Annotated in this window: 54 protein-coding genes and 1 pseudogene (2 of these 55 running past the window's edge); 23 read left to right on the top strand and 32 right to left on the bottom strand. The window is 73.1% G+C overall.

The window, feature by feature from the left end; genetic code table 11:
• The 5 genes from ACFQ87_RS18375 to ACFQ87_RS18355 form a co-directional block, all read right to left on the bottom strand.
• Positions 1-80, bottom strand: the 5' portion of a protein-coding gene (locus tag ACFQ87_RS18375; RefSeq protein WP_380611804.1) for an NUDIX domain-containing protein. 505 nt of this gene lie to the left of the window's left edge; the window shows 80 of its 585 coding nt (coding positions 1-80); its start codon is at positions 78-80; its stop codon lies off the left edge, out of view.
• Positions 77-1,234: a type III polyketide synthase gene (locus ACFQ87_RS18370; protein WP_380611803.1), complete on the bottom strand. Its 1,158-nt coding sequence runs from the start codon at positions 1,232-1,234 to the stop codon at positions 77-79. Before ACFQ87_RS18370 ends, ACFQ87_RS18375 begins: the two co-directional genes overlap by 4 nt.
• A gap of 46 nt (positions 1,235-1,280) precedes the next feature.
• Positions 1,281-2,489 carry a cytochrome P450 gene (locus tag ACFQ87_RS18365; protein WP_380611802.1) on the bottom strand — a complete coding sequence of 403 codons (1,209 nt, stop codon included), beginning with the start codon at positions 2,487-2,489 and terminating at the stop codon, positions 1,281-1,283.
• Between the two features lie 188 nt (positions 2,490-2,677).
• Positions 2,678-3,379 (bottom strand): response regulator, encoded by a 702-nt coding sequence (locus tag ACFQ87_RS18360; RefSeq protein ID WP_380611801.1) that lies wholly within the window; start codon positions 3,377-3,379, stop codon positions 2,678-2,680.
• An 11-nt stretch (positions 3,380-3,390) separates the two neighbouring features.
• Complete coding sequence (locus tag ACFQ87_RS18355) at positions 3,391-4,221, bottom strand: sensor histidine kinase (protein WP_380611800.1); 831 nt, start codon at positions 4,219-4,221, stop codon at positions 3,391-3,393.
• Between the two features lie 139 nt (positions 4,222-4,360).
• Between ACFQ87_RS18355 and ACFQ87_RS18350 the strand changes: the two genes are divergently transcribed.
• The 7 genes from ACFQ87_RS18350 (at position 4,361) to ACFQ87_RS18320 (ending at position 11,599) form a co-directional block, all read left to right on the top strand.
• A complete protein-coding gene (locus ACFQ87_RS18350) occupies positions 4,361-5,086 on the top strand; it encodes an ABC transporter ATP-binding protein (RefSeq protein WP_380611799.1) in 726 nt (241 codons plus the stop codon).
• Positions 5,083-7,398 carry an ABC transporter permease gene (locus tag ACFQ87_RS18345; protein ID WP_380611798.1) on the top strand — a complete coding sequence of 772 codons (2,316 nt, stop codon included), beginning with the start codon at positions 5,083-5,085 and terminating at the stop codon, positions 7,396-7,398. The genes ACFQ87_RS18350 and ACFQ87_RS18345 overlap by 4 nt, the downstream gene beginning before the upstream one ends.
• A 93-nt stretch (positions 7,399-7,491) precedes the next feature.
• On the top strand, positions 7,492-7,902 hold the full coding sequence (locus ACFQ87_RS18340; protein WP_380611797.1) for a hypothetical protein: 411 nt from the start codon (positions 7,492-7,494) through the stop codon (positions 7,900-7,902).
• Between the two features lie 46 nt (positions 7,903-7,948).
• A complete protein-coding gene (gene hemC / locus ACFQ87_RS18335) occupies positions 7,949-8,884 on the top strand; it encodes a hydroxymethylbilane synthase (protein ID WP_380611796.1) in 936 nt (311 codons plus the stop codon).
• Between the two features lie 314 nt (positions 8,885-9,198).
• Complete coding sequence (locus ACFQ87_RS18330; RefSeq protein WP_380611795.1) at positions 9,199-10,824, top strand: IS200/IS605 family accessory protein TnpB-related protein; 1,626 nt, start codon at positions 9,199-9,201, stop codon at positions 10,822-10,824.
• Positions 10,825-10,835: 11 nt separating this feature from the next.
• Positions 10,836-11,009 (top strand): hypothetical protein, encoded by a 174-nt coding sequence (locus tag ACFQ87_RS18325; RefSeq protein WP_380611794.1) that lies wholly within the window; start codon positions 10,836-10,838, stop codon positions 11,007-11,009.
• 53 nt (positions 11,010-11,062) lie between these two features.
• Complete coding sequence (locus ACFQ87_RS18320) at positions 11,063-11,599, top strand: hypothetical protein (RefSeq protein WP_380611793.1); 537 nt, start codon at positions 11,063-11,065, stop codon at positions 11,597-11,599.
• Between the two features lie 24 nt (positions 11,600-11,623).
• Here ACFQ87_RS18320 and ACFQ87_RS18315 read toward each other — a convergent pair whose 3' ends face one another.
• On the bottom strand, positions 11,624-12,157 hold the full coding sequence (locus ACFQ87_RS18315) for an ArsR/SmtB family transcription factor (RefSeq protein WP_380611792.1): 534 nt from the start codon (positions 12,155-12,157) through the stop codon (positions 11,624-11,626).
• 70 nt (positions 12,158-12,227) lie between these two features.
• Between ACFQ87_RS18315 and def the strand changes: the two genes are divergently transcribed.
• Together def and ACFQ87_RS18305 are read left to right on the top strand one after the other, a co-directional pair.
• Entirely contained in the window at positions 12,228-12,920 is a 693-nt protein-coding gene (gene def, locus ACFQ87_RS18310) for a peptide deformylase (protein WP_380611791.1), read from the top strand.
• 172 nt (positions 12,921-13,092) lie between these two features.
• Entirely contained in the window at positions 13,093-13,617 is a 525-nt protein-coding gene (locus tag ACFQ87_RS18305) for a hypothetical protein (protein WP_380611790.1), read from the top strand.
• Between the two features lie 58 nt (positions 13,618-13,675).
• Here the strand turns inward: ACFQ87_RS18305 and ACFQ87_RS18300 are convergent, their stop codons facing one another.
• Complete coding sequence (locus tag ACFQ87_RS18300; RefSeq protein ID WP_380611789.1) at positions 13,676-14,695, bottom strand: hypothetical protein; 1,020 nt, start codon at positions 14,693-14,695, stop codon at positions 13,676-13,678.
• A 120-nt stretch (positions 14,696-14,815) separates the two neighbouring features.
• Between ACFQ87_RS18300 and ACFQ87_RS18295 the strand changes: the two genes are divergently transcribed.
• Positions 14,816-15,406, top strand: coding sequence for a TetR/AcrR family transcriptional regulator (locus ACFQ87_RS18295; protein ID WP_380611788.1), 591 nt, complete (start codon positions 14,816-14,818; stop codon positions 15,404-15,406).
• 16 nt (positions 15,407-15,422) lie between these two features.
• Here the strand turns inward: ACFQ87_RS18295 and ACFQ87_RS18290 are convergent, their stop codons facing one another.
• Positions 15,423-16,052, bottom strand: a complete 630-nt coding sequence (locus ACFQ87_RS18290; RefSeq protein ID WP_380611787.1) for a TetR/AcrR family transcriptional regulator — start codon at positions 16,050-16,052, stop codon at positions 15,423-15,425.
• A gap of 113 nt (positions 16,053-16,165) precedes the next feature.
• Here ACFQ87_RS18290 and ACFQ87_RS18285 point away from each other — a divergent pair, with 113 nt between their 5' ends.
• Complete coding sequence (locus tag ACFQ87_RS18285; protein WP_380611786.1) at positions 16,166-16,909, top strand: SDR family oxidoreductase; 744 nt, start codon at positions 16,166-16,168, stop codon at positions 16,907-16,909.
• A gap of 140 nt (positions 16,910-17,049) precedes the next feature.
• On the opposite strand, the gene ACFQ87_RS18280 is transcribed toward ACFQ87_RS18285, so the two are convergent.
• From ACFQ87_RS18280 to ACFQ87_RS18260, 5 genes are all read right to left on the bottom strand, one after another.
• Positions 17,050-18,456 carry an SDR family oxidoreductase gene (locus ACFQ87_RS18280; protein WP_380611785.1) on the bottom strand — a complete coding sequence of 469 codons (1,407 nt, stop codon included), beginning with the start codon at positions 18,454-18,456 and terminating at the stop codon, positions 17,050-17,052.
• An 87-nt stretch (positions 18,457-18,543) separates the two neighbouring features.
• A complete protein-coding gene (locus ACFQ87_RS18275; protein WP_380611784.1) occupies positions 18,544-18,945 on the bottom strand; it encodes a peptidase inhibitor family I36 protein in 402 nt (133 codons plus the stop codon).
• Between the two features lie 163 nt (positions 18,946-19,108).
• Positions 19,109-20,623, bottom strand: coding sequence for a carbohydrate binding domain-containing protein (locus ACFQ87_RS18270; protein ID WP_380611783.1), 1,515 nt, complete (start codon positions 20,621-20,623; stop codon positions 19,109-19,111).
• A gap of 193 nt (positions 20,624-20,816) precedes the next feature.
• Entirely contained in the window at positions 20,817-21,731 is a 915-nt protein-coding gene (locus ACFQ87_RS18265) for an aldo/keto reductase (protein WP_380611782.1), read from the bottom strand.
• Positions 21,728-22,606, bottom strand: a complete 879-nt coding sequence (locus ACFQ87_RS18260; protein WP_380611781.1) for an NAD-dependent epimerase/dehydratase family protein — start codon at positions 22,604-22,606, stop codon at positions 21,728-21,730. Before ACFQ87_RS18260 ends, ACFQ87_RS18265 begins: the two co-directional genes overlap by 4 nt.
• A gap of 122 nt (positions 22,607-22,728) precedes the next feature.
• Between ACFQ87_RS18260 and ACFQ87_RS18255 the strand changes: the two genes are divergently transcribed.
• Positions 22,729-23,694, top strand: coding sequence for a LysR family transcriptional regulator (locus ACFQ87_RS18255; RefSeq protein WP_380611780.1), 966 nt, complete (start codon positions 22,729-22,731; stop codon positions 23,692-23,694).
• Between the two features lie 54 nt (positions 23,695-23,748).
• Here ACFQ87_RS18255 and ACFQ87_RS18250 read toward each other — a convergent pair whose 3' ends face one another.
• Complete coding sequence (locus ACFQ87_RS18250; RefSeq protein WP_380611779.1) at positions 23,749-24,345, bottom strand: choice-of-anchor C family protein; 597 nt, start codon at positions 24,343-24,345, stop codon at positions 23,749-23,751.
• 293 nt (positions 24,346-24,638) lie between these two features.
• Here ACFQ87_RS18250 and ACFQ87_RS18245 point away from each other — a divergent pair, with 293 nt between their 5' ends.
• Both ACFQ87_RS18245 and ACFQ87_RS18240 read left to right on the top strand, forming a co-directional pair.
• On the top strand, positions 24,639-25,277 hold the full coding sequence (locus tag ACFQ87_RS18245; protein ID WP_380611778.1) for a GDSL-type esterase/lipase family protein: 639 nt from the start codon (positions 24,639-24,641) through the stop codon (positions 25,275-25,277).
• 71 nt (positions 25,278-25,348) lie between these two features.
• Positions 25,349-26,308 (top strand): aldo/keto reductase, encoded by a 960-nt coding sequence (locus ACFQ87_RS18240; RefSeq protein ID WP_380611777.1) that lies wholly within the window; start codon positions 25,349-25,351, stop codon positions 26,306-26,308.
• Between the two features lie 54 nt (positions 26,309-26,362).
• On the opposite strand, the gene ACFQ87_RS18235 is transcribed toward ACFQ87_RS18240, so the two are convergent.
• The 4 genes from ACFQ87_RS18235 to ACFQ87_RS18220 form a co-directional block, all read right to left on the bottom strand.
• On the bottom strand, positions 26,363-26,953 hold the full coding sequence (locus tag ACFQ87_RS18235) for a GNAT family N-acetyltransferase (RefSeq protein ID WP_380611776.1): 591 nt from the start codon (positions 26,951-26,953) through the stop codon (positions 26,363-26,365).
• Between the two features lie 92 nt (positions 26,954-27,045).
• Positions 27,046-27,729, bottom strand: a complete 684-nt coding sequence (locus ACFQ87_RS18230) for a nitroreductase family protein (RefSeq protein WP_380611775.1) — start codon at positions 27,727-27,729, stop codon at positions 27,046-27,048.
• 78 nt (positions 27,730-27,807) lie between these two features.
• Positions 27,808-29,463 (bottom strand): ABC-F family ATP-binding cassette domain-containing protein, encoded by a 1,656-nt coding sequence (locus ACFQ87_RS18225; protein WP_380611774.1) that lies wholly within the window; start codon positions 29,461-29,463, stop codon positions 27,808-27,810.
• 118 nt (positions 29,464-29,581) lie between these two features.
• Complete coding sequence (locus ACFQ87_RS18220) at positions 29,582-30,799, bottom strand: trypsin-like serine peptidase (RefSeq protein WP_380611773.1); 1,218 nt, start codon at positions 30,797-30,799, stop codon at positions 29,582-29,584.
• A gap of 470 nt (positions 30,800-31,269) precedes the next feature.
• Here ACFQ87_RS18220 and ACFQ87_RS18215 point away from each other — a divergent pair, with 470 nt between their 5' ends.
• The 3 genes from ACFQ87_RS18215 to ACFQ87_RS18205 all read left to right on the top strand — a co-directional run bounded on the left by ACFQ87_RS18215 (position 31,270) and on the right by ACFQ87_RS18205 (position 33,658).
• Positions 31,270-32,877: an ABC-F family ATP-binding cassette domain-containing protein gene (locus ACFQ87_RS18215; RefSeq protein ID WP_380611772.1), complete on the top strand. Its 1,608-nt coding sequence runs from the start codon at positions 31,270-31,272 to the stop codon at positions 32,875-32,877.
• Positions 32,878-33,006: 129 nt separating this feature from the next.
• The gene (locus ACFQ87_RS18210; RefSeq protein WP_355673825.1) at positions 33,007-33,219 is read left to right on the top strand and encodes a hypothetical protein; all 213 of its coding nucleotides are present in this window, start codon (positions 33,007-33,009) and stop codon (positions 33,217-33,219) included.
• A gap of 64 nt (positions 33,220-33,283) precedes the next feature.
• Positions 33,284-33,658, top strand: coding sequence for a toxin Doc (locus tag ACFQ87_RS18205; protein WP_380611771.1), 375 nt, complete (start codon positions 33,284-33,286; stop codon positions 33,656-33,658).
• Positions 33,659-33,694: 36 nt separating this feature from the next.
• Here ACFQ87_RS18205 and ACFQ87_RS18200 read toward each other — a convergent pair whose 3' ends face one another.
• From ACFQ87_RS18200 to ACFQ87_RS18180, 5 genes are all read right to left on the bottom strand, one after another.
• A complete protein-coding gene (locus ACFQ87_RS18200) occupies positions 33,695-34,342 on the bottom strand; it encodes a Pr6Pr family membrane protein (RefSeq protein WP_380611770.1) in 648 nt (215 codons plus the stop codon).
• A 136-nt stretch (positions 34,343-34,478) separates the two neighbouring features.
• Positions 34,479-35,162: a response regulator gene (locus ACFQ87_RS18195; protein ID WP_380611769.1), complete on the bottom strand. Its 684-nt coding sequence runs from the start codon at positions 35,160-35,162 to the stop codon at positions 34,479-34,481.
• Complete coding sequence (locus ACFQ87_RS18190) at positions 35,159-36,421, bottom strand: sensor histidine kinase (RefSeq protein WP_380611768.1); 1,263 nt, start codon at positions 36,419-36,421, stop codon at positions 35,159-35,161. The genes ACFQ87_RS18195 and ACFQ87_RS18190 overlap by 4 nt, the downstream gene beginning before the upstream one ends.
• 40 nt (positions 36,422-36,461) lie before the next feature.
• Positions 36,462-37,451 carry a hypothetical protein gene (locus ACFQ87_RS18185; protein WP_380611767.1) on the bottom strand — a complete coding sequence of 330 codons (990 nt, stop codon included), beginning with the start codon at positions 37,449-37,451 and terminating at the stop codon, positions 36,462-36,464.
• A gap of 82 nt (positions 37,452-37,533) precedes the next feature.
• Positions 37,534-38,076 (bottom strand): GNAT family N-acetyltransferase, encoded by a 543-nt coding sequence (locus tag ACFQ87_RS18180; RefSeq protein WP_380611766.1) that lies wholly within the window; start codon positions 38,074-38,076, stop codon positions 37,534-37,536.
• A gap of 341 nt (positions 38,077-38,417) precedes the next feature.
• On the opposite strand from ACFQ87_RS18180, the gene ACFQ87_RS18175 reads away from it, so the two are divergent.
• The 4 genes from ACFQ87_RS18175 (at position 38,418) to ACFQ87_RS18160 (ending at position 44,232) form a co-directional block, all read left to right on the top strand.
• The gene (locus ACFQ87_RS18175) at positions 38,418-39,545 is read left to right on the top strand and encodes a CaiB/BaiF CoA transferase family protein (protein WP_380611816.1); all 1,128 of its coding nucleotides are present in this window, start codon (positions 38,418-38,420) and stop codon (positions 39,543-39,545) included.
• Positions 39,546-39,547: 2 nt separating this feature from the next.
• On the top strand, positions 39,548-40,690 hold the full coding sequence (locus ACFQ87_RS18170; RefSeq protein WP_380611765.1) for an acyl-CoA dehydrogenase family protein: 1,143 nt from the start codon (positions 39,548-39,550) through the stop codon (positions 40,688-40,690).
• 82 nt (positions 40,691-40,772) lie between these two features.
• Positions 40,773-41,987, top strand: coding sequence for an acetyl-CoA C-acetyltransferase (locus ACFQ87_RS18165; protein WP_380611764.1), 1,215 nt, complete (start codon positions 40,773-40,775; stop codon positions 41,985-41,987).
• A 37-nt stretch (positions 41,988-42,024) separates the two neighbouring features.
• A complete protein-coding gene (locus ACFQ87_RS18160; protein WP_380611763.1) occupies positions 42,025-44,232 on the top strand; it encodes a 3-hydroxyacyl-CoA dehydrogenase NAD-binding domain-containing protein in 2,208 nt (735 codons plus the stop codon).
• 84 nt (positions 44,233-44,316) lie between these two features.
• On the opposite strand, the gene ACFQ87_RS18155 is transcribed toward ACFQ87_RS18160, so the two are convergent.
• The 4 genes from ACFQ87_RS18155 to ACFQ87_RS18140 form a co-directional block, all read right to left on the bottom strand.
• Positions 44,317-45,138, bottom strand: coding sequence for a MerR family transcriptional regulator (locus ACFQ87_RS18155; RefSeq protein WP_380611762.1), 822 nt, complete (start codon positions 45,136-45,138; stop codon positions 44,317-44,319).
• 641 nt (positions 45,139-45,779) lie between these two features.
• Positions 45,780-46,838: an isopenicillin N synthase family dioxygenase gene (locus ACFQ87_RS18150; protein WP_380611761.1), complete on the bottom strand. Its 1,059-nt coding sequence runs from the start codon at positions 46,836-46,838 to the stop codon at positions 45,780-45,782.
• A 369-nt stretch (positions 46,839-47,207) separates the two neighbouring features.
• On the bottom strand, positions 47,208-47,855 hold the full coding sequence (locus tag ACFQ87_RS18145; RefSeq protein ID WP_380611760.1) for a response regulator: 648 nt from the start codon (positions 47,853-47,855) through the stop codon (positions 47,208-47,210).
• Complete coding sequence (locus ACFQ87_RS18140) at positions 47,807-49,258, bottom strand: histidine kinase (protein ID WP_380611759.1); 1,452 nt, start codon at positions 49,256-49,258, stop codon at positions 47,807-47,809. The genes ACFQ87_RS18145 and ACFQ87_RS18140 overlap by 49 nt, the downstream gene beginning before the upstream one ends.
• A gap of 278 nt (positions 49,259-49,536) precedes the next feature.
• Between ACFQ87_RS18140 and ACFQ87_RS18135 the strand changes: the two genes are divergently transcribed.
• Positions 49,537-50,250 carry an ABC transporter ATP-binding protein gene (locus ACFQ87_RS18135; RefSeq protein WP_380611758.1) on the top strand — a complete coding sequence of 238 codons (714 nt, stop codon included), beginning with the start codon at positions 49,537-49,539 and terminating at the stop codon, positions 50,248-50,250.
• Between the two features lie 73 nt (positions 50,251-50,323).
• Positions 50,324-52,717: an FtsX-like permease family protein gene (locus ACFQ87_RS18130; protein ID WP_380611757.1), complete on the top strand. Its 2,394-nt coding sequence runs from the start codon at positions 50,324-50,326 to the stop codon at positions 52,715-52,717.
• A gap of 99 nt (positions 52,718-52,816) precedes the next feature.
• On the opposite strand, the pseudogene ACFQ87_RS18125 reads toward ACFQ87_RS18130, so the two are convergent.
• From ACFQ87_RS18125 to ACFQ87_RS18105, 5 genes and pseudogenes are all read right to left on the bottom strand, one after another.
• Positions 52,817-52,915 (bottom strand): annotated as a pseudogene (locus tag ACFQ87_RS18125) (MerR family transcriptional regulator); the annotation flags it as partial.
• Positions 52,916-53,300: 385 nt separating this feature from the next.
• Positions 53,301-53,678 carry a hypothetical protein gene (locus ACFQ87_RS18120; protein WP_380611756.1) on the bottom strand — a complete coding sequence of 126 codons (378 nt, stop codon included), beginning with the start codon at positions 53,676-53,678 and terminating at the stop codon, positions 53,301-53,303.
• A gap of 94 nt (positions 53,679-53,772) precedes the next feature.
• Positions 53,773-54,906, bottom strand: coding sequence for an SUKH-4 family immunity protein (locus ACFQ87_RS18115; protein WP_380611755.1), 1,134 nt, complete (start codon positions 54,904-54,906; stop codon positions 53,773-53,775).
• A 154-nt stretch (positions 54,907-55,060) separates the two neighbouring features.
• Complete coding sequence (locus tag ACFQ87_RS18110; protein ID WP_380611754.1) at positions 55,061-55,996, bottom strand: hypothetical protein; 936 nt, start codon at positions 55,994-55,996, stop codon at positions 55,061-55,063.
• 23 nt (positions 55,997-56,019) lie between these two features.
• A protein-coding gene (locus tag ACFQ87_RS18105) for a DinB family protein (RefSeq protein WP_380611753.1) crosses the window boundary here: on the bottom strand, positions 56,020-56,127 show its 3' end. The gene runs 483 nt beyond the window's last position; the window shows 108 of its 591 coding nt (coding positions 484-591); the start codon falls outside the window, past its right edge — the gene reads right to left on this strand; the stop codon is at positions 56,020-56,022.

Here is a 56,127-nt window from a genome sequence, read left to right as displayed (position 1 = left end):
GGCGCGTGCAGCGCGGGGAACAGGGCGGCGAGTTCGGCGGCTCTGGCGGCGGTGTCGGTGCGGTCCGTGGTGTCGGTCATTTGGTGATCGTAGTGCCGGTCGGGAAACGGTGGGGGACGCTCTGGTGGACGAGGGAGATGTCGGAGGCGGAAACGGCGCGCGGCCGGCGGCGCGCGGGATCGGCCTGGTCGCCGACCCAACTTCCGAGCGACATCTCGGCGGTGATGCCCGGTCCGAAACCGGCGATCAGCCCCGGCGTGCCCTCGGGTACGCCGCCGTCGGCGAACAGCCGGGCGAGGGCGTCGAAGACGACGGCGCTGGCGATGTTGCCGCGCTCGGTGAGCGTGGCCCGGCTGTAACGGAAGGTCGCTGGCTCCAGGTTGAGGAAGTGGCAGAGGTCGTCCAGGATGCGCGGGCCGCCCGCGTGCACGATGTAGAAGCCCAGCCCGGAGACGTCCCAGCCGTGCTGTCCGGCCAGGCCGCGCAGCGCGGGAGCGAGCATCTCCATGGTGCCGGGCACCCGCCTGTCCAGCTGGAAGTGGAAGCCGGTGTCCTTGACCCCGTACGAGATCCAGTTCTCGGTGTCCGGGACGAGGTGCGAGCCGTTGCGCTCGATGTGCACCCCGCTGCCGCCCTGCCCGCGCATCACCACGGCGGCGATCGCGTCGCCGAACAGGCCGTTGGAGAGCAGCGAGCCGACGCCGAGGTCGGTCGGCTGGTAGCAGAGCGAGCAGAACTCGCAGGCGACGATCAGCACGTTGGCGCCCGGGTAGGCGCGGCAGAAGTCGTGCGCCCGGTTGACGGCGGCGCCGCCGGCCGCGCAGCCGAGCTGGGCGATCGGCACCTGGCGGGTGTCGGAGCGGAACCCCATGGTGTTGATCAGCCAGGCGGTCATCGACGGCATCATGAAGCCGGTGCAGGACACGTAGATGATCAGGTCGATGTCCTGGGTGCCCAACTCGGCGTGGCGCAGGGCGCGTTCGACCACCTCGGGGACGCGGGCCTTGGCCTCCCGCTCGTACACCCGGTTGCGGGCGGTGAAGCCCGGGTGGGTGAGGGTCTGCTCGATCGGCTGGACCAGGTGCCGGGTGCGCACCCCGGTGTTCTCGATCAGCCGCAGGGCCAGGCCGAGTTGGGGGTGGTCGGCGTGCAGGGAGCGGGCCAGGTCGAGGGTCTCGTCGAGGGTGATGACGTGTTCGGGTACGGCGATGGCGGGGCGGCAGAGTGTTGCCATGGTGTGGGTCTCCCCAGTGCTGCGGGAACGGTGTGGTGGGGAGGGGCTACCAGGCGACGGGCAGTGTCTGCGGGAAGCGCCAGATCGAGCCGGAGTTCCAGTCGAGTTCGGACGGGCCGACGGCCAGCCGCAGCTTGGGGAAGCGCCGCAGCAGGGTGCCGATGGCGACCTGGAGTTCCATCAGCGCCAGGTGCGAGCCGAGGCAGCGGTGCTGGCCGTGGCCGAAAGCCATGTTGACGGGCTCGGCGGTGCGGTCGAAGTCCAGTTCGTCGGGGCGCTCGTACATCGCGGGGTCCCGGTTGGCGGTCAGGTAGGAGACGTGCACGGCCTCGCCGACCCGGATCAGTACCCCGCCCAACTCGATGTCCTCGGTGGCGACCCGGGCGATGCCCACGCCCTGGCGGAACGGGATGAAGCGCAGCAGCTCCTCCAGGGCGCGCGGCAGCATGTCCGGCTGGGCGCGCAGCTTGGCGAGCTGCTCGGGGTGGGTGAGCAGGGTGTAGGTGATGTTGCCGAGCTGGTAGGTGCTGGTGTCGTGGCCGGTGACCAGCAGGACCATCGCCATGACGGCCAGCTCGTCCGCGTCCAGCAGGTCCTCGCCGTCGCGGGCGGTGGCGAGCGCGCTGATCAGGTCCTCGCCGGGGTCGGCGCGGCGCTCGGCGGTGAGCCCGGTGAAGTAGGCGCGCAGGCCGGCCTTGGCCTCCTCCTGCCCCTCGCGGCTGCCCGGACCCATCCGCATCATCGCGACGGCCCAGGCGCGCAGTTGGTCGCGGTCCCGCTCCGGGATCTCCAGCACCTCGCAGATGGTGGTGAGCGGGAGCCGGCTGGAGAGGAAGTGCATCAGGTCGGCCGGGGCGCCGTGCTCCTCCATCTCGTCGAAGTAGCCGTCGACGATCCGCTGGGTGGCCGGGCGCATCCGCTCGACCTGGCGGTTGGTGAAGCCCTGGGCGACCAGGCGGCGCAGCCGGTTGTGGGCGGGCGGGTCCATCAGGTTGATCGCCTCGGCCTGGGCGATCGCGGCGGGCGTCATCCGCGGCAGGTCGCGGCCGATGCCGGCGGCGCGGCTGAAGCGGCGGTCGGTGGTGACCACCTTGACGTCCTCGTAGCGGGTGGCCAGCCAGGCCTCGCCCTCGCCGTGCGGCAGGCGGATCCTCGCGATCGGGGCCTCGGTGAGCAACCGCTTGAGGAGGGGGTCGAACTCCAGGCCGTCGGTGTGGTGGAAGGGGCAGTCCCACACGGGGGCGGTGGTGGTCACGGGCCTGTCCAATTGTCTTCGTCATGCCGGGGTGATGCCGACCCGAACGGTTCGTCACGGTTCGGGCCTGGACAAGCAGATGTTCTCCCATGGACTGGCAAAAATGTGGATCCGTCGAACTGTTCCCCCTATCGAGTGAGATGGATGATTGTCATGCGAATTATCCCGGTGGATAAGAAAGTTGACGGTCAGTCCGCGTCGCCGGGTGCGACCAGGCCGGTCTCGTAGGCGAGCACCACCGCCTGGGCCCGGTCGCGCAGGTTCAACTTGGCGAAGATCCGGGCGACGTGCGTCTTGACCGTCGACTCGCTCAGGGTCAGCTCGGTCGCCAACTCGGTGTTGGACAGGCCACGTCCGAGCAGGCCGAGCACCTCCACCTCGCGCGGGGTGAGCGGCGCGAGGTCGCGGTGCAGCCGGGGCGAGTCCGCGCCGCGGGCGGCGGGGTGCGGGGCGCCGGCCGCGAAGCGCTCCACCAGGCGGCGGGTGATCGAGGGGGCGAGCAGGGCGTCGCCGGTGTCCACCAGTCGTACGGCGGCGGCGAGATGGGCCGAGGTGACGTCCTTGAGCAGGAAGCCGCTGGCCCCGGCGGACAGCGCGGCGTAGACGTAGTGGTCGAGGTCGAAGGTGGTCAGCATGATCACCCGGCACTCGGGGGCCTGGGCCAGGATGCGGCGGGCGGCCTCCAGGCCGTCCATGACGGGCATCCGGATGTCCAGCAGGGCCACGTCGGGCCGGTGGTGCACGGCGGCGGCCACCGCCTCGGCGCCGTCGGAGGCCTCGGCGACCACGTCGATGCCGCGCGCGGTGAGGATCATCCGGAAGCCGGTGCGGACCAGCTCCTGATCGTCGGCGATCACCACCCGGGGGCGGCGCTGCTCGGTCTCTTCCACGGTCCCCTCCGTCACGGCCGGTCCAGCGGGATTCGGGCGCGCACCCGGAAGCCGCCGCCGAGCCGGCGCCGGGCGTCCAGGTCCCCGCCGTACACCGTGACCCGCTCGCGCAGGCCGATCAGCCCGCGCCCGGCGCCGTCCGCCTGCTTCGGTGCGGGGGTGGGCGCGCCGGAGAGCACGCTCGGCCCGCTGTTCAGCACCTCCACCCGCAGGTAGTGGTCCGCGTACCGCACCGTCACCTCGGCCGTCACCCCGTCCCCGTGCTTGAGCGCGTTGGTCAGCGCCTCCTGGATGATCCGGTACGCCGTCACGTCGATGCCGCCGGGCAGCGGCCTCGGCTCACCGGAGATCCGGACCTCCACCGGCAGCCCGGCGAAGGCGAACCGGTCGATCAGCGGGCTCAGTTTGGTCAGGCTCGGCTGCGGCGCGAAGTCCTCCGGCTCCGGCTCCTCGCTGCCGTCCGCGGCCGGGGCGAGCAGGCCCAGCAGGTGCCGCAGCTCGGTCATCGTGTCCCGCCCGGCCGCCTCGACCGCGCCCATCGCCGCCGCCGCCTCCTCCGGCATGGTGGCCAGCACCTCGCGCGCGGCGCCGGCCTGGACCACCATCAGGCTCACGTTGTGACTCACGATGTCGTGCAACTCGGCCGCGATCCGCGCCCGTTCGGCGTCCACGGCAGCGCTGGCGGCGCTCTCGCGCTCCCGTTCCAGCAGCCAGCCGCGCTCGCCGATGGCCTCCCGGTACAGCCGCCGCGCCCGTACCAGCGCGACGCCCAGCCAGCCGGCGCCCGCGCACGCCCCGGCCGCCACCCCGACCGCCGTCCAGTCCAATCCCGTTCCCCACACGACGTCAGCTTCCCAGGTCAGCGCTTGATCGACATCATCCGGGGGTGCCGCCCCCGTACATCCCCGGTACTACGGCGGCCTGTGGTTACACCTGGGGTGGGACGCCCGGCCCGGGCCGCCGCGCCTACCGTCGTCGACCATGAGCAACGACCACGACGGGACCACCCGGCCCGACGACGCGCAGTTCGTCGTCGAGCTGTCCGGGGTGCACAAGGAGTTCGGCGACGCCAAGGCGCTCGACGGCGTCGACCTGCGGATCCGGGCGGGCGAGGCGGTCGCCGTGATGGGCCCTTCGGGGTGCGGCAAGTCCACCCTGCTGAACATGGTGGCCGGGCTGGACCGGCCCAGCTCCGGCACCGTCCGGGTGCAGGGGCAGGACCTCGGCGGGCTGAACGAGAACGGGCTGGCCCTGTTCCGCCGCCGCCACATCGGCATGATCTTCCAGTTCTTCAACCTGATCGACGACCTGCCGGCACTCGACAACGTCGCCCTGGCCGCCCAGCTGACCGGCACCAGCGCCAAGCAGGCGCGCCGCCGGGCGCTTGAGCTGCTGGATGAACTCGGCGTCGCCCATCGCAAGGACGTGTACCCGGCCTCGCTCAGCGGCGGCGAGCGCCAGCGGGTCGCGGTGGCCCGCGCACTGATGAACCGCCCGGCGCTGCTGCTGGCCGACGAGCCGACCGGCGCGCTGGACAGCCGCTCGGGCGAGCAGGTGATGGACCTGCTGATCGACCTCAACCAGATCGGACAGACCCTGCTGATCGTCACCCACGACCCCAACCTGGCCACCCGCTGCGCCAGCCGGCTGGTCGAGGTCGCGGACGGCAAGGTGGCGCGCGAGCGGATGCTGGAGGCGTCGTCGTGAACGGAGGAGCCGTCTGGCGCGCCTCGCGGGCGGCCGTGAAGCGCCGCCGGGTGCAGACCATCGTGATCGGCCTGGTCGTCTTCTGCTCCACCGCGACCGTGCTGCTCGCGCTGGCGGTGATCAGTGCCGCCCGGGCCCCCTTCGACGCCGCCTTCGAGGCCGAGCGCGGCGCGCACGTCAGCGCCCTCTTCGACCCGGTCAAGGCCTCGGCGGAGCAACTGGCCGCCACCGCCCACCGACCGGGCGTCGAGGCGGCCGCCGGGCCCTTCGACCAGGCCGTGGTGACCATCCCCGCCGACTGGGTCGGCCACGCGCCGGGCCCGCTGACCCTGGTCGGCCGGCCCGACCCGGCGGCCGCGCCGGTGGACCGGGTGCGCGTGCTCGCCGGCCGGTGGGCCACCGCGCCCGGCGAGGTGGTCATCAACACGGCGGGGAACGGCGCAGCGGCGTACCTCGGCACGCCGCTCACCACCAGCACCGGGGTGAAGCTCACCATCGTCGGCTTCGCGAGCGGCATGAGCCAGTCCTCCGGCGGCTGGGTCACCCCCGAGCAGGCGGCCGCCCTGCACCCCACCGGTCGGCAGATGCTCTACCGCTTCACCGACGCGGCCACCGAGCAGCAGCTCACCGCCTCGCTCGCCAACGCCACCGAGGGTCTGCCCAAGGACGCCGTCACCAGCGGGCAGTCCTGGTTGGTCCTCAAGCAGGCCTTCTCGGCCGGCGCCGACGCCTACCTGCCGCTGATGACGGTCTTCGGCGTGCTCGGCCTGATCGTCGCCGCGCTGATCGTCGGCAACGTGGTGAGCGGCGCGGTGGTCTCCGGCTACCGGCACATCGGGGTGCTCAAGTCGATCGGCTTCACCCCGCGCCAGGTGGTCACGGTCTACCTGACCATGGTTTCGGTGCCCGCCGTCGTCGGCACCGTCCTCGGGACGGTGGCCGGCTGGGTGGCCTCCTACCCGATCCTCCAGACCGCCTTCTCCGGGATCACGACCGGCACCGCCGTGATCGAGCCGGCCGGCTGGCTGCCCGTCGCCACCCTGATCAGCGTCCCGCTGCTGGTCGCCCTCGCCGCGCTCGTCCCCGCCTCGCGCGCCCGCCGGCTCTCCGCCGCCCAGGCCATCTCGGCCGGCAGCGCGCCGCGCACCGGGCGCGGGCTCAAGGTCCAGCGCTGGCTGAGCGGCACCCGGCTGCCGCGTGCCATCAGCCTCGGCCTCGGCCAGCCCTTCGCCCGCCCGGCCCGCACCGCGCTGACCATGGCGGCGATCGTGCTCGGCGTGGTCACCGTGACCGTGACGACCGGGGTGAGCAGCACCCTGGCCAAGACCATGGGGGTCTCGTCCGACCACAAGACCCACATCGACGTGAAGACCGGTGCCTTCTCGGAGAACAAGATCGCGCCCCGGCTGACCCCGGAGCAGACCGAGGCGATGCTGCACTCCACCCCCGGCGCCGAGCGGGTCTCCGTTCGCGGACTGGTCCGGGTCGGCATCGTCGGCCAGCCCCAGCTGGTCTTCGGCAACTTCTACGGCGGTGACGACATGGTCGACCACCGGCGGCTCGACGTGGTCAAGGGCCGCCAGGCGACCGGGCTGAACGAGATCGAGGCCGGGCCGGCCTTCCTCGACCAGCACGGGCTCAAGCTCGGTGACCGGGTCACCCTGGTCCTCGACGGTCGGCAGACCACCGTCACCATCGTCGGGAAGGAGGTCCAGGGCAACGCCAACGCGATCTCCTCCAACGCCGCCACCGCGGCCCTGCTCACCCCCGACCCGCACGTGGTCGAGTACGACGTGCGGCTCGCCGACGGCACCGACGCCGCGGCCTACCAGAAGGCGGTCACGGCCGCCGACCCGAGCCTCTCGCCCTCGATCGTCACGCCGGGCACGGACGGATCCGTGGTCGCGATCCAGACCTTCAGCACGACCTTCACCGTCCTGCTGTCGGTGGTCGCCGCACTCGGCGTCTTCAACACCCTGCTGCTCACCATCCGTGAGCGCCGCCGCGACCTCGGCATGCTGAAGTCGATCGGGATGACGCCCCGGCAGGTCATCGCGATGACGATCACCTCGGTGGCCTGGCAGGGCGTGGCCAGCGGGATCATCGGCATCCCGGTCGGCATCCTGGCGCACCGGCTGCTCATCGAGAACGTCGCGATCATCGACTTCCCCGAGTCGACGATCGACGTCTGGGGCGCCCCGCTGCTCACCGGCCTCGCCCTGGCGGGCGTCGTGATCGCCGTCCTCGGCGCGCTCGTCCCGGCCCGCTCGGCGGCCCGGCTGACGATCGCGGAGGTGCTGCACAACGAGTGACGTCCGGCAGCAGGGGGACGGCCGGGCGGGGAACCGCCCGGCCGTCCTTCGCGTCCCAACTCCCGTTGCTGTCAATGGAAACGTGGGAGTTGAGTGTTCGCCAGCCGTTCACGTCCGGGCCATCGGGCGCTCGCCACGCTCGGTGGCGTCGTGCTGTTCCGGCTCGGGCACAAGCCTGCCGCTGCCCGTCGTCGACCCGGCGGTCCTCCGCCGGGTCGCGGACCGCTGAAGCGCGCCGGGGCGTTCGTCCCCGGCGTCCGGGCCGGCCGGCCGACCGCCGAATACCTGGCCTACCTGCGCGGACGGCTCGCCGTCGTGGAGGTGCTCGGCACCGGCCTGGTCGCCGTGCTGCCCACGCCCGCCCTGACCGCCGTCGGCGCGGCCGACGGGTACGGCTTCAGCGGCGCGAGCCTGCTGGTGGCGGCCGGTACGGCGCTCGGTGCGGTCGGACCGCTGATGCGGGACGTCCAGCAGACGGCGGTGCTCCGGCGGTACGCCAGGTAGCTGATGCCGCGTCAGCCGTGACCGTCGGAGCGCCTATCATCGCGCCATGGCCACCGCTGAGCTGATCCGCATCGTCTCCCGCTCCTCGCCCATGGCGCTCGCCCAGGTCGACCGGGTCCGCACCGAACTCGCCGCCCTGCACCCGGGGCTGCGCACCGAGGTGGTGCCGGTCACCACCTCCGGCGACCGCTGGACCGGGGACCTCGCCCAGTTGGGCGGCAAGGGCGCCTTCACCAAGGAGGTCGACGCCGCACTGCTCGCCGGGGAGGCCGACGTCGCCGTGCACTGCCTCAAGGACGTGCCCGCCGACCGCCCGCTGCCCGCCGGCACCGTCTTCGCCGCCTACCTGCGCCGCGACGACATCCGCGACGCGCTGGTCCACCCCGGCGGCCTGACCCTGGCCCAACTCCCGCCCGGCACCAAGATCGGCACCTCCTCCGTCCGCCGCATCGCCCAACTCGCCGCCTCCCACCCGCACCTGGAGTGCGTTCCGATCCGCGGCAACGCCAACAGCCGGCTCGCCAAGCTGGCGGCGGGGGACGTGGACGCACTGCTGCTCGCCGTCTCCGGCCTGGAGCGGATCGGCGAGCCGGAGCGGATCACCGAGGTCCTCGGCGTCGAGGAGATGTGCCCGCCGATCGGCGCGGGCATCCTCGTCCTGCAGTGCCGCGAGGACGACACCGCGACCATCGAGGCCGTCACCGGCCTCGGCCACCACGACACCTGGCGCGAGGCCGCGGCCGAACGGATGTTCCTGCACGTGCTGCAGGGCCACTGCAACAGCCCGATCTCCGGCTACGCCAAGGCCGAGGCGGACGGCCGGCTCTCGCTGCGCGGCCGGGTATTCACCCCGGACGGCAAGCGGGTGCTGGACGCCCACGAGTGGGCCGGCGCGCTCAGCCCGGAGGACCTCGGCACCTCGGTGGCCCTGGCGCTCAAGCGGCAGGGGGCGCAGGAGCTGATCGCCTCGATCCCGCACTGAAGCCGCTTCCCGCCCCGAGGCCAGGCTTTACCGTCGCGATCTTTTCCGGCGCGCCCGCTGCTGACATGATCCGGGTTGCACGACGCGAAAGCTGACGTTGAATCGGAGCGTGCGGGACGGGCGCGCCGGGGTGGTGAACCGTTGGCAGTTGAGTTTTGTTGAGTGATCTTTGGTGTTCATGAGTGACTTTGCCGATTTCTGCCGGGGCGTTGTCGAGAAGGTTTCGCTTCGCCTGTTTCGGGCTGCTGGTGCTGCTGGGCGTGCCAGCATGTCCGTGGTCGAAGGATTCGCGAGGGCGGAGGGAGCGGGTGGCGATGTTGCGGCAGATCGCTCGGCCGTTCGTCGCCGACGCAGCCTCGGGTGTGTGCATACGGGACCGACTCAAGGGCCTGACCGCCGAGGACGACGCGGTGCTACGCCTGGTCGGCGGACACCTCGCTTCTCTCGCCTCGCGGGATCTGGCCCGGCGGGTCACCGACGCCCTGGAGCACTCCGCCCAGACATGGGCGGCCCGCAAGCGGGACCTCACCCCGCAGTCGTCGTCGCGCTGGGCCGGGTCCATCACCAAGGCCACGTACGACCAGTGGGGCCTGTCGCGCCGCGCACAATGGCAGCACCTGCGGGGGCTCGCCACGGGGATCGCCGTGATCCGCCACCGCCTCGCCCTTCCGATCGGCGCCAAGGGCACCAAGCGGCAGCCCGGCGGGTACCACTCGCGCCGGGAATGGCACGCCAAGTCCCGGCGCCTGGCGCACCTGGAGCGCGAGTACGCGCGAGTGAAGGCCGACCACGAGGCCGGCCGGGTGACAGTGGTACGCGGCGGCCGCAAACTCCTCAACACTCGCCACAACCTGGACGCAGCGGGGAAGTCGCAGGAGCAGTGGCGTGGGGAGTGGGAAGCCGCCCGCTGGTTCCTCGCCGCTGACGGCGAGTCCGGCAAACGGTACGGGAACGAGACGATCCGCGTAACTCCCGACGGACACGTGTCGATCAGACTTCCGGCTCCCCTTGCCGAACACGCGAACGCCGGGCACGGCCGGTACGTCCTCGCGGCGAAGGTCACGTTCCCGCACCGGGGCGAGGAGTGGCGCGACCGGATCGAAGTGAACCGGGCCGTTGCCTACCGCATCCACCTCGACACCACGTCCGGGCGCTGGTACCTCGACGCCTCGTGGACCCGCAAAGACCTCCCGGCCATCCCACTCGACGCCCTTCGCGCCCAAGGCGTCATCGGGGTCGACACCAACGCCGACCACCTCGCCGCCTGGCACCTGGATGCCCACGGAAACCCGATAGGCGCACCCCGCTGCTTCGACTACGACCTGTCCGGGTCGGCCGACCACCGCGACGCCCAGCTGCGCCACGCGCTCACCCGTCTCCTGCACTGGGCGCGGGCCACGGGCGTGCAGGCCATCGCGATCGAGGACCTCGATTTCACCGACTCCAGGACCCGGGAGAAACACGGCCGCAAGAAGCGGTTCCGGCAGCTGATCTCCGGCATCCCGACCGGCAAGATCCGCGCGCGCCTGCTGTCGATGTGCGCGGAAGCCGGTATCGGCGTGATCGCTGTCGATCCCGCCTACACCAGCATGTGGGGCGCTGAGCACTGGCAAGATCCCCTCACCACCACAAACCGCAAGACCAGCCGACACGCCGCCGCTTCGGTGGCCATCGGCAGACGCGCCCTCGGGCACCGGATCAGGCGTCGGACGGCACCGCCCTGCCAGCACCAGAGCGATGCTGGCAGGCATCGGACCGCCCAGGCCCGACCCGGCACCTGGGGGAGCGAGGGAAACCGCCCCCGCGTACCCGGACCACGGACACGATCCGATGGGACCGGACGTGGCAGGAACGCGGTCGACCAGAACGCCCAAGACCGTTCGGGGCGTTCGGCTGAGCATGGGTCCTGGCAACAGGACTCACTCCCGCTCAGTCTTTAGGAACGGTGGACGTGGAGCCGTTGAGACCCACCGATCCGACGGCGATCGGCGGCCGCTACCGGCTGCTGGCCCGGCTCGGCAGTGGCGGGATGGGGATCGTGTACCTGGGGCGCTCGCCCGGCGGGCGCCTGGTCGCGGTCAAGTGCGTGCACTGGGACCTCGCCACCGACCTGATCGTGCAGTGATTCCGGCCCCGGCGGGCGAGAACCGGGTGGGTGTTCGGGGCGTCCGTTGAGGCGTGATCAGTGTGGTGCTCGGCGGGATGCCGATGTTCTGGCCCGGGCTGCTGCTCTCGCTGGTGCCGGCGGCTCTGCTGAACCGGCCGGTGGGGCGGCTGCTGCGGGCCCACTGGGTGGTGGGCTTCCTGCTGCTGCTCGGACTCGGCGGGGTGGTCGTGGCGACCCTGCTGCCGGAGGCGTTCCGGCTGTCGGAGGACGCCGTGCGGCACTGCACGGTGCGGGGCGGGCGGCCGCGCTCGCCGCACGAACTGCTGCACGTGCGGCACATCGAGCTCAAGCTGGCGACCTACGCCCCGGTGGGCTTCGCCGCCGCCCTGGCCGGGACCAGGCGGCGGGCGGCGGTGGCGCTGCTGGGCGCCGCCGTGCTGCCGTTCGCGGTGTCGGCGCTGCAGTACGCGGTGCCGGCGATCGGGCGGGACTGCGATGTGCAGGACGTCTGGGACGGGCTGCAGGGGGTCGTGCTGGGGGCGGCGCTGGGGCTGGTGCTCGGGCCGGTGGCGCGGACGGTGACCAGGGCCCGGGCGCGCTCGGTGTGAGCTCCCGCCACGGCTTCCCGTCCGCTACGGCTGCTCGTTCGGGAGCAGTGGGAAGAGCCGGGTGACGGCGGCGACCGGGCGGGCGTCGGCGGGGCGGGCGGCCGGGTCGGCCTCGCGGCCGCGGTAGTGGGCGAGGAGTCGGCGGACGGCCTCGCCGACGGCGGTCAGCTCGTCCGGGGTCAGGTAGACGACGGTGCTGAACGCCTCGTCCTGCTGCCAGTCGGCCGGGGCCTCGGCGCGCCGGGCCAGCCAGCGCCGGTAGCTCTCGTCCTCCAGGCCGCGGGCGAGCTCGCCGAACCCGTCGGCGGGTTCCTGCTGTCGGGCCTGGGCGAGACGCCATGGACGGGCCCGGCCGTCCGTCGCCGGCGCCTCCTCGATCAGTCCGTACCGAGCCAGCTGCCGCAGGTGGAACGAGCACAGCCCGGAGCTGTGCCCCAGGCGCGCGGCCGCCTCCGTGGAGGTGAGGGTGCCGCGTTCGGCGAGCAGGTCCAGCAGGGCGGTGCGGACGGCGTGCTCGGGCAGAGCGCCGGTGGGGGTGGCGATGTCTTCCTCAGTCACTTTGCAAAGTCTGCTACTTTGCAAAGTCGCTGACAAGTCGTCATGCGGGAATCGCCTGAGGAGCGCGCCGATGTCCGGCCAGAGTGACCGTCCGACCGTCCTGCGGATCACCGAGGTGGGGGAGCCGATCCTGCACGGCCCCTGTCGCCCCGCCGCCGAACAGGACTTCGGCAGCCCGGAGTTGGCCGGTCTGATCGACTCGATGTTCGCGACCATGTACGTGGCCGACGGCTGCGGGCTAGCCGCCAACCAGGTGGACGTGGACCTGCGCCTGTTCGTCTACGACTGCCCCGACGACGACGGCGTCCGCCACACCGGCCACCTGCTCAACCCGGTGGTCGAGCCCCAGGCCCCCGGACGCCCGCTGATCGAGGACCAGGAGGGCTGCCTCTCCGTCCCCGGCGCGAACACCGGGCTCGCTCGCCCGGCCCGGGCCGTGGTGCACGGATACGACCGGCACGGCCGGGCCCGCACCATCGAGGCCACCGGCTACTTCGCCCGCTGCCTCCAGCACGAGACGGACCACCTCGACGGGCAGCTGTACGTGGACCGGCTCTCGAAGCGCGACCGCAAGGACGTGCTGCGGCAGATGGAGCGGCGGCGGGAGAAGGTGTTCGCGCAGCGCGACAAGCTCGCCGAGCGGCTCGACTGGCGCGGCACGGTGGAGTTCTGCGACGACTCCTGCCGCTGCCGTCGGCTGGACCCGGTGGCACTGGACCGGGCGGGGTCGGGCGCGGACTCGTCGGGCATGGCCTCGTCATGAGCGAGCCCGGGTTCCTGGCCGCCGTCGCCACTCGGCTGGAACGGCCCCGGCCGGAGGGCCCGGACCGGGGGTACATCAGCCTGCTGACGCATACGTAACTGGCTCCGCAGGGGGAGTCGGTTCGGCCGTGCGGTCGAGGTGGGGGCGGGGTGGTCTCGGCGAGGGTGGACACATGCTGAAGAACATCCCGGTCGGTGACACCGAACGCCCCGTCCCCCGTTGGGCCCTGCGCCTCGCCAAGGCCCTCCCGTTCGTCGTCCTGTCGCACTGTCTATGGCGGCTGCCGTTCGCCTTCGACTTCCAGATGGGCATGGTCGACCCGAACCGCCCGGCCTGGGTCTGGTGGGCCACCCCGTACGTGCTGAGCCTGAGCGTGATCACCGAGGCGCTGGCGCTGCTCACCCTGGGGCTGGTGAGCGGCTGGGGCGAGGTGTTCCCGCGCTGGGTGCCGTTCCTGCGGGGGCGCCGGGTGCCGCCGCTCGGGCCGCTCGTCGCGACGGTGCTGGGCGGGCTGGTGCTGTTCGGGCTGTTCGGGCTCCAGCCGCTCGCCTGGATCGGCGTGTTCAACGAGGTCGGGTTCAGCAACGGGTGGTGGGAGGCCCTCTACCGGGTTTGCGTCAGCCCGGCCATGCTCTGGGGGCCGATCACCATCGCGCTGGGCATCTCGTACTACCGCCGCCGCACCCGCACCGCATGAGCCCCCTCCAGTACGCGCAGGAAGTCGGACCCGCCGACTTCCTGCGCTTTCGTGGGTGTCAGTGCGTCCGGAAGTACTCGCCGACCGCGGTGAAGGCCTCCTTCGGGTCCCAGGGGAGGCCGGGGAACCTGCTGCCCGGGCGGTCCTCGTAGACCTTGACGATGCCGTAGCTGGCCAGGTCGAGGTCGGCGCGCGGGTCGCCGTCCGGGCGGTGGACGAAGTCGTAGAGCGCGAAGGTGAACACGAAGGCGGCGTCGATCCCGCCGGCGTCGAAGGCCGCGAGCAGCTCGCGCAGGTACCGGGCCTGGCCGGGCTCGTCGCGCTGGTGGCTGCCGTTGAGGCGCACCGGTCCGTCGGGGCCGTACTCGACGATCTCCAGGCCGAGCGCGCCCCGGTCGCCCGCGCCGCGGTAGGTGGCGGACCCGAACTCGGTGATGGCGACGGGCTTGCCCTGGGCCGTCAGGTCGCGGACGCCGTCGGCGAAGCGGTCGGCGGTCTCGGCGGAGCGGTAGAGGTCGAGGGAGACGACGTCGAAGGGCGTCCAGTCGACACGCTCCAGCGGGACGGCGGCGTAGGTGACCGGGCCCTCGAAGTGTTCGCGGACGGCGGCCACGGCCGTGCGGAGGAAGGCGTTGACCTTGCCGCTCACCGCGCCGATGTGCTCCCGAACCGCCTCCGGCCGGGCGAGCAGGGCGACCCGCTCGTCCGTGGTGTCGCCGGGCAGGAAGCCCGGGTTCATGAGGCTGAGCTCGGCGCCGGCCACGAACACCACCTCGGCCCCGCGCCGCCGCAATCGTTCCGCCCGCCCGGCGCAGTCGGCGAACAGCCGCAGCATCTCCTCGCCGGTCAGCTCCAGCGGGTACGGCGAGAACCAGACCTCCAGGCCGAGGTCGGCCGCGTACCCGGCGGCGAGCTCGATCCGGTCCGCGTCCCCGCCCATGATCCGGACGGCGGTGCAGTGCAGCTCGTCGCGGATGATCCGCAGCTCCCGCTCGACCGTCTCCGGGTCTAACCGCTTGCGTGAGTACGCACCGTCCCTGAGGAAGCCGGTGTCGTAGCTGATTCCCTTGGTGCGCATGGTCTTGTACCTTCCTGGCGAGTAGAGAACTTACGGTACGGCAAGTACCGTAGTTGCCGTTGGCTCGGGATGGCAAGAAGGATGGGGCGGTACGGGCGACAGCGAGGGCGGAGCGTGGGCATGGCCGGGCAGACGCGGCGGCGCGGGGCGGCGCTGGAGGAGGCGATCCTCCAGGCGGCGGTCGCGGAGCTCGCCGAGTCCGGGTTCGCCGGGCTGACCATGGACAAGGTCGCCGCCCGCGCGGGCACCAACAAGAACGCCATCTACCGCCGTTGGCCGAACCGCATCTCCCTCGGCATCGCCGCCTACAAGCAGCTCGCCAAGGCCGCGCCGCTTCCCGACACGGGTGAACTGCGCGGCGACGTCCTGGAGTTGCTGCGCCAGGCGAACCGACACTGGAGCTCCCCGCTCGGCGGGGTGCTGCGCGACCTGCTGGCCGCGGCGGGCGGTGCGGCGGAGGTCCTGGCGCAGCTGCAGGACCAGTCCGGCGACGCGGCGGCCGCGCCCTGGCTCACCGTGCTGGGCCGCGCCGTCGCCCGCGGCGAGGCGGCGCCGGAGGCGCTGCACCCGAGGGTGGCGACGGTGGCGATCGTGCTGCTGCGCAACGAGTTCGTCGTGCGCGGTGTGCCGAGCGCGCCCGACGACGTCCTGGTGGAGATCGTGGACGAGGTCTACCTGCCGCTGGTGCGGCGGCGGAGCGCGCTCGGCTAGACCTCGCTGTTCCCGGCTAGGCCTTGGCGTTCCCGGTGGCGTTCCCGGCGACCAGGGAGTCGGCCAGCCGCTCGGCGACGGCGCCGTCCAACGGGCCGTGCCCGAGCAGGAAGCGGTACCAGAACACCCCGTAGACCTGGTCCACGATCAGGTCCAGGTCGGCGTCCCCGGCCAGTTCGCCGCGCTCGCGTCCCCGGGAGAGGAGCTCGCGCAGCTCGGTCCGGCGGGCGGCGGTGAAGCTCTGCATCAGCTCGGCCAGGTGCGGGTCGCGGGCGGCCTCGCGGGTGAGGGTGCGCAGCGCGGAGGCGGTGGTGCTGTGCTGGGCGGCGTCGAAGGTGCCGGCGATGAAGGCGTGCAGGTCGGTGCGCAGGGCGCCGGTGTCCGGGCCGGGGACGTCCTGGTCGGCGCGGTCGGTGAGGGCGTCGAGCAGGACGGCGCCCTTGGAGGGCCACCAGCGGTAGACGGTCTGCTTACCGACGCCCGCCGCGCGGGCGATCGCGTCGACGGTGACGGGCGTGCCGTCGGACTCGGCGAGCAGGAGCAGCGCGGCGTCCAGGATCGCGCGGTGGGCGGCCTCGTTGCGGCGGCGTCCGGTGTGCGGGCGCGCGGACGGGCTCTGCTCGGCTCGGTGGTTGGTCTCGCTCATCGTGGTGTCCCTTTCTTCCTGCCCGCTTGACAAGACTAGCAGTCTCGGCAAGCATCATTACCGGAACCAGTGGTCTCGACAAGAACTCGACCAAGCCGGAAGGGCCCAGCACCATGAGCACTGCATCGAACCTCTTCGCCGGACAGCGCGTCGTCGTGATGGGCGGCAGCTCCGGCATCGGCGAGGCGGCCGCCACCGCCTTCGCGGCGGACGGCGCCGAGGTCGTGATCACCGGCCGCGACCGCGGGAAGCTGGACGCCGCCGTCACCCGGATCGGCGGCAAGACCACCGGTCAGCAGGTGGACGCGACCGACCCGGCCGCCACCGCGGCCTTCTTCGCCGAACTCGGCGGCGTCGACCACCTGGTGGTCGCGGTCAGCGGCGCGGCCGGCAGCGGCCCGTTCGCCCGGCTCGACCTGGCCGACCTCGCCACCGGCTTCAACGCCAAGTTCTGGCCGCAGGTCCGGGTCCTGCAGTCGGCGCTGCCGCACCTGCGTGAGGACGGCTCGGTCACCCTGATCACCGCCGCCTCCGCCCGCGCCGCCATCCCCGGCACGGCCGGCCTGGCCGCCATCAACGGGGCCCTGGAGGCGATGGTCCCGCCGCTGGCCGTCGAACTCGCCCCGCTGCGGGTCAACGCCGTCTCGCCCGGCGTCGTCGACACCCCGTGGTGGGACCGCGTCCCCGCCGAGCAGCGCACCGCGCTCTTCGACGGCCTCGCTGCCACCACCCCGGTCGGCCGGGTCGGCCGCCCCGAGGACGTCGCCCGGGCGATCCACATGCTGGCGGCGAACACCTTCGTCACCGGCATCGTCCTCGACTGCACCGGCGGGGCCAACCTGCCCACCGGCCGCTGAGCACGCCTGAGCACGCCTGAGCACACCGCGCGGCCCGGCCCGGGAATCGCTCCCGGGCCGGGCCGTTGTCGCAGGTCACCCGTACCCCGACGGCCTCGGCTTCCATGCTCCCTGGGATGGCTGCTACGACACCTGAGCCGTCACCACTCCGCCACCCGGTAGTCCTTGAGGAACACCCCCGACACCGGGTGCCCCGACTCGCCGCGCACGATCGGGTCGTACACCCGGGCCGCGCCGTCCACGATGTCCAGCGGGGTGCGGAAGCCCTGGGCGGCGATCCGGGTCTTCTTCGGGGCCGGGTTCTCGTCGGTGATCCAGCCGGTGTCGACGGCGCACATGTGCACGCCCCGGGTGGCGAGTTCGGCCGCGCTGGTGCGGGTGAGCATGTTGAGCGCGGCCTTGGCCATGTTGGTGTGCGGGTGGCGCGAGGTCTTGTTGCGGACCGCGAACCGGCCCTCCACCGCCGTGACGTTGACGATGTAGCGGGCGGGGTTCGGGGAGGCGAGTAGCAGCGGCAGCAGCCGGTCGCAGAGCAGGGCCGGAGCCAGGGCGTTGACCAGCTGGGTCTCCAGCACCTCCGCCGGATCGAGCGAACCGAGCGTGGCGGACCAGGAGTTGGCGGGCGCGAGGTCGGGAAGCAGTCCGGCCTCGTCGGTGAAGTTCAGCAAGGAGTCGGCCCCTGCGGGGAGTTGGGCCGCGATGGCGGACGGCCGGAATCCGGGCGCATGGGTGATGGCCCGGCGGTCGGCGCCCGGCAGGGCTGCGGACTCGCCCGCCGCCAGCAGGGCGTACGACTCGGGCGGGCGGCGCAGGGTCTGCGCGGCGTTGTTGACCAGGATGTCCAGCGGGCGGCCGTCCGCCAGCAACTCCTCGGCCAGCCCCAGGACTTGGCGTGGGTCGCGGAGGTCGATGCCGACCACGGTCAGCCGCTCCCACCACTGCTCGCTGCCCTCGGCGGCGCGGAAGCGGCGGACGGTGTCCTGCGGGAAGCGGCTGGTGGTGATCAGCTCGGCGCCGTCGCGCAGCAACATCAGCGCGAACTGGAAGCCGATCTTCACCCGCCCGCCGGTGAGCAGCGCGCGGCGTCCGCGCAGGTCGGTGCTGAGGGCCCGGCGGGCGGTGTTGTCGGCCGCGCAGTCCGGGCAGAGCATGTGGTAAAAGCCGTCGACCTGGCGGTAGGCCTGCTTGCAGACGTAGCACTTGCGTGGGATCTGCAGCTCGCCGACCTGCCCTCCCGTGGCCGGTGCGAGCGGCGCGTCCTCGCGACGGTGCCGGCCGCCGGTGGCGGTGGTGGCGAGCAGCTCGGCGTCGGCCTGCCGGACGGCCTGCTTGGCCTCCTGGCGGCGGCGCTTGCGGCTCTCCATGACGAAGGAGCTGAGTTGGCGCTCGGCGTGCAGTCGGGTGCGGTCGTGGGAGGGGAGTGCGCGCAGCCGGCCGAGGGTGTGGCTGAACGCGGCGAGTTCCTCGGGGGTGAGGCCCGCCGCACAGGCGGCTTCGCCGGTCGGAAAGATCGTGTCGAGCTGGTCGTGGTCGTCCCGGACCGTCATGTCCGCCCCCTCGTGCCGTACAGGTTTGAGGGACTGTAATCGACGGTCCGGGACGATGAGATGCCAATTTCTCCGGGCTCGGCCTGCTCAGCCGCAGTCGGACGTCAGCGAGGCGACCCGGCGGCCGTCGAGCTCGTGGTTGCCGAAGCCGACGAGTTCCTGCTCGTCCCCGCCGAAGTTCGGCTTGTCGTTCAGGCGGATGATGCAGCCGAAGTCGTCCGGGAGCGGGTTGCGGGCGGAGCGCGGGAAGATCGGCGGCTCGACGTCGTCCAGCTCGCGCAGTTTGAAGCCGTCCTTCGTGATGTGGGCGTCCTCGTCGAGCAGGATGCGGCCGGTCTGGTGCGGGCCCTCGAAGAGGCAGAGGTGGCCCTTGGGGCAGCGAGCGGCCGCGGGTGCCGCCGGGTCGGCGTGGACGGCGGGGGCGGTCGCGGCGGCGAGGCCGAGGGCGGCGAAGGAGGCGAGGGCGACGCGAAGCAGACGGTGGCGCACGGGGGCTCCCAGCATGAGACGGTGACCGACAGTGCTGTCGGCATCACCGCATGCTAGATGGTTCCCGGACGAACGGACGGCATCATGCGCGGGTTTCGGACATGCGGGAGGACGTGCCGAGGTGCCGGCGGCCCCCGGCCCGCCGGCACCTCGGACACCGGGATCAGCCTGCGTACTGGCTGAAGATCTTCGCGAACTCGTACGGCTGCTGCGGGATGTTGGTGCACTTCGACAGCGAGCCGCCGGTGCAGGCGTTGGCGTCCCGGGTGGCGTCCCAGAAGGCCAGCAGACCCAGGTGGTTCTGCCTGGCGAAGGTCACCAACTGCTGGGTGGCGGCCTGGTTGTAGATCTGGTGGTCGTCGTTCTCGCCGATCATCGGGGTGACCCCGACCATGGCCCACAGCTGGGCGTCGGACTTCGCCGGGTAGAGCGCCTTGAGCTGGCCGAAGAGCGACTGTGCGGCCTGGACGGCGGCGTTGCCGTAGTCGGTGCCGGAGCGGTAGTAGTCCATCGCCATGATGTTGACCAGGTCGAGGTCGACCCCGGCGTCGCGGGCGGACTTGACGATCGCGACGCCCTCGCTGGTCAGGCCCTCGGGCAGGACGGGCAGGGTGAGCGAGACCTTGAGGCCGGGGTGGGCCTGCTGGAGCTTGGCGAGAGCGGCGGAGCGGCGGTCGTTGGAGGCGGTGTCGGCGATCGCCGCGCCCTCGATGTCGTAGTCGACGTAGCGCAGGTTGTAGGCGTTGACGACCGCGTCGTACTCGGCGAACAGCGAGTCCACCGAGCCGCAGGCGGCGGCGAGTTCAGTGCCGCTGGCGCCGCCGAACGAGAGCTTGACGTCGCCGCCGGCCGCGCGCAGCGCGTCGACCTGGTCCTTGGCCCAACCGGTGCGCGGGTCGTAGGCGTTGAACCAGCTGGCCTTGCAGCCGACGCCGGTGACGAAGCCCATGGTGTAGCCCTTGACGCCGCCGGCCTTGGCCATGTCCGGCATGGCCGGGGTGGGCCAGGCGCCCATGTCGATGTACGGGGCGACCGGCAGCGGGACGTTCGGCGGCGGGGTGCTCGGGCCGCCGGTGGGTGTGCCCGTGGGGGTGCCGGTGGGCGTGCCGGTGGTCGGCGGGGTGCTGGGGCTGCCACCGCCGGGGCCGGTGAGGGTGATGTCGTCGGCCAGGTAGGCGCCCTGCCCGTACCAGCCGTGCAGGTAGACGGAGACGCTGGTGGTGTTCGGGCCGGTGGTGAAACTGGTCGACAGCTGCTGCCAGTTGGGGCCGCCGACGGTCCAGGTGGCCGGGTCGGTGACACCACTGCCGGTCACGCCGAGGTAGACGTACTGCCCCTGCACCCAGGCGCCGAGGTTGTACGTGGTGTTGGGTTGGACGCTCACGGTCTGGGAGCACTGCGCGGTGTCGCTCGCGCTCGCCGCCCCCTTGAGCGCGTAGGTCCCGCTGTGCGCGCCGGAGTTGACGACGCTGCCGGTCCCGCCGGAACAGCTCCACGGGTCGAGCGTGCCGCTCTCGAACCCGGCGTTGGCGAGCAGGTTGCCGTCGGCGGCGCCGGCGTTCCCGGCGAGGGCGGCCAGGCCGCCGGCCGCGAGCACGGTGGCGGCGGCGAGGCTCAGCAGTTTGGTCCGGCCGGCCGGCCGGCGGTGCGTGGGGGCGTGCTGGAGCGCGCTGGGCATGGGGGTGCCTCTCGGGACGGTGGGCCGCCCGCGCCGCGAAGGTGGGCAGACGCGGGGCGGGCGGCAGCGTGGGGGCTGGCGCGGTGCGGGGGGAGGGGCGCGGTGCTGAGGATCAAACTGGACTAGACCAGCTGTGCACGTCAAGCACTTCCCGACTTCCGTAAGCCCGCCGAGAGCAGGTTTTAGGGCGGGTTTAAGGACGGCGGGTCAGTTGCGCCAGCTCCGGTGCCGAGAGGGTGAGTTCGCCCGCCGCTGCCGAGTCGCGGATGGAGGCCGGGCGGCGTGCGCCCGGGATCGGGATGACGGCGGGGGACTGTGCCAGGTGCCAGGCGAGGCAGACCCGCTGCGGGCTGACGCCGTGGGCGCGGGCGAGGGTGTGGAAGGGCGTGTCCGAGGCCGGGGCGCCGGTGCCCGGGGCGTCGACGGCGCTGGGCGAGATCCCGCCGAGCGGGCTCCAGGGCAGGAAGGCCAGGCCGAGTTCGGTGCACAGGTCGAGGGTGTCGCGGGTGGCGGGGTGGGCGGGGGAGAAGCGGTTCTGCACCGAGACCAGGCGCGGGCCGAGGATCTCCCGGGCGGTGCGGATCTGCTCGCAGTCCACGTTGGAGAGGCCGACCATCCGGATGGTGCCGGCGTCGGCGAGGTCGCGCAGCGCGCCGACGGAGTCGGTGAAGGGGACGGCCGGGTCCGGCTTGTGGAGCTGGTAGAGGCCGATGGCCGCCACGCCGAGCCGCTGCGCCGAGGCCTCGGCGGCGCGGCGCAGGTGGCGGGGGTCGCCGTTGACGGTCCACGTGCCGTCGCCCGGGCGGCCCCGGCCGCCCTTGGTGGCGACCAGCACCTCGTCCGTGCCGCCGCCGTGGGCGGCGAGCGCGCGGGCGATGAGGCGCTCGTTGTGGCCGAGTTCACCGGCGTGCCAGTGGTAGCTGTCGGCGGTGTCGATCAGCGTCACGCCCGCTTCGAGGGCGGCGTGGATCGTGTGGACGGCCTGGTCCTGGTCGGGGCGGCCCTCGACGGACAGCGGCATCGCGCCGAGGCCGACGGCGCTCACCGTGACGCCGCCGATGGCACGGGTGGCGCGGGTGGCGACGGGCGGAGCGGGGGCGGGCGTCATCGGCGGGCCTCCTTGACGGCCTGGGGCAGCCAGTCGGTGATCGGGGAGAAGCGGAAGCCGAGGCGGGCCGCCCGGCCGGTGTCCATCGCGTAGCAGCGGTCGAAGGAGAACGGCGAGAGCGGCTCACCGGTCCCTGCCGTCAGCACCGGCTCGGTGCCCAGCTCGCGGCCGATCGCCACGCACAACTCGCGTACGTCCAGCGTTCCGCGGGAGGCCGCGTTGACGGCCCCGGTGAAGTCGGCCGTCGCGGCCCAGCCCAGGAAGCGGGCGATCTCCGCCTCGTGGATGAAGGAGGCGCTCTGCGGCGCGGGGTGGACGGCCACCGGCAGGCCGCGCTCGATCCGCTCCACGTGATGCGCCAGCCGTCCGGTGAAGTCGGCGCCGCCGAGGACGTGCGCGGTGCGCACGGTGGCGACGTCGAAGGGCGCCTGCCGGGTGAGCAGGGCCTCCGCCTGGCGCTTGCCCTCGCCGTAGTGGGCCTCCTGGAACGCCGGGTCCGCCCAGGGGAGTCGCAGGTCCACCGGCTGGGCCGACAGGTCGACGGCTTCCTCCGCGAGGGGCGGCCCGCCGGGGCGGCCGAGGTGGGCGTAGACCTCGATCGTGGAGGTCAGCAGGTAGCGCGGGGTGCGGTCGGCGAAGACCCGGGCGGCGACGGCCGCTTGGACGGGCGTGTAGCAGACCTGGTCGACGACGGTGTCGAAGCGCCGGTCGGCGAGGGCCGCGTGCAGCGCGCTCTCGTCGTCGCGGTCGGCGCGCAGGTGGGTCACGCCCCGGGGTGCGGGGGTCGAGCCTCGGTTGACGACGGTCACCGTCGCGCCGGCGTCCCGCAGGTCCTCGATCAGCCGTCTCCCGAAGTAGCGGCTGCCTCCGATCACGCACACGTCCACTGCTCGCGATCCCTCCCTGGTCCGGTGCTGTCCGTTCTCGGTGATCAGCCTGCCGGGATCGGTTCGACAGCGGTAGTGTCGGTGTGGACGCCCCGTCATTAGGAGAACTGTTGATCGACGTTCAGCGGCTCGCGGTGCTGCGGGAGGTCGCCCGCTTCGGCAGCTTCAACCGGGCGGCCGCGGCGCTGCACTGCACACCCTCGGCGGTCTCGCAGCAGATCGCCGCACTGGAGCGCGGCCTCGGTGCGCCCGTGGTCGAGCGCTCCACGCGCGGCGTCACGCTCACCGACGCGGGGCGGCTGCTGGTGGAGGCGGCCGACGCGATCGCCGCCGAACTGGCCGACACCCAGCAGCGCATCGAGAAGTTGACCGCCGTGCGCACCGCCCTGACCGTCGCCGCCTTCGCCAGCGGCGGCCGACGGCTGCTGCCCTCCGCCCTGGCCGGATTCGTCGCCGACCACCCGGAGGTGGAGCTGACGATCCTGGAGGCGGAGCCGGAGGAGAGCCTGCCCGCCGTCCGCGAGGGCCGGGCCGACCTCGCCCTCGCCTACCACCTCGACGGCCCGCCGCCCGTCCGGCCCGGCGACCGCTCCGGCCTGGACTGGACCGCGCTGGGCGAGGACCCGCTGCGGGTCGTCCTGCCGCGCCGCCACCCGGCCGCGGCGCGCTACCGGGCCCGGCCCGAGCCCCCGCACCTGGCCGAACTCGCCGACCAGCGCTGGATCCTGGGCTGCCATAAGTCCGCCGGCCAGCTCGCCCGCCACGCCGCCCTGGCCGGCGTCGAGTTGCGGATCTCCTGCACCGCGACGGACTACGACTTCGCCCAGTCGCTCGTCCGGGCCGGCATCGGGATCGCCCTGATCCCCGAGATCGGGCTGACCCGACACCCGGACCTGGTCGCTCTGCCGCTCGCCGAGCCCGGCCCCCGCCGCCACCTGGGCCTGGCCCTGGCCCGCCGTCGGCGCGGCCACGCCGCGCGCCTGGCCGAGGAGTTGGCGTCCCGGCTGGTCGCGGAGACGGAGACGGAGACGAGGGCGGAGCCGGAGACGAGGGCGGAGGCGGAGGCGCCGATGTGAGGCTCCGTCCGCCTCCGCCCGGGAGGTCAAGGGCAGGACGTCAACGGCTCGGGATCAGCCGCAGCAGGGCTTGCACTCCTTCACCTGCACGTTGTCCAGCACCGGCCCGTACACGCCCCCGACGGTGCTCTCGAAGGTCAGCGTGGTGGCGGAGTTCTGCGCGACGAAGCTGAACTGCCGGCCCACGTAGCCCATCGCGGTCCTGGTCTTGCCGGTGACGTCGAAGGAGAAGTCCTGGAAGTCCTGTCCGTCGATGAGCGCCCGGCCGGTGCGCAGGGCGACTCCGCCGTCGGGATTGCCGGCCAGGGCGTAGGTCACCGAGTAGGTGGCGCCGGGGACGGTGGTGAAGGTCTGGGCGACGGCGCCGGGGCCGGCGCCGTTGAGGTCGAGGGACTGGTCGCCCTCGGCGGCCTGCCAGAAGCCGACGCCGATCAGGTCGACGCTGCCGCTGGTGACCTGCCAGGGGCCGATGTTCTGGCCGGCGACCGGCTCGATGAAGCTGTTCGCGGCGACCTTGGGGGACTCGAAGCTGCCGTCGTCGAAGTGGCTGAGGGCGCGGTGGCCGCCGGCCGCCTGCGCCGGGGCGGCCAGCGCGGTGCCGGCGGCGACGAACAGGGCGAGGGCGGCGACGCGGGTGCGCGAGAGCGACATTTGTACCCCAACTTCCGTGGTGAAAGACCGAGATGATCGGCTGTGCACAGAGGGTCGACCGTCCCGGAGCGCTCTGCCAAGACCGGACGGGCGGCGCCCGGTGGTGCGGGGCGCGTGAGGGCGGGCTCCTACGCGCCGGTTTGCCGCAGGGGCGGTTGCCGCAGGCTCGGCGGACCGTCCGGGGGCGAATGCCCTTTCGTCCGGGGGCGAACCCTCCTGGCCGACCGCCCGGCCCCCGGGCCCGGTGGTGAAAGCGGAGGTACGCGCCCCGCTCGCACCCCTACGGTGGCCTGATGACCATACGAACGCCGGGTGATCCCTTCGACGGCCCACGGATCTGCTTCCTCGGCGACTCCTTCGTCCAGGGCCTCGGCGACCCGGAGTTCCGCGGCTGGGTCGGTCGGGTGCTCCAGGCCGCCGCGCCGCACGCCACCGCCTTCAACCTCGGCGTCCGGCGCCACACCTCGGCGCAGGTGCGGCAGCACTGCTGGGCGGAGGTCGAGGCCCGCACCCTGCCCGGGGCCGACCACCGGCTGGTGCTCTCCTTCGGCGCCAACGACGCGGTGACGGAAGGCGGCGCGCCCCGGGTCGCGCAACCGGACACCCTGGCCAACCTCGCGGCCCTGCTCGACGGCGCCCGCGAGCGCGGCATCGCCGCCCTGGTGGTCGGCCCGCCCCCGGTGGTCGGTCTGGGCCCGGACCACCTGGCGCGGCTGCTGCGGCTCGTCCCCGCGATGGCCGGACTCTGCTCCTCCTCCGGCGTCCCGTTCGTCGACGTCACCGAGGCACTGGCCGAGGACCCGACCTGGACGGCCGAGGCCGAGGCGGCGGACGGCGCCCACCCGGGCGCGGGCGGCTACACGCGGCTCGCCGAGCTGGTGCTCCTCGGCGGGTTCGGGGACTGGATCGAGCCAACTCCGCGTCGGACTTGACCTTGAGCGCACTCGAAGGTGAAAGCTGGGCGGGTTGATCCAACCCACGGACATCGGATCGGAGCACTGGCATGCGCAAAGCCTCGTTCGGCAGCGACGGCCCTGAGGTCGGCGTCATCGGCCTCGGCTGCATGGGGATGACCTTCGCCTACGACGCGCAGAACCGCGACGACGAGAAGTCGGTCGGGGTGATCCGCCAGGCGCTGGACCTCGGCGTCACCCTGATCGACACCGCCGACATGTACGGCCCCTTCACCAACGAGGAACTGGTCGGTGCCGCGCTGGCCGGCCCGCACCGCGAGCGCGCCTTCCTGGCCACCAAGGTGGGCATCGTCCCCGGTCAGATCGGCGGGTCGGGCGCCCGCGACGGCAGCCCCGAGCACGTGCGCCGCTCGATCGACGACAGCCTGCGCCGCCTGGGTACTGACCACGTCGACCTCTACCAGCTGCACCGGGTCGACCCGGACGTCCCGATCGAGGAGACCTGGGGCGCGCTCGCCGAGACCGTCCAGGCCGGCAAGGTGCGCCGGATCGGCCTCTCCGAGGTGACCGTCGAGGAGATCAAGCGGGCCCAGTCGGTGCACCCGGTGGCCTCGGTGCAGTCCGAGCTGTCGCTGTGGACCCGGGACGTGCTGGACGACGTGCTGCCGTACACCGAGCAGCAGGGCATCGCCTTCCTGCCCTACTCGCCGCTCGGCCGCGGCTTCCTGACCGGCAGCATCTCCTCCTTCGACGAGCTGCCCGAGGACGACTTCCGCCGCCGGCTGCCGCGCTTCCAGCAGGACGCGCTGAAGACCAACCTGGCGCTGGTCGCCAAGGTCAGGGAGATCGCCGAGCGGATCGGCGCCACCCCCGCGCAGATCGCGCTGGCCTGGGTGCTGGCGCAGGGCCGGTACGTCTTCCCGATCCCGGGCACCAAGACGCCGCGCTACCTGGTGGACAACGTGGCCGCGGCCGGGGTCGAGCTCTCGGCGGCCGACCTGGCCGAGCTGGACGCGCTGCCGGCCGCGGAGGGCGGGCGCTACGCCTGACGGTCCGGCGCCACACCTGCCGGGTCCGGCGCTCGGCCCGCTCGGCCCGTACGGTCAGCGTTCCATGACCCACACCAGCTGCCGTCCGGTCTCCCCGGGAGCCAGGACGGCGGCCTCGGCGACCCGGTCCAGCCGGTAGCCGAGCTTGCGCGGAACGGCCGCGCTGGCACCGTTCGCCTGGTCGCAGCGGATCTCCACCCGCACGATCCCGGGCAGTGCCAGTGCGGCCTCGGTCAGCGCCCCCGCCCCGGCGGTGGCGATGCCGCGGCCGACGTGCCGGGCGGCGACCCAGTAGCCGATCTCCAGCGAGCCCGGGCCGATCCGCCCGTGCAGCCCGAGGGCGCCGACCACCCGGCCGGGTTCGGCGTCCAGCTCGGCCAGGTACATGAAGTCGGTCCCGGCCTCCCAGGCGGCGGTGCCGGCCCGGGTCAGCTCGGTGGTCCGTGCCCGGGTGGGGGCCTCGGCCGCCCACTCCATCCAGGGCCGCAGATGGTCCAGGTTGGCGCGGACGGCCTTGTTCAGCGCCGCCGCGTGGGTGCTGCGGCGGCGGTGCAGCCGGAGGCCGCCGGGCAGCCGCAGCAGCTCGGGCGGCCGCCCGGTGGTGACCTCCGGGGGGTCGCAGGACCGCGGCTGGGCTTGGCTCATGGCGGCGATTATGTCCTTGGCCGGGACCTGTCACCATCCGGAACCGGCGGCCGCGGCCCGGCCGGGGGCGCACCCGGCGCCGCCCCGGCGCGTCAGAGCCGGACCAGCACCTCGTCGAGCTCCTTGCGCCGCAGATCCGGCACGCGCGCCCCCTCGGCGGGGTAGCCGACCGGGATCACGTAGGCGGCCCGTTCCTCCGCCGGGCGGTCGCACACCTCGTTGAGGAACCGCATCGGGCTCGGGGTGTGGGTCAGCGTGGCCAGCCCGGCCTGGTGCAGCGAGGCCAGCAGCAGCCCGACCGCGATCCCCACCGACTCCTTGGTGTAGTACGGCCGCGGCGACTGCGGCCCCTTGTGCACCTCGAACACCACGATCACGGCCGGTGCGTCCTCCAGGAACGGCTTCCGCCAGCCGGTGCCGATCGGCGCCAGCGCGGCCAGCCACTCCGCCGAGGCCCGGTGGTCGTAGAACTCGCGCTCCTCGGCCTCGGCCGCCTCGCGCAGCCGCCGCTTGCGCTCCGGGTCGGTGATCACCACGAACCGCCAGGGCTGGACGTGCGCGCCGCTGGGCGCGGTGCTCGCGGTGCGGACCGCCCACTCCACCACCCCGTCCGGGATCGGGCGGGTGGAGTAGTCGCGGACGGTCCGGCGCCGCGCCATCACGTCGTGGAAGGCCCTGCCGCGGGCCTCGGCCTCGTGGGCCGGCACCGTCATCGGGGTGAGCGGGACGCTCGGGTACGGCGTCCCGGTCGTCGCACTGCCTGTGCTGTCAACCATGGTCGACAGCACAGCACATGACGATCGCTCCGGGAAGAGGTCGAGACCAATCCGGGGGCGGGGGGCGGCCCGGGGCGGCTAGAGCTCGTGCACCCGTCCGTCCCGGACCTCGATCCGCCGGTTCACCGCCACGGTGTCCAGCATCCGCCGGTCGTGGGTGACCAGCAGCAGGGTGCCGGTGTACGAGCCGAGCGCGGACTCCAACTGCTCGATCGCCGGCAGGTCCAGGTGGTTGGTGGGCTCGTCCAGCACCAGCAGGTTGACCCCGCGCGCCTGGAGCAGCGCCAGCGCGGCCCGGGTGCGCTCGCCGGGGGAGAGGGTGGCGGCCGGGCGCAGCACGTGCACGGCCTTGAGCCCGAACTTGGCCAGCAGGGTGCGCACCTCCTCCGGCGTGAACTCCGGTACGGCGGCCGCGAAGGCCTCCGACAGCGGCTCGCCGCCCAGGCTGTGCTTGTTCTTAAAGATGTGCCCGCGCGCCTGGTCCACCTCGCCGACCACCACGCCCGAGCCCAGCACGGCGCTGCCGCCGTCGAGTTCCAGCCGGCCGAGCAGGGCCGCCAGCAGCGTGGACTTGCCCGCGCCGTTGGCGCCGGTGATGGCGACCCGGTCGGCCCAGTCGATCTGCAGGTCCACCGGGCCGAAGCCGAAGCCGCCGCGCCGGGCGACCGCCCCGCGCAGGGTGGCGACCACCGAGCCGGAGCGCGGAGCGGTGGCGATCTCCATCCGCAGCTCCCACTCCTTGCGCGGCTCCTCGACCACGTCCAGCCGCTCGATCATCCGCTGGGTCTGCCGGGCCTTGGAGGCCTGCTTCTCGGTGGACTCGGTGCGCTTCGCCTTGGCGTTCTTGTCGTTGTCGCCGCCCTTGCGCCGGGCGTTGCGGACGCCGTGCTCCATCCAGTTGCGCTGCATCTGGGCCCGGGCCTCCAGCGAGGCCTTGGTGTCGGCGTACTCCTCGTAGTCCTCGCGGGCGTGCCGGCGGGCCACCGCCCGCTCCTCCAGGTACGCCTCGTAGCCGCCGCCGTACAGGTTGACCTGCTGCTGGTGCAGGTCCAGCTCCAGCACCTTGGTGACGGTGCGGGCCAGGAACTCGCGGTCGTGGCTGATCAGCACGGTGCCGGTGCGCAGGCCCTTGACGAAGGCCTCCAGCCGCTCCAGGCCGTCCAGGTCGAGGTCGTTGGTGGGCTCGTCCAGCAGGAACACGTCGTAGCGGGAGAGCAGCAGCGAGGCCAGGCCCGCGCGGGCGGCCTGGCCGCCGGAGAGCGCCGTCATCGGCAGGTCGAGGGAGACCTTCAGCCCGAGCGAGTCGGCGACCTCCTCGGCCCGCTCCTCCAGGTCGGCGCCGCCGAGGTCCAGCCAGCGGTCCAGGCCCGCCGCGTACGCGTCGTCGGCGCCGGCCCGGCCCTCGACCAGGCCCTCGGTGGCCTCGTCCAGCGCGGCCTGCGCGGCCGCCACGCCGGTGCGCCGGGCCAGGAAGTCGCGCACCGACTCGCCCGGGCGCCGCTCCGGCTCCTGCGGCAGGTGGCCGATGTTGGCGCTCGCCGGGCTGAGCCGCAGCGAACCGGCCTCGGGTGTGTCCAGGCCCGCCAGCAGGCGCAGCAGGGTCGACTTCCCGGCGCCGTTCACGCCGACCAGGCCGATCACGTCGCCGGGGGCGACGACCAGGTCCAGGCCGGAGAAGAGGGTGCGTTCGCCGTGGCCGGCGCTGAGGTCCTTGACTACGAGTGTGGCGCTCATGATGTGGCCGATTGTAGGAGGAGCGGGGTCGGCACCGGAAAAGCCCGCGACCGGGGAGCGGGCGGTGGGCCGGAAAGGCCCGGGGGCCGATCGCTCAGCGGGTCGCCGGTTCAGCGGCTCACTTGGCCTTCTTGGAGAAGTAGTCGAACATGTGCGCCGCGACGTCCTCCAGGTACGGGCCGGCCTCGTAGGTGTTGGCGCCGTTGCCGATGGAGGTGTCGCTGACCAGGGCCGGCTTGCCGTCCTTGGTGGCGTACCAGCCGCCGCCGCTGCTGCCGCCGGTCATGTTGCAGCCGATCATCAGCATCGCCGGGCGGTCCGGGACTCCGGCCTTCGCGGCCGGCTTGCCGCCGTCGCAGTGCTCCAGCTCGACGCCGTCGAAGGGCTTGCCCTCCGGGAAGCCGTAGTTGGAGACGGCGGACAGCTGGTCACGTGGGGCGTTGAACCACAGCGGCACCGAGCCGCCGACGGTCTCCTCCAGCGACTTGCCGTTCGGGTCGGGGTTGGCGACCTTGATGATGCCGAAGTCGTACTGGCTCCACGGGCCGCCGTGCTCCGGGTCGGCCTCCTGCGTCCACTGCGGCGAGACCATGCCGGCGGTGGCGCCCCACTCGCCGTACGGCTCGGCGTCCTCCAGCTTGGACTTCTGCTTGTTGCCGTTGCTCAGCACGCCGTTGCTGTTGAAGGCCGGGGCGAAGGTGATGTCGGTGTAGTACTTGTTGCCCTTGCCGCCGTGCAGGCAGTGGCTCGCGGTCCACACCAGGTTGCTCTTGCCGGGGTTGGCCGGGTCGGAGACGACGGTGCCGGAGCACACGTAGTCGTCGTTGCCGTCCTTGAAGAAGATCTTGCCGTTGACGTGCATGTTCTTCGGGAACGGGTGCGCCACGGGCTTCGCCGGGACCACGGCGGGCAGCTGGTCCGGCCCGGTCGGCGGCTGGGCGGCGGTGGGCTGGGCCGGGGCGGCGCTGGTCGGCGCCGCGGTCGGCTGGGCCGGTGCCTGCGTCGGGCCCTGGGCGGGCGCCTGCGGCAGGGGCTTGGGCTTGGCGTTCAGGAGCTTCTGCAGGGTCCAGTAGCCCTTGGCCGCCGGGGTGATGACGTTCGCCTGGGCCCACTTGTCCCAGTCCTCGAGCTTCCAGGTCTTCAGCTCTTCGAGCGTCGGAAGCTTGATCGGGGCCGCGCCCGGCTTGCCGGAGGCGCTGGCCGCGACGCTGGGAGCCGCGGTCTGGGCTCCGGCCGGGTCGCTGTTGTCCGGCCCGCAGCCGGTGGCGACCACCATGGTCAGCGCGGCGACGGAGGCGCCCAGGACAGCACGGCTCGACCGGGATATCGGTGACATGAGTTCAATTCCCCCTGTTGACTACCGCCATACGGCCCGTTTCGCGGGTGCGGCCCCGGGGCCGCAGGTATGGCAGGTGAGGAGTCTGCCATGCGGATAAGGAACTCCTTACATCCGACCCCGGCCGGTACGGGGCTGTCACCGGATCGGCACCGGATCGGCACCTGTCCTCCGTCCGGGGCGCGGAAACCGGGGCCCGGGTTAATCGGTTGCACGCGTCCGTCGACCTCCCTACCGTGGAACGCGTCATCAGCCAGACAAGGAGAAGGCCGTTGCTCTACTGAGGTCCCGGGACACCGCCCCGCCGCGCAGGCCCTGCTGCCGTAGCGCGGTGTGCGAGTGTGCGACCTCAGTCACGGCCCCGTGGCGCCTTGCCGCGCCCCCTGTCCTCAGGCCGTTCCGGTTCCGCACCCGCGGTGTCTCCCCGTGTTGCTCACCACCCCTTTCAGCAACCAACCGGGAGGCCCTACATGGCACAACCCACCACCGCCGTCCTCTGCACCGACCTCACGTTCGAGTGGCCCGACGGCAAGCCCGTCCTGGAGGGCTTCCACCTCGCCGTCGGCCCCGGCCGCACCGGACTGATCGGGCTCAACGGCGCCGGCAAGTCCACCCTGCTGCGGCTGATCGCCGGCGAACTCACCCCCACCGGCGGCACCGTCCGGATCGAGGGCGAACTCGGCTACCTGCCCCAGGGATTGACGCTCGACACAGGGCTGCGGGTCGACGAGGCGCTCGGCATCCGGGCCGCCCGCGAGGCCCTGCACGCCATCGAGTCCGGCGACACCGACCAGCGGCACTTCGACGCCGTCGGCGAGGACTGGGACGTCGAGGAGCGCGCCCGCGCCACCCTCGACCGGCTCGGCCTGCACCGCCTCGGCCTCGACCGCACCACCGGTGAACTCTCCGGCGGGGAGGCGGTGTTGCTGCGGCTCGCCACCCTGCTGCTGCGCCGCCCCGACGTCCTGCTGCTCGACGAGCCCACCAACAACCTCGACCGGGCCGCCCGCGAGCGGCTCTACGAGACGGTGGCCGGTTGGAACGGTGCCATGCTGATCGTCAGTCATGACCGCGAGCTGCTCCAGTACGTCGACCAGATCGCCGACCTTAGAGGTGGTGAAGTCACCTGGTACGGCGGCAACTTCGCCGAGTACGAGCGCACCCTCGCCGCCCAGCAGGAGACGGCCGAGCGGCTGCTGCGCAACGCCGAGGCCGACGTCCAGCGCCAGAAGCGGGACCTGGTGGACGCCCGCACCAAGCTGGAGCGCAGCGCCAGTTACGGCAAGAAGCGATCGGTCACCCGCAACGACCCGCACATCTTCGCCGGGATGCTCAAGCGCAAGGGTCAGGAGACGGCGGGCCGGCTGACCGGCATGCACACCGAGCGACTGGAGGAGGCCAAACAGCGGCTCACCGCCGCCGAGGAGGCCGTGCGCGACGACGCCGAGATCCGGATCGACCTGCCGCGCACCGCCGTGCCGGCCGGGCGCACCGTGCTCACCCTGCAGAAGGTCAGGCTGCCCTACGGCGCCACCGCCGACCTCGACCTGCGCGGCCCCGAGCGGATCGCACTGGTCGGGCGCAACGGCTCCGGCAAGACCACCCTGCTGCGCACCATCGCGGGCGAACTCGCTCCGCTGGAGGGCGAGATCACCACCCCGGTCTCCTCGCGCTACCTGCCGCAGCGGCTCGACCTGCTGGACGACGAGCTGACCGTCGCGCAGAACGTCAAGCTGTTCGCCTCGGCCGCCGGGGACAACACGATCCGTGCCCGGCTCGCCCGCTTCCTGTTCCGCGGCGCCCGGGCGGACCAGCCGGCCGGCACCCTGTCCGGGGGCGAACGGTTCCGGGCGACGCTGGCCGCCCTGCTGCTGGCCGACCCGCCGCCGCAGCTGCTGCTGCTCGACGAGCCGACCAACAACCTGGACCTGGCCAGCGTCCGCCAGCTCACCCAGGCACTGGCCGCCTACCAGGGCGCGCTGATCGTGGTCAGCCACGACCTGCCGTTCCTGCGCGGTCTGGGGCTGACCAGGTGGCTGGAGCTGGACGGCGAACTGAGGGGGGTGGATCCGATGTAGCGGGGTGTGGCGCGGGCGCCGGTGCGGCGGTCAGCGCTGCCCCGGCGCGGTGCAGGTGCGACGGTCAGTTCGGCAGGACCACCTCTTGCCCTGGTCCCAACTTCCGTTCGCTGCAGTACCATCGGCGACATGCCAGCGCTCAACATCGAGTACACGGAGCACGAACTCGCCGCGATCCGCGAGGCCGCCGCCGCGGACGGCAAGAGCGTGAAGGCGTACGTCCACGACCTGAGCGTGCGGGAGCAGCAGCGCCGGGTGTTCGTGGACCACGCCGTGGCGTTCTGGAAGGCGCACCAGGCAGAGTTCGACGCCGCGTTCCCGGAGGACGCGCCCGCCGCGTGAGGGGCGGCGGCGCGGTGTCGGGACCTGGCTCGGCGGGGGTCGGAGCGCGGTGAGGGACGAGGGCGTGACACTCCTGCACGTCGACCTGCGCTGGCTGCTCGACGTGCAGGAACTGGCCTCCCCGGAGGACCTCAGCGTGCGGGACTACTCGGCGCTGCAGGCCGCCGTGGCCCGACACCGGGTGAACACCGCCCAGCTCGGCCACGACGCCGACGCCGCTTGGTGCGCGGCCACGCTGATGCACACCATCGTGCTGCTGCGCCCGCTCCCGGTGCGCAACAACCTGTACGCCTGCATGACGACGGCCGCGTACATGCACGCGGCCGGAGAGGGGATCGACCCGCCGTACGGGGCGCTGGTCGAGCTGGCCCGCGACATCGCCGACGGCCGGGCGGACGTGTACGCGGCGGCCGACCGGATCCGCGCCTGGCGGATCTGAGGCCCTGGGCCTGTCCGGGGCCGGCCGCCGCGGTCCTCATGCCCTCGCGGGTCTGAGCCTGGCCGCGACCAGGGTGCCCAGCCGGTCCAGCCCGACGACGAGTGCGGCGAGCACGACGAACTCGACGGTCAGCTGGGCGATCTGGCCCCAGACGTAGCCGTAGCCCTTGGTGGTCGGGTCGAAGAAGAAGTACGGGTACGGCGTCGGGAAGTCGGCGAACAGCGCGTTGCGGGCGAGCACGATCGCCGCGTAGCCGAGCGGGAAGGCCAGCCAGAGCGGGATGTCCTTCCAGGCCGCCGCGTTGCGGGGCTTCAGCAGCAGCCAGTCGGCGAGCACCATCACCGGCGTCACGTAGTGCAGGAAGAAGGACGACCAGTGCGCCAGCCGGTCCGGCCCGCCGACCAGCCCGGGCAGCGGGTCGGCGCCGTGCTGGAGCAGGATGTGCGAGACCAGGCCGGTGATCAGGATGTACAGCGTGGCGGCGCCGCGCAGCCGGGGCGCGGGCGCGTCCACGGTGTCGCGCTTGACCATCCAGTACACCGCGCCGATGAAGTAGCCGAGCACGATCACGTTGCTCTGCACGGTGAAGTACACCAGCGACGCCGCCCCGAGGGACAGGCCGAGGCCCGCCGAGAGCACGATGCCCATGCGCCACCACAGCGCGGGGCTGGTCCGGACTGTCATGCGGCCACCAGTTCGTTCCAGGCGATACGGGAGGTATCGGACGGCTAAGGGGAATGCCGAACTCTACTTGCTGGTAGCGGGCGGACGGAACCTCCGTGCGCACCGGTACGTGCCCGTACGATCGCCTCCCCGGGGCTCAGCCGGGCAGCACGAACCCCGACTCGTACGCCGCGATCACCGCCTGGGTGCGGTCCCGGGCGCCCAACTTGGCCAGCACACTGCCGACGTGGGTCTTCACCGTCTCCTGGCTCACCACCAGCTGCTGGGCGATCTCGCTGTTGTTGAGCCCGGAGGCCATCAGCCGCAGCACCTGCCCCTCCCGCTCGGTCAGCCGCCCGATCGGTCCCCGGTCCACGGCGGCGTCCCGGCGGTCGTCCGCGCCGTGGCGCAGCGCGAGTTCGCGCACGGCCGCCGGGAACAGCAGCGAGTCCCCGCGCGCGACCAGCCGCACCGCCTGGACCATCTCCTCCGCCCGCGCCCGCTTCAGCAGGAACCCGGCCGCGCCCGCACGCAGCGCGTCGTACACGTGGTCGTCGTGCTCGAAGGTGGTGACCACCAGGATCCTCGGCGGCTCGGCCATCCCGCCGACCAGCTGCTCGGTGGCCCGGATCCCGTTGATGCCGGGCATCCGGACGTCCATCAGCACCACGTCCGGGCGCAGCTCGCGCACCAGCGGGACGACCTCGGCGCCGTCGGAGGCCTCGCCGACCACGGTGAGGTCCGGTTCGGCGTCGATCACCACCCGCAGGCCCATCCGGACCAGCCGCTCGTCGTCCGCGATCACCACGCGGATGGTCCCGGTACCGGTGTTCTTGTTCACGGTGTCCCTCCCACCGGCAGCCAGACGGCCAGCCGCCACGTCGTTCCGTCCTCGCTCGGCCCCGCCGTGCTCCCGCCGCGCAGGGCCGTGGCGCGTTCCCCGATCCCGCGCAGCCCGCGCCCGCCGCCGGGGCGGCTCGGGCGGGCGGGGCCGAGCGGGTTGGTCAGTTCGATCTCCAGCCGGCGCGCGCCGAGCGCGACCCGCAGTCCGGCCGGGGCGGGCCCGGCGTGCCGCAGCACATTGGTCAGGCCCTCCTGCACGATCCGGTAAGCCTCGCGGGAGACCTCGGCGGGCAGCGCGGCCAGGTCCGGGGCCAGCTCGGCGTCCACCGTCACGCCGGTGCGGGTGAGTTGGCGCAGCAGGTCGTCGAGCTCGGCGAGCGTGGGCCCGGCCGGTCCGGCGGTGGTCTCCTCCTCGCGCAGCAGCCCGAGCACGGTGTCCAGTTCGGCGACGGCCCCCCGCGCGGTCTCCTCGATCGCCCGCAACGCCTCGGCGGCGAAGTCCGGGTCGGTGCGCAGCACCCGGGCCGCCGCCGAGGCCTGGATGCCGACCGCGCTGAGCGCGTGCCCGACCGAGTCGTGCAGCTCGCGGGCCAGCCGGTTGCGCTGGGCGAGCACGGTGGCCCGCCGCTCGGCGGCGGCCAGCCGCTCCTCCGGGGTCGGCCCGAGCAGGATGGGCGCCCAGCGGGCGAGCAGCGCGCCGCAGGCGGCGCTGGTGCCGACGACGAGCAGCAGGACAGCGAGGCCCAGCGCCGGGCCGGTGAGCATCCAGCCGGGGAAGCGGTCCTCCCAGTACCGGCCGAGGTCCTTGGACCCGTTGAGGCTCATCAGCAGCACGATCGAGAACGGCACCCCGGCGAGCGTCATCCCGGCGACCACCCCGCCGCAGAACAGGTGCAGCACGAACCAGACCGCGGTGCGCCACCTCGCCCCCCACGACCGGGCCGGCCCGGTGGCCAGCTCCTCCGGCCGCGCCACCACGCACAGCGCCCGCGCGGCCGCCCCCTCCAGCCCCCGGACGGTCGGCACCAGCGCGGTGACGGCCGCCATCGGCAGCGATGTGAACAGCGCGAGCAGTTGCAGCAGGACCTGCCGCAGGTGCCCCTGGTCGGGGTTGAACGCCCCGAGCCCCACCACCGACAGCAGCCAGTACGGCATCAGCAGCGCGCCGCCCAGCACCAGATGCACCCAGCGCAGCCGGGCCCGTCGCCCGAACAGCGCCTCCACCACCGACCGCAGCCGACCGCCCCCCGTGTTCACCCGGGTGACTCTACGTCAGCGGGCGCCCGCCCGGTCGGCTTCACCTGGCCGCCGGTTCGCTCGACGGCGCCGGCTGCTCGGCGGCGGCCCGTTCACACAGGGCCATCGCGCCCACGGTCAGCACCAGCACCGCGGCCACCACCTGTCCGGCCTGCACCAGGGGCATCAGTCCGGGCACCGCCGTCCGCAGCTCGGTCACCCTGGTCGTCGTCGCGGCGAAGGCCACCAACTGCCAGCTGCCCCAGCCGAACAGTGATCCGGCCGCCGTCCAGGCCACCAGCAGCGGACCGCGCAAGCGCCCGCCCGGCCGGACCCGGAACACCAGCACCAGCAGCGCCGTGGGTGCGGCCACCGCCATCACCGCGGTCACCGCGTCCATCACCGCCACGCCCCGGGGGTGCTCCTCCGCCATCGCGATCGGCATCCCGACCGAGCCGCCCGCCGCCCAGTACACCCGGGCCGCCGCGGCGCCGAGGCCGAGCAGCGCCGCGACGCAGCCGAGACTGCGCTGCACGGCCAGGGTGGGGGAGCGCGGCAGATCGCCGATCCGTGCCCGCAGCAGGTCGGCCCAGCGCTGTCGGGCGTACAGCGTGAAAGCGGTGATCAGCGCCAACCCCTGCACGGTGAACCCGCCGTACACGACGAAGAACACCCAGTCGGCGATGCCGATGTCGGTGCCCTGCCCGCTGCTGTGCTCCGGCCCCAGCACCAGGACGCTCGACAGGTACAGCGGCAGCGCGACCAGGATGGTGCCGAGCAGACCGGTCGCCACCCACATCGGGAACGCCACCAGCCCGGCCGGCACCCGTCGCCCCCACGGTCGTACGAACGCCAGCGCCAGGGCCACGGCGATGGCGTCCATCCCGAAGGTCAGCAGGTTCAGCAGCCACAGCCGGTCCAGCTCCCCGGGATCGTCCGACCCCACCGGACACCCGGTCAGCCACAGCACCTTGAGCGTCAGGTACGGCACCGTCGCCGCCACCGCGGTCCAGGCCGCCCCGGCCCGTACCGCGTTCTCATGGATCCTCATGCCCCCACGGTCGCCCTGCGCCCCGGGCCGCCGCCTCCGCCCGGCGCCGGATCCCCCTCCCCCCGGCGGGGGATCCTCGGGCTCACGCCATCCGGTGGATCAGCCGCTCCTCGTGGTCGACCCGCCCGTCCGGGTCCGCCACCAGCCCGAGCCGCTCCGCGAGCCGCCGCGAGGGCAGATTGTCCGCCCGGATCAGCGCGATCACCGGAATCCCCGGGAACCGCGGCAGCGCCTCCGCCATCGCCGCCCGCGCCGCCTCCGCAGCGTATCCCTTGCCCCACGCGGAGGGGCGGAACCGGTAGTACAGGTTGAACACCTTCTCCCCGTCGAGCGTGTGCAGATACAGCCCGGCGAACCCGATGATCACCCCCGGCTGCTCCCGCGTCGCCACCGCGCAGTACCCCACCCCGTCCCGCGGCCAGTCCGCCACGAACCCGTCCAGCATCTCCTGCGCCTGCGCGACGTCCCGCTGCGGCCCGTTCGGGTTGTACCGGTTGGTCTCCGGATCCCCGTGGATGGCGAACATCGCCTCCACGTCGTCCTCCTGCGGCCGCGTCAGCACCAGCCGCTCGGAGACGGCGACGATCGTGCGGGCGGCGGTGGTGGTCCGGTCAGTGGTGGTCATGGCACTTCCCCCGTGGCATCCGTAAGAGATCAATCGCACAATAGGCTATTACCTGGGTGCGTGCCCGCCCATTTCTCCCCGGCTGCAGGATCGGCGCGCGCCCGCGCCCTCCGTGGCGTCGGTTGCGCGGGGAGTCGCCGGGTCCGTCAAGGGTTCGCCACGGGTTCGCCACGGGGGAGCCGGTGACACCGGGCGGGGGAGGAGGTCTTGTTACCGGCCGGTCGCTTCCCTATCATCGCGAGTGTTACAGCTTTACTGTCAAACCCTGAAGGGGTCTGCGGCCAGTGCGTGACACAGGCAGTCCAGCGGGCGGCGTCGGCGGTCCGGGGCCGTTGGCGGGTGTGCGGGTGGTGGAGCTCGCGGGGATCGGGCCGGGGCCGTTCGCGGCGATGCTGTTGGGGGATCTCGGGGCGGACGTGGTGCGGGTGGACCGGCCGGACCCCTCACCGCTCGGGGCGGATCCGGCGTACGACCTGACCAACCGGAACAAGCGGTCGGTGTTGATCGACCTCAAGTCGCCCGAGGGGCCCGGGCGGGTGCTGGAGCTGGTGGAGCGGGCGGATCTGCTGATCGAGGGCTACCGGCCGGGTGTCGCGGAGCGGCTCGGGGTCGGGCCGGAGGCGTGTCTGGCGCGCAATCCGGCGCTGGTGTACGGGCGGATGACCGGGTGGGGGCAGCAGGGGCCGCGGGCCGCGACCGCCGGGCACGACCTCGGGTACTCGGCGGTGGCCGGGGTGCTCGGGCTGGTCGCGGCGCAGGGTGGGGCGGGCGAGGCGCCGGGGATCCCGGCCAACCTGCTCGGGGACTACGCGGGCGGCTCGCTCTACCTGGTCGTCGGCCTGCTCGCCGGGCTTCACCACGCCCGGGCGACCGGCGCCGGCCAGGTGGTCGACGCCGCGATCGTGGACGGCGCGGCGCACCTGGGCAGCATGCTGTGGGGCCTGCTCGCGGCCGGGCACTGGCAGGACCGCCGGGGCGTGAACCTGCTGGACGGCGGCGCGCCGTTCTACGCGATCTACCGGGCGGCCGACGGCGGACACCTCGCGGTGGGCGCGCTGGAGCCCCGGTTCTACGCCGAGTTCGCCCGGCTGCTGGAACTGGGCCAGGACGCGCCCGGACAGTACGACCTCGCCCGCTGGCCCGAACTGCGCACCCGGATCGCCGCCCGCTTCGCCACCCGGGCCAGGGCCGAGTGGGAGGCCGTCTTCGCCGGCTCGGACGCCTGTGTGGAACCCGTGCTGACGATGCGCCAGGCCGCGACGGACGGACACCTGATGGCGCGCGGTACGTACGTCGAGGCGGACGGCGTCACCCAGCCCGCCCCCGCCCCGCGCTTCTCCGCCACCCCCGGCGCGCTGCGCCGCCCGCCGGCCCGGCCGGGCGCGGACACCGCAGAGGTCGCCCGGGACTGGGGCGTGCCGTCCCTCGACCAGTCGGCCGTCGACTCCGTAGCAGAACAAGGAGCGTAGCGTTGCAGCGCGAGATCTTCACCGAGCAGCACGAGGACTTCCGGGCCACCGTGAAGGCCTTCCTCACCAAGGAGGTGTTGCCGCACTACGACCGTTGGGAGAGGGCCGGCATCGTCGACCGCTCCGTCTGGCTCGCGGCCGGACGCCAGGGCCTGCTCGGCCTGGCCGTCCCCGAGGAGTACGGCGGTGGCGGCACCCCGGACTTCCGCTACGCCGCAGTGCTGGCCGAGGAGTTCGCCCGGGCCGGTGCGTCCGGGCTGGCGATCGGCCTGCACAACGACATCATCGGCCCCTACCTCACCTCGCTCGCCACCGAGGAGCAGAAGCGCCGCTGGCTGCCCGGCTTCTGCACCGGCGAGCTGGTCACCGCGATCGCGATGACCGAACCGGGCACCGGCTCCGACCTGCAGGGCATCCGCACCCATGCGGTCGACCAGGGCGACCACTACCTGCTCAACGGCGCCAAGACCTTCATCTCCAACGGCATCCTCGCCGACCTGGTGATCGTGGTCGCCCGCACCACCCCCGAGGGCGGCTCGCACGGCCTGAGCCTGCTGGCCGTCGAGCGCGGCATGCCCGGTTTCGAGCGCGGCCGCAACCTCGACAAGATCGGCCAGAAGGCCCAGGACACCGCCGAGTTGTTCTTCGAGGACGTTCGGGTGCCGAAGGAGAACCTGGTCGGCGAGCTCAACGGCGGCTTCATCCACCTGATGCAGAACCTCGCCCAGGAGCGGCTCACCATCGCCGCCGCGGCGATCGCCGGCGCCGAGTACCTGGTCGAGATCACCACCGACTACGTCAAGCAGCGCGAGGCCTTCGGCCGTCCGCTGGCCAAGCTCCAGCACGTGCGCTTCGAGATCGCCGAACTGGCCACCGAGTGCGCGATCACCCGGACCTTCGTCGACCGCTGCATCACCGAGCACAACCGCTACGCGCTCACCCCGGCCGACGCCTCGATGGCCAAGTGGTGGGCCACCGAACTGCAGAAGCGCACCGCCGACCGCTGCCTCCAGCTCCACGGCGGCTACGGCTACATGAGCGAGTTCCCGGTCGCCCGGGCGTTCACCGACGGCCGCATCCAGACCATCTACGGCGGCACCACCGAGATCATGAAGGAGATCGTCGGCCGCTCCATCCTCGGCTGAGCCCCCTCAGGAACCCCCCCCGGAACCCTCGGGAACCCCCGGAACCCTCAGGAACCCCCCTGCCCCGAAAGGCATTTCCATCGTGACCACCGAAGCGTACGTCTACGACGCGATCCGCACCCCGCGCGGCCGCGGCAAGGCCAACGGCTCGCTGCACGGCACCAAGCCGATCGACCTGGTCGTCGGCCTGATCCATGAACTGCGCAGCCGCTACCCCGAGTTGGACCCGGCCGCGATCGACGACATCGTGCTCGGCGTGGTCAGCCCGATCGGCGACCAGGGCTCCGACATCGCCCGGATCGCCGCCATCGCGGCCGGCCTGCCCGACACGGTGGCCGGCGTCCAGGAGAACCGCTTCTGTGCCTCCGGCCTGGAAGCCGTCAACCTGGCCGCCGCCAAGGTCCGTTCGGGCTGGGAGGACCTGATCCTGGCCGGCGGCGTGGAGTCGATGTCCCGGGTCAAGATGGCCTCCGACGGCGGCGCCTGGTTCGCCGACCCGATGACCGCGTACGACACCAACTTCGCCCCGCAGGGCATCGGCGCCGACCTCATCGCCACCATCGAGGGCTTCTCCCGCACCGACGTGGACGCCTTCGCCGCAGAGTCCCAGGCCCGCGCCGCCAAGGCCCAGGCGGACGGCCTGTTCGACCGCTCGGTGGTCCCGGTGCGCGACCGCAACGGTCTGGTCGTGCTGGAGCGCGACGAGTTCATCCGCCCCGGCACCACCGTCGAGACCCTGGCCGGCCTCAAGCCCTCCTTCGCCCAGATCGGCGAGGCCGGGGGCTTCGACGCCGTCGCGCTGCAGAAGTACCACTGGGTGGAGGCCATCGACCACGTCCACCACGCGGGCAACTCCTCCGGCATCGTGGACGGCGCCGCGCTCGTCGCGATCGGCAACCGTGAGGTCGGTGAGCGGTACGGGCTGCGCCCGCGCGCCCGGATCGTCTCCGCCGCCGTCTCCGGCTCCGAGCCCACCATCATGCTCACCGGCCCGGCCCCGGCCACCCGCAAGGCGCTCGCCAAGGCCGGCCTCACCGCCGCCGACATCGACCTGGTCGAGATCAACGAGGCCTTCGCGGCGGTCGCGCTCCGCTTCATCCGCGAACTCGGCTTCCGCCACGACCAGGTGAACGTCAACGGCGGCGCGATCGCCCTCGGCCACCCGCTCGGCGCCACCGGCGCGATGCTGCTCGGCACCGTGATCGACGAGTTGGAGCGGCGCGACCTGCGCTACGGCCTGATCACCCTCTGCGTGGGCGGCGGCATGGGCATCGCCACCGTCGTCGAGCGCGTCTGACCCCCTCCCCAGCAGACCGGTAGACCTGGAGAACTTGATGAGCGACACCACCACCATCCGCTGGGAGCAGGACCAGGACGGCGTGGTCACCCTCGTCCTCGACGACCCCACCCAGTCCGTCAACACCATGAACGAGGCCTTCACCGCCGACTTCGAGGCCGTGGTCGGGCGGCTGGCCGGGCTCGGGGACGCGCTGCGCGGCGTGGTGATCACCTCCGGCAAGAAGACCTTCTTCGCCGGGGGAGACCTGCGGATGCTCTCCGCCGCCCAACCTGGGGACGCCGAGGCCGTCTTCGAGAAGTCCATGCGGATCAAGCGCTCGCTGCGCACCCTGGAGACCCTCGGCAAGCCCGTCGTCGCGGCTGTCAACGGCAGCGCGCTCGGCGGCGGCCTGGAGATCGCCCTCGCCTGCCACCACCGGATCGCGCTGGACACCCCGGCCAGCCGGATCGGCCTGCCCGAGGTCACCCTCGGCCTGCTGCCGGGCGGCGGCGGGGTGGTCCGTACGGTACGGCTGTTCGGCATCACCGACGCCCTGCTGAAGTTCCTGCTGCAGGGCCGCCAGTACCGCCCGGCTCAGGCGCTGGAGCACGGCCTGGTGCACGAACTGGTCGACACCCCCGAGGAGTTGGCCGCCCGCGCGAAGGCCTGGATCGAGGCCAACCCGACCGCGGTCCAGCCCTGGGACGTCAAGGGCTACAAGATCCCCGGCGGCACCCCGGCCACCCCCGCCTTCGCCGCCAACCTGCCCGCCTTCCCGGCCAACCTGCGCAAGCAGCTGAACGGCGCGCCCTACCCGGCCCCGCGCAACGTGCTGGCCGCCGCGGTGGAGAGCAGCCAGGTCGACGTCGACACCGCGATGGTGATCGAGGCCCGCTACTTCACCGAGCTGGCCTGCGGGCAGACCAGCAAGAACATGATCCAGGCGCTGTTCTTCGACATGCAGGCGGTCAACTCCGGTGCCGGGCGCCCCAAGGAGTTCGAGAAGCGACTGGTCCGCAAGGTCGCGGTGCTCGGCGCCGGGATGATGGGCGCCGGCATCGCCTACGCCTGCGCCAAGGCCGGCATCGAGGTCGTGCTCAAGGACGTGAGTCTGGAGGCCGCCGAGCGCGGAAAGGCCTACTCCGAGGGGCTGCTGAACAAGGCCGTCGCCCGCGGCCGCTCCACCGAGGCCAAGCGCGACGCCCTGCTCGCCCGGATCACCCCCACCGCCGAGGCCGCGGACCTGGCCGGCTGCGACGCGGTGATCGAGGCCGTCTTCGAGAACACCGAGCTCAAGCACAAGGTGTTCCAGGAGATCGAGGGCTTCGTCGCCCCCGACGCGCTGCTCTGCTCCAACACCTCCACCCTGCCGATCGGCCTGCTCGCGGAGGGCGTCCAGCGCACCGGCGACTTCATCGGCCTGCACTTCTTCTCGCCGGTCGACAAGATGCGGCTGGTCGAGATCATCCGTGGCCCGCAGACCGGGGACGAGGCGCTCGCCCGCGCCTTCGACCTGGTCCGGCAGATCGACAAGACCCCGATCGTGGTCAACGACTCCCGAGGCTTCTTCACCTCGCGGGTGATCGGCCAGTTCCTCAACGAGGGCGTCGCCATGGTCGGCGAGGGAATCCACCCGTCCAGCATCGAGCAGGCCGCCGCCCAGGCCGGCTACCCCGCCAAGGTGCTCTCCCTGATGGACGAGCTGACTCTCACCCTGCCGCGCAAGATCCGCGACGAGCACCGGCGCTCGGTGGAGGCCGCCGGCGGCACCTGGACGCCGCACCCGGCGGACGCGGTGGTGGACCGGATGGTCGACGAGTTCGGTCGTCCGGGGCGCAGCGGCGGCGCGGGCTTCTACGAGTACGGCGAGGACGGCAAGCGCGGGCGGCTCTGGCCGGGGCTGCGGGAGCACTTCTCGCGTCCTGGCGGCGGTGTGGCCGACGGCGTTGACGATGTCGACCAGGTCGAGGTCCCGTTCGAGGACCTCAAGGAGCGGATGCTGTTCAGCGAGGCGCTGGACTCGGTGCGCTGCCTGGAGGAGGGCGTGCTGACCTCGGTCGCCGACGCCAACGTGGGCTCGATCCTGGGTATCGGCTTCCCGGCCTGGACGGGCGGCGTGTTCCAGTACATCAACGGCTATCAGGGCGGCCCGGCCGGCTTCGCGGCCCGCGCCCGCGAACTCGCCGCCGCGTACGGCGAGCGGTTCGCGCCCCCGGCGCTGCTGGAGCGGGTCGCGGCGGAGGGGCGGACCTTCACGGACTGATCCGGTCCCCGGTTCAGGCGGATCCGAGTTCGGGTGAGGCCGTGTCCCGCACGGCCTCACCCGAGGCGCCGTCCAGCTTCTCCTTCAGTTCCCCGTTCGGCTTCTCGCGCGGGTTCCGGTCGACTTCTCGTTCGGGTCCTCGTCCGGGTCCTCGTTCGGACTCTCGCTGAACTCCCCGGCGAGCTCCTCGCCCAGCTCCTCCCGCAGCGACCGCTGGAACGCCGTGACCAGCGCCTGCGCCACCATCGGCTGGATGTGGTCGGTCAGCGCCTTCATCCGGGCCAGCTCGTCGGGGGCCGGCTCGCTCTCCCGGTACGGCTTCCACACCGTCTCCCGGAACAACCGCTGCAGCTCCCGGGCCGTCGCCCGGCTGTGCTCCAGCACCACGGCCCGGGCGGCCAGCAGCGTCTCCAGGGGGATCGGCACGTCCAGGATCCGCACCCCCAGCGGCAGCAGACCCGGATCCACCCGGAACACCTCCGGATCCGCCGTCCGCTCCAGCGCGCCCATCACGACCAGCCGCTCCATCTGCTGCTCGGACAGCCCCCGCCCGGCCCGCCGCTCCAGCTGCGCCCGGGTGGCCTCCTCCGGGGTCTCCGGCGTCCAGGACGCCACCAGCGCCCGGTGGATCGCCAGATCCAGCGGCGTACTGTCCTCCGGCAGTCGCGCCAGGTACCGCTCGATCGCCGCCAGCGTCAGCCCCTGCCGCTGCAACTCCTCGATCAGCCCCAACCGGTCCAGGTGCGCCGCCCCGTACAACCCCACCCGCCGCGGTCCCAACTCCGGTGGCGGCAGCAACCCCTTCGTCCCGTAGAACCGCACCGTCCGCACCGTCACCCCGGCCCGCGCCGCCAACTCGTCCACCGTCAGCCGCACCTCCCCCACAACGGCGCCGTGCTCCCCCATCTGCTGCCTCCCGCGCTGGCACACTCCTGCTGTGACACCAGCAGTGTGACAGTGGCCGCTCTGCGGGTCCACCGTTTGTCGGGCTGTCGGGCTGTCGGGCTGTCGGGCTGTCGGGCTGCTGGCCTGCCGGGCTGTCGACCTGCCGGGCTGCCGACCTGTCGCTGCGGGGAGGGGAGGGGCCCTACGTGTGACGGACGCCGTGCGTGCCAACGGTCGGGAGGCGATGGGACTGGCTGGGGGTTCAGCGATGTGGCGGCGGGTCGTGGGTCGCTGGCTCGGTGAGTGCCGGGCGGCGTTGTCGGATCCGTCGTCGGCCCGGGTCCTGGCGCGGGCCGGGAGCCTGCTGGTGTCGTACTGCCTCGGCGGGTGCGGCAACCGAGGTCAAGGAGCGGCCGGCTCTGGGCCGGCGCGATAGCGGCCCGCTCTGCTGAGCTGACCGGTCGGGTTCCGTAGCCTTCCACAGCCGCTGTCCCGCGCTGGTGCCGTGACCCCTTCGGGGTCCGCGCCGCCGGCGTGCCCGGGCAGCCGCATCGGTGCCGGGGTGGCACGGCGACGCCCCCGCCGTCCGCCGGGATCGGGTTGCTGTGCCGGGTCCGATCGGTGGGGCGGGGGCGGGGGCGTCGACGACGGTTCGTCCGGCGTCAGTGGGTGGCGGGTTCGGTCAGGGTGGCGTGGTGGCGGCGGGTGACTTCGGGGTGGGCTCGGGTGTAGCCCTTCCATTCGTTGAGGCCGAAGTCGGCGAAGAGGGGGTTCTCGGGGTCTTCGGTGGCGCCGGGGGCGTGGTGGGCGAGCGGGAAGTCGAGCGGCTCGATGTGGGCGTCGAGGCGGGGGTTGTAGAAGAAGGGCACGGAGAAGCGCTCGCGGGCGCCGGGCGGGCTGACCACACGGTGGCTGGTGGCCTTGAGGTAGCCGTCCGTGGCCACTTCCAGGAGTTCGCCGAGGTTGACGACGAAGGCGCCGTCGAGCGGGGGGATGTCCAGGAAGGTGCCGTCCGGGCGCTCGACCTGGAGACCGCCGACGGTGTCCTGGAGCAGCAGCGTGATGAAGCCGTAGTCCTTGTGGGCGCCGACGCCCTGGCCGGCGCCGTCCGGGGCGGTGCCGGGGTAGCGGACCAGCTTGAGGCGCAGGTGGGGGTGGCCCGCGAAGGCCTCGTCGTAGAAGTCGGGGCGGGCGCCGATCGCGGCGAGGAGTTCGTGCAGCAGCCTACGGGCGACATCGCCGAGGTGGTCGATCCAGCCGAGGGCGGCGGTGCGCAGCCCGGGGAGGGCGGCCGGCCATTGGTTGGGGCCCTCCAGCCACCAGTACGGGGGCTCGCCGGTGCCGGGGACGTGCGGGGGAAGCTCGGCGCCGATGTCCAGTTGGTCGCGCCAGTCCTGGCTGCCGCCGGTGCGCTCGTCGCCGGTGCGGGTGTAGCCCCGGTAGTGCGGGGAGTTGAGGTTGCTCACGGCGAGCCGGTCGGCCTCGGGGAGGGCGAAGAAGGCGCGCATGGCGCCGGCGAGCGCGGCCGTCTCCGCCGGGGTGACGCCGTGGCCGACGAGCTGGAAGAAGCCGACGCCGGTGGCCGCGGCGCGCAGCTCGTCGTGCAGGCGGAGGCGGTCCTCCGGGCTGCCGTCGGCGAGCGAGAGATCGATCACTGGGAGGGCGTCGGGGAGCGCCTCGGTGGGGCCGGATCCGGGTATGGGCGTGTGCTGCTGCGTCATGTGTGACATCCGCTAGGTCTCGTCCCGGTCGGTCCCGGTGGTCGACCGGGAGGTGGCCGGAGCTGCGCCTGGTGCGGCGGGTGCTCCGGGAGCCGGGAGGTGGTGGCGACCGCTCGGGGCCGCCGTTGAGGGTGAATGCGAGGTTCAGCCGGAGCGTCGACAGGACATGCTCGTCACGCGGAGCAGGTCCACGTGGCGGCGGCGAACAAGGATGAGCACCTCATCAGCGTAGATGACCGCTTCCACGGCGGGCGAGCCCCCTGCGGCGGAGGGCTGCCCACCACTTGTCCGCGTCCCCTCAAAATCGTGGGCCCCTCAAAGCGGCGGTGTGGTGATCGGCGGCTCCCTTCCAAGGGGTGTCGAGGGCGTTCAGGAGTTGTTGAGGTGGGCCAGGACGGCCAGGACGCGGCGGTTGTCGTCGTCGGAGGGCTGGAGGTCGAGCCGGACGAAGATCGACGCGGTGTGCTTGGCGACCGCCCGCTCGGTGATCACCAGCTGCTGGGCGATCGCGGCGTTGGAGCGGCCCTCGGCCATCAGCGCCAGCACCTGCCGCTCGCGCGGGGAGAGGGTGGAGACCGGGCCGGCCGAGGAGTTGTGGTTGAGCAGTCGGGTGATCACCTCCGGGTCCATCGCGGTACCGCCCTGGGCGACCCGCTGGACGGCGTCGATGAACTGGGCACCGTCCAGCACGCGGTCCTTGAGCAGGTAGCCGATTCCGCCGGTGCTGCCAGCCAGTAGCTCGCGGGCGTACAGCTGCTCCACGAACTGCGACAGCACCAGCACGGGCAGGCCCGGTTGTGCCTGACGGGCCGCCAGTGCCGCACGCAGCCCCTCGTCGGTGAAGCTGGGCGGCAGCCGTACGTCGACCACGGCGATGTCGGGCCGGTCGGCGGCGACCGCGGTGAGCAGTTGCTCGCCGTTCTCGACCGCCGCGGTGACCTTCATGCCGTTGGCCTCCAGCAGCCGGGTCAGCCCGTCCCGGAGGAGGAAGAGGTCTTCGGCGATGACAACGCGCACGGGATCTCCAGGTTCACGATGGTCGGACCACCGGACGGGCTGCTGATCGCGAGCACCCCGTCGAAGGCGGCCAGTCGGCGTTCGGTTCCGCTGAGACCGGTTCCCCGGGACGGGTCGGCGCCGCCGCGCCCGTCATCGGTGACCGATATCCGCAGCAGCCCGTCACTGTGCCCTATCTCGATCCATACGTGCGAGGCCCCGGAGTGTTTGACCACATTGGCCAGCAGCTCGCTCACCGTGAAGTAGGCGGCCGACTCCACCGCGGCCGGGGCCCGGCCGGGCAGACCGCCGGTGAAGGTGACCGGCAGCGGTAGGTCGAGTGCGGTCGCCTGCACCGCGTCGGCCAGGCCGCGGTCGGCCAGCACCGGCGGGTGGATGCCCCGGACCAGGTCCCGCAGCTCGCTCAGCGCCTTCACCGAGGACGTCCGGGCCTCGGCCAGCAGCGGGCCGAGGGCGTCCGGGTCGTGCTTCACCTGCTCGGCGACGGTCAGCAGCATGCCCAGCGCCACCAGCCGGGCCTGCGCCCCGTCGTGCAGGTCCCGCTCGATCCGGCGCAGCTCGGCCGCCCCGGCGTCGATGGTGTCCGCCCTGGTCCGGGCCAGGTGGCTGACCTGGCGGGCGAGTTCGGCCCGCCGGGACGGCCCGAGCAGCGCCCGGGCCGCCTTCTCGTGCATCCGCAGGACGGGCGGGGCTGCCCACAGGATGGCGAACGGGGCCATCCAGACGCCCATGCCGTAGACGATGATCAGCGGGAAGAACGGCCCGTTCCGGCCGAAGACCTCCAGGGCGACCGGTGTCAACACCACGATCGTGGCGGTGAACAGCACGGCGAAGCCGGTGAGGAGCGCCCAGGCGAGGTCCCGCCAGGTCGCCGGGTCGGTCAGCCAGCCGCCGGACCGCAGCCGGTGCCAGGGGCCGGCCTCGTCGGCCGGGCGCCGGTACGGCACCGGGACCGGCTGCCCGCTCCACCGCTCGACGACCCGCCGGCTCTCGGTGGCGGCCCAGCGCGCGCCGAACAGCCCGAGCACCAGCAGCGAAGGAGCCATCCAGAGCGAGACGGACCGGTCGCCGGGCGCGGCACCGCCGTACAGGTGGGTCGCCATCACCGCGAGCGCGCCCGGGGCGAACAGCGCGGCCCCGACCGCCCGGCCGCCGCCCCCGGTGGCCCAGCAGAGCGCCCAGAGAGCGACCGGCGCCATCGGCACGAGCAGGATCAGCGGCCCACCGGGGGAGAACGGCCGGGACTCGTCGGGGCCGAACAGGGCGGCGGCCAGCAGGATCGGCCCGGCCAGCAGCGAGACCAGCCCCGTCACGGCCAGCGTCACCACGTACCAGGCGCGCACGCCGTCCACGCAGGCCCGGCCCACCCGACGGGCCACCTTGCCGATCACTCCCGTCCTCATGACGAGCCCCCTCATCGTTCCCGGAGCCCCTGTGTAGAGGCCTCGAAGCCTGGGTCCCGAAGCCCCGCAGAGCCCCGGTTCCGATCTTTCGGTGGCTCAGTCTGCCCGGGCGCGGACGCCCGGCGCTCTAGGCCTGAACACCCAGTTCGGGGTGTATCTGGATACACCCCCGAGAGGCCGTTTAGACGGCTGTCCGCACCCCGCCGCCGATTCGTAGCGTCATGTCCCGTCAGCCGGCCCCGGTCTCCCGGTGCCGGACCCCGAACCGTGGAGGGCCCGTGAACGCGCCGATCATCCGGATCCGCGGCGTCAGCAAGACGTACGACCGATCCGACGCCGCCCGCCCCGCCCTGGCCGGGCTCGACCTGGAGGTACGGGCTGGCGAGGCGCTGGCCGTGCTCGGCCGCTCGGGCAGCGGCAAGTCCACCCTGCTGAACCTGATCGCCGGCCTCGACCGCCCGAGCGAGGGCGCCGTCGAGGTGGACGGCGTGGCCGTCCACCAGCTCGGTGAGGCCGCGCTGGCCGAGTACCGGCGGACACGGATCGGCATGGTGTTCCAGTTCTTCAACCTGTTGGACGACCTGAACGTGGAGGACAACGTGCTGCTCCCGGCGCAGCTGGCCGGGATGCGGCGGGAGCGGGCCCGGGCCAGGGCCGGGGAGCTGCTGGAGCGGCTCGGGGTGGCCCGGCACGCCAAGGCCTTCCCCGGCCGGCTCTCCGGCGGCGAGCGCCAACGCGTCGCAGTGGCCCGGGCACTGATGAACCGCCCGCCGCTGCTGCTGGCCGACGAGCCGACCGGAGCGCTCGACACGGCCTCGGCCGCCGACGTGCGCGACCTGCTGCGCGGGCTCAACGCGGAAGGCCAGACGATCCTGCTGGTCACCCATGACACCGCACTCGCCGAGGCCTGCGCCGACCGGACGATCGAACTGCTCGACGGCCGACTGGTCCGGGACACGGCGGCCGTCCCGGCTCCGGGGGTCACCCGGTGAACGAGCGGAGCGAGCGAACCGAAGGAAGGCGCGGGAGGGCGAACGCCCCTGCCGGACGAAGCGAGGTGGCCGCATGAGTGCCCTGAGCAAGGTGGTGCGCGCCGGGGTCGGCCGCAAGCGCGTGCAGACCCTGGTCATGGTGCTCACCACGATGATGTCCGTGACGGCGTGCATCCTCGCGGTCGGACTGCTGGTCGCCGCCCAGGGCCCGTACCAGCGCTCCTTCACCGACCAACACGGCGCGCACCTCAACGTGCTGTACGACCAGACCAGGGCGAGCCCCGCTCAGCTCGCCGCGGCCGCCCACGCGCCCGGCGTGACGGCCTCGGCCGGCCCCTACTCCGCGGTCACCGTGCAGCCGCGCTCCGCTCCGGGCACGCAGATCCCGCCAGCCGGCAGCCTGCTGCCGCCGATGACGCTGGTCGGCCGTGCCCAGGACGGCCCGATGGACGGCCTGCGGCTCACCATGGGCCACTGGGTGACCGGCCCCGGTGAGGTGGTGTTCCTGGACGGGCACTCCCCACTGGCCGTCGGCGACAGCATGCAGTTCCCGGACCTGCCGGGGCACCCGACGCTCAAGGTCGTCGGCCTGGCCACCTCGGTCTCCTGGAGCGCGGACGGCTGGATCGCCCCCGAGCAGGTGGCCGGGCTGACCGCGCCCGGCACCACGCCCGCCGCCCAGTACCTCTACCGCTTCGCCCACGCCGACAGCGACGCCGAGGTGGAGGCCGACCACGCCGCGCTGGCCGCCGCGGTGCCGAACGGCGCGCTCACCAAGGCCACCTCCTACCGGCCCGCCCGGGAGGAGGCCAACCGGACGGCCTCGACCTTCGTCCCGTTCGTCACCGCCTTCGGAGTGCTCGGCCTGGCCATGTCGGTGCTGATCATCGGGGTCGTGGTCAGCGGCGCCGTGAGCGCCGCCACCCGGCGGATCGGCATCCTCAAGTCCCTGGGCTTCACCCCGGCCCAGGTGGCGCGCGCCTATGTCGGCCAGGCGCTGATCCCCGCCGGGGTCGGCACGGCGCTCGGCGTGCTCGGAGGCAACCTGCTCTCCGTTCCGGTCCTCGGGATGGCCCACAAGGCCCTGCGCGGCGGGTTGCTCGGCATCCCGCTCTGGGTGGATGTGGTGGTCGCCGTGGTGGCCCTGGCCGCTGTGACGGGTACCGCGCTGGTGCCGGCGCTGCGGGCCGGGCGGCTGCGTACGGTGGAGGCGCTCGCGGTCGGCCGGACGGCGCCGGGTGCCAAGCGGGCGGCTGCCGACGGCACGACGGAACGGGCCGGAGCGGCGGGCCTGCTGTCCCGGGTGCAGAACCGGATGAGCCGGCTGCCGGTGCCGCGTGCGCTCAGCCTCGGGCTGGCGTCCCCGCTCAACCGTCCGGGCCGCTCGGCGACCACCGCCGCCGCGGTGGTGCTCGGCACGGTCGGGGTCACCCTCTGCGTCGGTCTGACGCTGTCGCTCGGCTCCCTCCAGGACGCCCTGACGGCCGACCGGGCGGGCAAGGTGCTGGTCCAGCCGCCGATCGAGGGCTCCGCCAAGCCCGTCGACCACGTGGACGAGGCGGCCGTGGCGAAGGCGATCGAGTCCCGCCCCGGCACCCGGGCCTGGTACAGCAGCGTGCCGACCCCGGTCACCGTGGCCGGGAACACCGGGCGCTCCCAGGTGGTCGCGTTCACCGGTGACGTCTCCTGGAGCGGCTTCCAGCTGGTTTCCGGCCGCTGGTTCCACGGCCCCGGCGAGGTCGTGGTCGGTGCCGCCTTCCTACGCGCCAACCAGGCGCAGATCGGTGACACCGTCACCCTCAGCGACCAGGGGCACCGCACCCCGGCGAAGATCACCGGCGAGGTGGTGACCACCGAGGACCTGGTGTTCCTGGACCGGGCCGCGCTGACGCCGCTCGGCGGTGCGGTCCACAGCGAGGCGCTCTCCTTTCACATCGACCTCACCCCGGGGACCGACGCGAAGGCCTACGCCGACGGGCTGGACCAGGTCGTGGAGCAACAGGGTTTGAGCGCCGACCCCGGCGAGGAGCACATCAACATCGTGGTGCTGGCGATGAACACCCTGGCGGGCACGCTTACGCTGCTGCTCTCCGTGGTGGCAGGGCTCGGGGTGCTCAACACGGTGCTGCTGGACACCCGGGAGCGGGTGCACGACCTCGGGGTGCTCAAGGCGCTCGGGATGTCGCCCCGGCAGGCGGTCGGGATGGTGCTCACCTCGGTCTGTGGCAGCGGGCTGGTGGCCGGGCTGATCGGGGTCCCGATCGGGATCCTGGTGCACCACCAGGTGATGCCGGCGATGGCCAGCGCCGCCGGGCTCGAGGTGCCGGACGCGGACCTCGCCGTGTTCGCCCCGTCGGTGGTGGGGCCGCTGATACTCGGCGGCCTGGTGCTGGCGCTGCTCGGCGCCCTCCTGCCCGCGACCTGGGCGGCCCGTACCCGGACGGTCACGGCGCTGCGGACGGAGTGACGGCGGGGGAGGGGCGCGGGTGGTCGGGCCGGAGGGGTCGGGCCCGTCTCCGTCTCCGTCCCCGTCTCCGGCCCCGCGCCCGCCCTCACCTCGCCCGGCTCAGGAGAGCCGTGCCGCCGCGTACGCCTCCATGGCGGCGCGCTGGTAGGCGGCCAGACCCGGGGCGATGGCCTCGTACGCGGCGCTCCACATCTCTTCTTCGACGTCGGCTCGCAGAGCGTGCTGCCCCGGCTGGTCGGCCGCGCGCACCTGGTGGACGCCAACGCCGCCGTGGTCGGACTGATGGCGGTCGGCAACGTCGCCGGACGCGGCGCGGGCGGCGCGCTGGTCCAACTGCTCACCGGCGCGCTGGCGATCGGCTCCGCGCTCTCCGGTCTGCTCGGCGAAGTCCTCGGCCTGCGGACCACGCTCTGGCTCGGCGGGGCCGTCCTCGCGACGGCCTCCCTGCCGGTCTACCTGTCCCCACTGCGCACCCGCCGTCCGCCCCTGGTGCCTGCGCCTGCGCCTGGGCCCGCGTCCACGCCCGCGAATGAGCCCGTGCCCGTGCCCGCGCCAGCGTGGCTGTCGGTATCGGGGCGCGCGGCTACCAGCGCGGAGCGCCGTGTCCCGGCTGCCAGTCCAGCCCCGGGTTCGGGTGCGGCCGAAGGACGCGCGCCAGCGAGCTGACCGACCAGACGACCACGGTCAGCAGCCCGTAGAACAGCAGCAGCGCCCAGAACGGGGTGGTGGACAGGCTCCGGTCCTCGAACCGGCACCACGCGTCCGGCGGTAGCCAGGACGCACCCGTCTCCAGCAGTCGTCCGCCGCCCCGCACCAGGCCGTGCTCGCAGCGCTCACCGTAATCCAGCGACCGGACGTACAGCAGGCCGTACAGCGCACCGGCGGAGATGAGGGAGAGGACGGCGCCGATGCCGAGGAGCATCGCCCGTCTTCGCCCGGCCGCCGTACGGATGTTCGTCACCGAGGCAGCGTACCGGCGCGGACGGCCCCGGCTCGGCCCGGATCACCCGAGCGGACCGCAGGCCGGGGACCACCGCAGCAGCCCCCGCCTCCGCTCACCCCAGCAGCCCGCCCATGTGCCCGTCCTCCGCGAGCAGCCGCCAGGAGCGGCCCGGTGAGGCGAAGGCCTCCGGGTCGACGGCCTCCACCAGCCGGTCCACCACGGTGCTCAGCAGCGACTGCGGGTCGAACACCGCCCAGGTCTCCCGGTTCCGGCCGTGGTCCCAGCGCTCCCACTCGGCGCGCAGCCGCTCGTACGTCCACAGCGCGTAGAGCAGGGCGGACAGGTCGCGGTTCAGGTAGGCCTCGGGCTGGCCGTCGTCGTACCAGTCGGGTAGTTCGAGCCGGCCGGTGGTGCCGTCCAGGGCGATCGTGAGGTCGGTCGGCCAGTCCCCGAGCGCGAGGTAGCCCCGTTGGTACGGGCGCTCCTCCTCGCCGTCGAAGTACTCGGGGTACGCCTCCGCCATGGTGACCAGCGGTTCCTCGCAGACCCCGAACATCGCCCCGCCCAGCGGCAGCCCGACCTCGGTCAGCAGCCGCCGGGTCGGCTCGTGCACCAGGGCGGCGGGCAGCCCCTCCGGCCGGAAGCGGTGCACCAGGCCGGTCCCGCCGTCCTCGTCCGTCAGCGCCGCGAGCTCGGCCACCAGCTCCCCGCCGACCTCGTACGCGGGCCCGTCCGGTCCGCCCGGCAGCGCGCCCCAGCCCAGTGCCCGGACCAGCAGCGCCGTCCCCCAGTGCGCCGGTGCGGTGCTCCGCTCGAACAGCGCGGGGTCGATCTCCCGCATCCGCCGCTCGGCCCCCGCCATCACCTCGGCCACCACCGCCGGTCCGCGCCGTCCGTCCAGCGCCTCGGGCCGCCGGGCGGCCTCGCCCACCGCGTCCACCTCCCGCACCAGGGCGACCAGCGCGGTCAGGCCGGAGGCCAGCGGATCGCGCCGCGGCCCGCCGTCGCCGAGGAACACCTCACCGGTGGTCCCGTCCAGCAGCACCAGGTTGCCGACCGCGGCGAACGGTGTGCAGTAGTCCGTCTCGCCGAGCACGAACAGCCGTTCCGCCCCACCCGGGAAGGCCTTCAGCGACCCGTCGTCGAGCACCCCGAAGTCCAGGAACGCCCCGGCCGCCGGCAACCCCTCCCGCACCAGGAACTCCCGGCTGCCCTCATGCACCACCCCGCCCGGCACTCCGACCACCCGCGCACACCCCACGTCCCCCACCCTTCACGGTTCTGCCCCCTGACCCGCCCCTGACCCACCAGACCCTAGCGGGCCCGCCCGACAGGGCCACGCGGGTTTCTCGGGTCGGGGCGGGATCGTGACGTGTCGCCCGGCGAAGCGGCGGCGCGTCCTACGCCAGCGGAACCCCGTCGACGTTCCAGTGCCCCGGGCCCGGCAGATCCGCGTCGCAGAACACGCACACGTAGTGCCCCTCCCGCACGATCCCGCAGCGTCCGCACTCCGGGCAGCGCCGGAACACCACCGGGTGGGTGAAGCCGCCCGGGTGCGGCAGCCCGACCCGGTCGAGGGCCGCGGCGACGGTGGTCCAGGAGCGGACGTCCGGGCAGTAGCCGGTGGACAGGTTGCTGATCGTCTCCACCTCCCAAGCCCCCCGACCGCCGCCCCCCGAGCGCCGGAACCCGACCTCCCCGGCGCCGAGCACCAACTCCGCGCCCGCGCAAGCCACATGCTCACTGCGACGCGGAGCGAGCCGCAGCGCCCCGCCCAGGTCGACCACGAAGGTGAACGGATCCGCCAGTTCCGCGGCCGTCCGCGCGTCCACCCAGGCGGCGAACTCGCCTGCCGTCCGCACCCGTTGGCCGCCAGAGCCGCCGCCCGTCAACAACTCCCGCAGCTCCGGCGGCCCCACGTACCGGTACGCCTGCCCGAAGCCCTCCTCGACCTCCGCCGCGACACCCCGCTCACCCAGCCGCACCCGCCAGTACGCCATCTCGACGGCCGTCCCACTCAGCCCGAACTCTCTTAGCTCCGCCAGCAGTTCCCGAGCACGCCCGAGCGCCACCCCCGCCCCCTCCCGCAGCACCCGCAGCGCGGCCGCCGGATCGCCGAGCGGTCCCGCGAGCCGCAGCCGGGCCGGGCCGTGAGCGATCAGCAGCGCCTCGCGGACATCCGGCGGCGCCGCCTCCGGGCCCGCGTGCTCGCACCGGGCGGCGCCGCAGGACGGGCAGCGGAGCTCGGCGTCCCACCGCAACTCCCGCCCACTGTGCAGGACCTGCCCGACGCTCCGGACGGCAGCGTCCCCGCACTCCGCACACCGGACGGTCACCCTCGCACCCTGCTCCGCCCGCGTCATGCCGGCCCGCCGGCCTCCCGGGCGGCCTGCTCCACGCGGTCGTGGTGTGCCTGCCACCAGTCCTTGTCGCCCGGGGCGGTGTTGGCGCCGTCCGAACGCTGGCC

This window comes from Kitasatospora sp. NPDC056531, assembly GCF_042794375.1.
Classification (GTDB): Bacteria; Actinomycetota; Actinomycetes; order Streptomycetales; family Streptomycetaceae; genus Kitasatospora.
Note: the sequence above shows the minus strand (reverse complement) of the source record. Positions and strands in the feature narration are given on the sequence as shown.

Bases quoted from the DNA above. Each gene is read 5' to 3' on its own strand.
- ACFQ87_RS18305 (WP_380611790.1), top strand. From the start codon at position 13,093: ATGCTGAAGAACATCCCGGTCGGTGACACCGAACGCCCCGTCCCCCGT.
- ACFQ87_RS18245 (WP_380611778.1), top strand. From the start codon at position 24,639: ATGACCATACGAACGCCGGGTGATCCCTTCGACGGCCCACGGATCTGC.
- hemC (WP_380611796.1), top strand. From the start codon at position 7,949: ATGGCCACCGCTGAGCTGATCCGCATCGTCTCCCGCTCCTCGCCCATG.
- ACFQ87_RS18150 (WP_380611761.1), bottom strand. From the start codon at position 46,838: ATGACGCAGCAGCACACGCCCATACCCGGATCCGGCCCCACCGAGGCG.
- ACFQ87_RS18185 (WP_380611767.1), bottom strand. From the start codon at position 37,451: ATGAGGATCCATGAGAACGCGGTACGGGCCGGGGCGGCCTGGACCGCG.
- ACFQ87_RS18230 (WP_380611775.1), bottom strand. From the start codon at position 27,729: ATGGTTGACAGCACAGGCAGTGCGACGACCGGGACGCCGTACCCGAGC.
- ACFQ87_RS18160 (WP_380611763.1), top strand. From the start codon at position 42,025: ATGAGCGACACCACCACCATCCGCTGGGAGCAGGACCAGGACGGCGTG.
- ACFQ87_RS18330 (WP_380611795.1), top strand. From the start codon at position 9,199: ATGTTGCGGCAGATCGCTCGGCCGTTCGTCGCCGACGCAGCCTCGGGT.
- ACFQ87_RS18285 (WP_380611786.1), top strand. From the start codon at position 16,166: ATGAGCACTGCATCGAACCTCTTCGCCGGACAGCGCGTCGTCGTGATG.
- ACFQ87_RS18270 (WP_380611783.1), bottom strand. From the start codon at position 20,623: ATGCCCAGCGCGCTCCAGCACGCCCCCACGCACCGCCGGCCGGCCGGC.
- ACFQ87_RS18370 (WP_380611803.1), bottom strand. From the start codon at position 1,234: ATGGCAACACTCTGCCGCCCCGCCATCGCCGTACCCGAACACGTCATC.
- ACFQ87_RS18240 (WP_380611777.1), top strand. From the start codon at position 25,349: ATGCGCAAAGCCTCGTTCGGCAGCGACGGCCCTGAGGTCGGCGTCATC.
- ACFQ87_RS18210 (WP_355673825.1), top strand. From the start codon at position 33,007: ATGCCAGCGCTCAACATCGAGTACACGGAGCACGAACTCGCCGCGATC.
- ACFQ87_RS18180 (WP_380611766.1), bottom strand. From the start codon at position 38,076: ATGACCACCACTGACCGGACCACCACCGCCGCCCGCACGATCGTCGCC.
- ACFQ87_RS18215 (WP_380611772.1), top strand. From the start codon at position 31,270: ATGGCACAACCCACCACCGCCGTCCTCTGCACCGACCTCACGTTCGAG.
- ACFQ87_RS18280 (WP_380611785.1), bottom strand. From the start codon at position 18,456: ATGACGGTCCGGGACGACCACGACCAGCTCGACACGATCTTTCCGACC.
- ACFQ87_RS18290 (WP_380611787.1), bottom strand. From the start codon at position 16,052: ATGAGCGAGACCAACCACCGAGCCGAGCAGAGCCCGTCCGCGCGCCCG.
- ACFQ87_RS18200 (WP_380611770.1), bottom strand. From the start codon at position 34,342: ATGACAGTCCGGACCAGCCCCGCGCTGTGGTGGCGCATGGGCATCGTG.
- ACFQ87_RS18300 (WP_380611789.1), bottom strand. From the start codon at position 14,695: ATGCGCACCAAGGGAATCAGCTACGACACCGGCTTCCTCAGGGACGGT.
- ACFQ87_RS18130 (WP_380611757.1), top strand. From the start codon at position 50,324: ATGAGTGCCCTGAGCAAGGTGGTGCGCGCCGGGGTCGGCCGCAAGCGC.
- ACFQ87_RS18295 (WP_380611788.1), top strand. From the start codon at position 14,816: ATGGCCGGGCAGACGCGGCGGCGCGGGGCGGCGCTGGAGGAGGCGATC.
- ACFQ87_RS18220 (WP_380611773.1), bottom strand. From the start codon at position 30,799: ATGTCACCGATATCCCGGTCGAGCCGTGCTGTCCTGGGCGCCTCCGTC.
- ACFQ87_RS18155 (WP_380611762.1), bottom strand. From the start codon at position 45,138: ATGGGGGAGCACGGCGCCGTTGTGGGGGAGGTGCGGCTGACGGTGGAC.
- ACFQ87_RS18225 (WP_380611774.1), bottom strand. From the start codon at position 29,463: ATGAGCGCCACACTCGTAGTCAAGGACCTCAGCGCCGGCCACGGCGAA.
- ACFQ87_RS18235 (WP_380611776.1), bottom strand. From the start codon at position 26,953: ATGAGCCAAGCCCAGCCGCGGTCCTGCGACCCCCCGGAGGTCACCACC.
- def (WP_380611791.1), top strand. From the start codon at position 12,228: ATGTCCGGCCAGAGTGACCGTCCGACCGTCCTGCGGATCACCGAGGTG.
- ACFQ87_RS18265 (WP_380611782.1), bottom strand. From the start codon at position 21,731: ATGACGCCCGCCCCCGCTCCGCCCGTCGCCACCCGCGCCACCCGTGCC.
- ACFQ87_RS18250 (WP_380611779.1), bottom strand. From the start codon at position 24,345: ATGTCGCTCTCGCGCACCCGCGTCGCCGCCCTCGCCCTGTTCGTCGCC.
- ACFQ87_RS18350 (WP_380611799.1), top strand. From the start codon at position 4,361: ATGAGCAACGACCACGACGGGACCACCCGGCCCGACGACGCGCAGTTC.
- ACFQ87_RS18140 (WP_380611759.1), bottom strand. From the start codon at position 49,258: ATGAGGACGGGAGTGATCGGCAAGGTGGCCCGTCGGGTGGGCCGGGCC.